This is a genomic window from Nonomuraea cavernae (assembly GCF_040655715.1).
Taxonomy (GTDB): Bacteria; Actinomycetota; Actinomycetes; order Streptosporangiales; family Streptosporangiaceae; genus Nonomuraea; species Nonomuraea cavernae_A.
In genome coordinates this window covers 114,396-170,440 of record NZ_JBFAKL010000020.1, presented here as the reverse complement: position 1 = coordinate 170,440, position 56,045 = coordinate 114,396, and the positions used below count along the sequence as shown (strand labels likewise).

Here is a 56,045-nt window from a genome sequence, read left to right as displayed (position 1 = left end):
CCTGATTCCCGCCACAATCCGCGGCGCCCCACACCCGAAGACGATCACACCCCGCGATCATCCAACATCGGAATGCGCAGGGCCTGAATGCCTACGTGTGACCGTGAACGCCAGTCGGGTGTGATGAATCCCGTCAACATCGGTCACAAGCACATCAAGGAGCGCAGAGCGCGACGTGGGGTGCCCTGCGGCGCCAGGGGGGACGCTCGCCGACTACGCGCCGTTCTACTTCGCGCCTCGATCGCCCATGCTCTACGCAGTGCACCGCAGCAACGTCGATGGCGTGGTCGCACGGCAGGACGAGATCGTCCACGTGGTCTCCACCTGCGAGACCGTTGTGACGGCCGGGTTGGACTTCGCTTTCACGGACGGCCACGCCATCATGGAGTTCAGTGAGTTCTTCGATGATCTGCGTTATCTCGACCGGGTTGACTGGGAGATCATGCAGGCTCGCTACTGGAACGATCTGGACGGGACGGGTGAGCGGCCGCGGAGACGTCAAGCTGAGTTCTTGGTCCACGGGCGGCTTCCGTGGCATCTGATCGTCAGGATCGGCGTCATGAGTGAAGCAGTGAGGGATCAGGTCAAGGCGATCGTTGTGGGAATCGAACATATGCCCGAGATAATTGTCCGTCGCGACTGGTACTACTAGGGGTAAGGAGGCCATCATGCTTACGTTCGGCAGTGGCAACCTCCTCGAAGCGGAGGTCGAAGCGCTGGTCAACACCGTGAACACGGTTGGAGTGGCCGGCAAGGGCATCGCCCTGCAGTTCCGGCAGGCGTACCCGGCGAACTTCAAGGCATACGCCAGGGCGTGTCAACGCGGCGAGGTGGTGCCCGGGAAGATGTTCGTCTATGACGACGGGCGTATGGGAAGCGGACGCTATGTCATCAACTTCCCCACCAAGCGGCATTGGAGAGCAGGGTCACGGCTCGGTGACATCGAGTCGGGTCTGGTCGATCTTGTCCGAACGCTGCGTGATCTCGGGGTGGGATCGATTGCGATCCCTCCGCTTGGATGCGGTAACGGTGGCCTGGACTGGGGTGACGTGTTGCCTCTGATCGAGCAGGCGATGGCGGAGCTTCCGGAGGTACGAGTCGTCGTCTATCCGCCAGAGGGGGCCCCTGACCCTGACACGATGATCGTACGCACACCACGCCCCTCGCTCACTGCCAACCGCGCCGCCGTGCTCGCGCTCTTCGGACGCTACCTGTTGCCGGACTACCGGTTGACCGCCCTTGAGGCGCAGAAGCTGACCTACTTCCTGCAGGTGTCCGGCCAGCCGCTTCGGCTGGACTTCACCAAGGGTAAGTACGGTCCATATGCCGAGAATCTCAATTACGCACTTCAAGGGCTTGAGGGACATTTCATTCGCGGTTATGGCGATCGGACACAGACTCCGCGTATTTGTCTTTTGCCGGGCACGCTAGAGAAGGTCGATCATGCCCTCTCCGCTGACCCCGATACCTGTGCCCGGGTCGGTAGAGTCGCTCGCCTCATCGAAGGGTTCGAGACTCCCTATGGCCTTGAGCTGCTGTCCACCGTTCACTGGGCGGCTGTCGAGACCGGTGATCGTGATGCCGCAGAGTTGGGGCTATACGTTCGTAACTGGTCACCAAGGAAGGGAGCGTTGTTCGGAACCACACACATCAGGGCGGCGTTGGACCACCTCGATGTGCTTGATTTCCTGCCAGTTCGCCGTGATCCGCCTGTCCGGGGTGAGTGAGGGGGCGGGCGCCATGACCGTTTCTCCCGGATGCTCGTGCTGAGGTAAGGCCTTGGACCGGCCGGGCTCTCCGGTTGTCGCGCGGGTGTTCACCGCAGAGACCGGCCGCACGCCCGGCGCGTAGGTGGAGGCCGCACGGTTGGAGACCACCGACACCATCCTCGATTCGATCGTTCGCACCTGCGGGTTCGGCACGGTCGAGACCCCTGGACCGCTGTGTCAGGCCGGCCATGGACGTCACGCCGGGCCAGTGCCGCCGCCGTTTCCAGACTATGAGGAGCCACTGATGCGCATCGGGATCATGCTGTTCGACGGCGTCGAGGAGCTGGACGCCGTCGGCCCGTGGGAGGTGCTGGCCTCCTGGGCCCAGCAGTGTCCCGGCGAGGCCGAGATCGTCACGTTCGGCCGTGCCGCCGGGCCCGTCCGGGCGGCGAAGGGCCTGCGCCTGTTCGCCGAGCACGACCTGTCCGACGTCGGCCCGCTGGACGTGCTGTTGCACCCTGGCGGGATGGGCACCCGGACGCTGCTCACGGACGAGGCCCATGTGGCGTGGGTCCGTGAGCAGCGCGCCCGCGTGCCGCTGATGACCAGCGTGTGCACGGGCTCGTTGGTGTACGCGGCGGCCGGGCTGCTCGCCGGCCGCCCGGCGACCACCCACTGGGGCGCCCTGGACCTGCTCGGCGAGCTCGACCCGACGATCGAGGTCCGTCCCGGGGACCGGTTCGTCGACGACGGTGACATGGTCACCTCCTCGGGGGTGTCGGCGGGCATCGACATGGCACTCCACCTGGTGGCCCGCCTCGCCGGGGTCGATCGGGCCCGGCAGGTGAGGCGCTACATCCAGTACGATCCCCAGCCGCCCATCTGACGAGCGGTCAGCGCCGGCCGATCAGCTTGAGCAGGAGGCGTGGCTCGCCCGGCCACGCCTCCAGCAGCACCTCGTGGGGCACCTGCCGGGCGGCGTACCTCAGCGCCAGGGCCACCACCACGATGTCGTCCAGGGGGCCGATGACCGGCAGGAACTCGGGGATCAGATCGATCGGGCTGGCCACCCACACGCCCGCGAACACGATGGCCACCCTGGCCCGTCGCGGCACCTGGGGATGCCGGCGCAGCCTGCGGACCGTGGTGAGACAGTCGGGGACGAACGCGGCCAGATCTCGCGCGGTGCCCGGCGGCAGGCGACGCGCCAGCACCACCAGCACCCCCCAGCACAGCACCACGCAGGCCACACCCACGGCCAGACCGATCAACCAGCCACGCACCGCCCGCCTCCTCCTCCACGGCATTCACCGCCGTTCCGCCCCCGCGCCGGATATGTCCACTCTCGCAGGCGTCCGCAGGTGCTGTCGCGGGCCATGAAGACTCATCCGACCGCGTAGCAGCCTGACGCCGGCTCAAGGATGAGTGGAGTGCAGGCTGGCGGCCAGAGCCAGGTCGTCGGCGCAGTGGCCGAGGCCGAGGGCCACCGACTCCCGGGGGCGTACGGCGCGCCGTACGGGGACGCCGAGCCGGGCGCGCAGCCGCCTGTTCAGGCCGCAGACCAGGGAGCCGCCCCCGAGCAGGACCGCGCCGTGGACGGCCACGTCGGCCACGACCTCGGCGGGACAGCCGTCCAGGGCGCCGATCGCGGCCCGGACGATCAGGTCGGCCGGCTGCGAGGTGGCCTCGTAGATCTCCTGGGCCGTCAGTGTGACCTGGCTCTCGTGCCCGCTCTCGGGGGTGTGGGCGTGCACGGTGACCTGCCGGTCGAGCGGCTTCCAGGCGGGGCCGAGGCCCCGTTTGGCCGCCTCGGCGGCGCCGTCGCCCACGATCAGGCCGTGGTCGCGTTCGACGAGGCGGGCGATGGAGTCGTTCACGTGGTCGCCGCCACTTCTCGTCGTCCGGGTGGCGACCACGTGGCCGCCGGCGAGGACCGCGACCCGGGTGAATTCGTGGCCGATGTCGATGATCATCACTGCGGCCGGTTCGCCGAGTGGCAGACCCGCGCCGAGGGCCGCCGCCAGCGCGTGCCGGACGAGGTAGATCTGCCGCGCGTCCGACTCGAAGGCCAGATCCCGCAGGTCACGGTGGTCGACGGCGGTCGAGTCGTCCGGGACGGCCATGACCACGCGCGGCCGGGCGTACGGGTGCGCGTGCACCTTGCGCAGGAAGTGCTTGAGCATCCGCCGGGTGAAGTCCCGGTCGAGCGTGCCCTGCCCCCAGACGGGCCGGACCGCCCGTGTCTCGCCGTCCAGGCCGTCCGCTTCCGCTCCGTACGCCACAATTTTTCCCGTACGGATGTCATACGCGACGAGCGAGGGCTCGTCGAGCACGATGCCCCTGCCCCGGGAGTAGATCCGCGTGCCGGCTGTGCCGAGATCCACCGCCAGGTCCTGGCCCATGAGACGGAACAGGCTCAACGCCACCCCAGAGGTCTAACCGGGATGAACCCCACCTCAACGCCACATAAGGGAGATCCTTGGCGGGGCGACCACACAGCGTGCGCGCCACACAACGCGGTCGGCCCCTGTTCGGTGGGACACGCGCGGTTCGCCCGCCCGGTTTCGCGTCACGGGCGCGACCATGCGAAGCTTTGATTTGTCCCCAACATCAGGAGGTCCTCATGGCGGAAACACCGGAGCCGGAAGTCAGCGAGACTCCCGAGGACGAGATGAAGCGCAAGTTCCGTGAGGCACTGGAGCGCAAGCGCAACCAGCATGCCGACTCGGGCGCGGGTGGCAGGGGCGCCGACCAATCGAAGATCCACGGGGCCCACGGGCCGGCTGCCAGCAAGCGATCGTTCAGACGCAAAAGCGGTGGCTGAGGCCTGACGTTTTCGGGGGGTACGGGACGCCGTGCCCCCCTTCTCTTTGCCGTCGTAGGTAGATCTTAGCCCGTTTCATGGGGCTTTCATTGCGTATGTCCGATTCCTGGGTTACTCTTTTGGAGTTACCAGCTGGCGACTTGGTCGCTTCGTCCAGGAAGTGGCGGCCGGCTGGCGCCGAATCCCGCTCAGGCGGGAACCGGGGACCCACCTTTCTGGGGTGAATCCGGCGCTCGCGCCGGTAGGGCATCTCCACGCCCGAACCCGTCAGCTAACCCGGTAGGCGAGATGGAGAGGACATCCCTATCGTGAAGCACCCCCACACATCCCTACCTCGCGCAATGGCGCAGGCCGCTGACTGAGCGGCACTTCCCCGCAGACTTTCCCGCGCTCCGCGCGTAGCGCCCGCAGGCGTCTTCCGCCCGGCTACGCCTCCTGAGTGGAGTGCCGTTTCCCTGTTTCCTGAGGTAAAGGATCTACCACTTCATGGCCGTTCGCTTTGGTAAACGTACCCTCACCCTGGTCACCGCCGCCGCGCTCACCGCGCTCACCGTCGGCACGGGCGCAGCGCACGCCGACACCGGCGACGACACGAAGGTCCTGCTCAAGGGGTCGACCACGGCCTCCTACTTCTGGGACGACTCCTCCGGCCGCGCCGGTGACACCGGTCTGCCCGCCAGTGGCAAGCCGATGCAGAAGAAGCTGGCCGCCAGCCCGAGCTGGCCGTTGCTGACCGAGGGCTATGTCGTCTACAAGGGCAAGAAGATGCCGTTCTTCGTGGGCGACCGCGGTCCCGGTAACCCCTCGAACAATGGCATCATGCTCGACCTGGACGCCAAGACGTTCGCCGACCTGACCGGCGGCACCTTCAACTCCCGCACGCTGGGCGTCGACGGCGTCGGCGGCCAGGGCCACATCAAGGTCGACTACGTCATCACCAAGTGGGGCGAGGGCGTGGGCAAGAAGAACCACCCGGTCGCCTTCTCCACGGGCGCCTGGTCCCGGATGGACAGGAACCCGGCCGAGCCGCCGCAGATCCTGGCCGAGGAGCGCACCGAGCAGAGCCCCGAGGTGAAGAGCGCGCCGGGGTCGGCCGGCCGGCCGATCGCCGCTCCCCAGCCGGACGTCGAGACCGCCGGCGCGGCCGGCGCCCTGGCCCTGGTCGGCGGGCTGGCCGCCGTGGGCGGTGCCGCGTTCGCCGGACGCGAGCGCATCACCTCGGTCAAGCGCTGACGGGGTCTTTACCGCCGCTGACTAGAATGCCATTCTAGGTTCGTGACCCTGCGTGCGGCCGTGAACGGCATCGAGATCGCGTACGAGAGCTTCGGTTCGCCCGGTGGGCGCCCACTGCTCCTGATCATGGGGCTGGGCGCCCAGCTCATCCACTGGGACGACGACCTGTGCGAGCTGCTGGCCGAGCAGGGCCACCACGTCGTCAGGTTCGACAACCGCGACGCCGGCCTGTCCACGCACTTCCACGACGAGGGCGCCCCCGACCTGGGGACGTCCTCGTCGTATGTGCTGGACGACATGGCCGACGACGTCGCCGGGCTCATGGACACGCTCGGCTGGCCGGCCGCTCACGTGGTCGGCGCCTCGATGGGCGGCATGATCGCCCAGGCGCTGGCGATCCGCCACCCCGGGCGGGTGTTCAGCCTCACCTCCATCATGTCCACCCCCGGGCCGGGGGTGGCCCAGCCCACGGACGCGGCCGGCGCGGTGCTGTTCGCGCCGCCCGCTCCCGACCGTGAGACGGCGCTCGCCCGGGCGCTGGAGACCTGGGCCGTGATCGGCTCGCCCGGCTACGAGCTGGACCGCGAGCGCATCGTCAGGCTGACCGGCCTGGCCTTCGACCGGTGCTATGACCCGGCCGGGACGGCCCGGCAACTCGCCGCGATCCTCGTCTCGCCCGACCGCACCGTGGCGCTGGCCGGAGTCGGTGTCCCCAGCCTGGTGATCCACGGCGAGGACGACCAGCTCGTCCCCCTGGCCGGCGGGCAGGCCACCGCCGCGGCGATCCCCGGCGCCACGCTGCTGACCTACCCGGGCATGGGCCACGATCTGCCCAGGCCGCTGTGGCCGGACATCGTGGGCGCCATCGCCAAGCTGACCGCGGGCTAGACGTCCAGCTTCTCCTCGATGCCACGGAGCTGGTGGCGGGCCATCGCCAGATTGGCCCGCCCCCGGTCGAGGGCGAGGTAGAGGAACAGCCCCTTGCCGCCGCGCCCGCTGATCGGACGGATGATGTGATACTGGCCGCTGAGCGTGATGAGGACGTCCTCGATCGCGTCCTTGAGCCCGAGCGAGTCCATCGTGCGCAGCTTGGCCTTGACCACCTCGGTGTTGCCCGCGGCGGCGACCTGCAGATCCAGCTCCTTGGAGCCGCCGAGCGCGCCGAGCGCCATGCCGCTGCCGTGGTCGACGATCGCGGCCCCGAGCGAGCCGTCGATCGTCATCATCTCCTTCAGAGAGACGTCCATGCTGGCCATGTCTTCCTCCGTTCGTTGATCGGTCATCCGATCGGTCATCGGATCCGTGCTGCGTGGCGGCCGACAGCGGCCGCCGTCTTGCGGCCCTCCAGCCGGAGCAGCCCGACGTTCGTGCCGGGCCGTGCCAGGACTGTGAGGACGATCGTGGGGCCCGCGGTGTAGAACGCGGCGAACCCGGCCGCCCCCGAGACGAGCGTCTCCTCCAGCTCGCCCTTGCCGGACATGGCGAGCATGCGCCTGCTCATGGCCACCATCGCGGCGGTCAGCGCGGCGGTCTGATCGCCGTTGTCGCCTTCGAGGTCGCAGGCGACGGCGAGCCCGTCCACCGTGCAGGCGACGCTGCCGTTGATGTCGGGGGTGCGCTCGCGCAGGAGGACCATCTCCTTGAGCACCTCGTCGCGCAGCTCCACCGGCGGCCTCCTCCTCAGTGCGGGCAACCTCATGGCGGTCAGTGGGGGGAACCTCATGCCAGTTCCTCCAGGGCCTTCTTCAGGCGCAGCAGCAGGGCCAGGTCTGTGGGGTCCGCCGTCACGGCCGGTCCGAGGGGCGGGCCCGGCGCGCCACCGGTGGGCGCCTTGACCGCGTGCCGGGACCGCTTCGGCAGCCGGGGCTCCTCGGCGGGCGCGGGCTCCTCGCGCGGGACGAGCAGCCCGGCCGCCGCCAGCCTTCGCACGGCCAGCAGGATCGAGTAGCCGGACCTGCCGAGTTGCCTGGCCAGGTCGAGCGGCGTCGCCTGGTGGTCGGCCCGGGCGACGACCTCCCACTCGACCCTGCCGAGGGTCACGCCCTGCCCGGTGAGCCAGGGCGCCGGGCGTACCGGAGCGGTGTCCACCTCGGCGGACGGCCAGATCCGCGTGAGCTGCGTGCGGCGGCGCGCGCACTCCCGCAGCAGTCCCGACACCTCGAAGTACCAGCGCCCGCCCAGCCAGTGCCGTTCGCCGGGGCGGAACTTCGGCCGGGTCCCGCCGGCCGGCAGCAGGAAGAACGCGGCGTCCAGGATGGCGCCCAGCACGCAGTACTGCAGCTCGCCGAGCGTGAGGACGCCCTCCCTGAGCAACCGCTCGCAGCCGCCGTCGGCCTGTATCCCGCGCAGGGCCGCCTCGGTCGAGCGGCCGCGCGCGGTGAGCAGCCGCTCGACTCCGGGTGTCTGGACGCATTCCACGTACGTCACCCGGCCCTCGTCGAGGAAGACCGTTCCGGCCCGGCCGACGAGCAGGGCGCCGGTGGAGCGTTCGCGGGCCAGGCCCGCCAGCAGCGTGTCGAGGGGGGCCATGGGTCAGGTCAGCAGGCTGCTGGAGATGGCCTGCAGGCGGTAGCGCGCGAGCGCCAGGTTCGACCGTTCCAGGTCGAGGCGGACGTAGATGACCAAGGGTCCTTCGAAGGCCGTCTCCATCAGCCTGAGCAGGTGGTGGCCCTGGTCGGTGGTGACGAGCATGTCGTCGATGCGCACGGTGTCGCCGGGACACGAGCGGGCCAGCCCGTCCACGGTCGCGCGGAGCGTCTCGGTCAGGGCGGCGGCTGAGCATTCGGTGTCGACGCCCTGCGGTGAGCCGCTGACGGCCACCGCCATACCGCTCGTCTGGTCCAGCAGCATCGCGTCCAGGGCCCCCGGTATCGCCATGACCTCGATCAGACAGTCGTCCAATCCGAGCACGTGTCCTCCCCTCGCCGCTTCTGAAGGATTGGGCCAGCGTAGGAGGGCGGAGGGCGGCGGAGAAGTTTTGATAAAGGCGGAGTTAAACAGCTGTACGGCGGGGATGGAGAAAAACCCCACCGCGACGGATTTTTTATCAGATTTAGCCGAATCGCTGACGACAATAAAGAAAGTTATTCACGTTATCGCGGGATGAAGTAGCGGGTATTCGATGGGTACTGTGAAAATATGAAGATCCTTCTTTTTGGCGCCACCGGCATGATCGGCAGCCGCATCGCCGCCGAGCTCGCCGGGCGGGGCCATGACGTGACCGGCGTCAGCAGGTCGGGTCCGATCCAGGGCGACGTGCGCGACGCCGCCGCGCTCGCCAGGGGATATGACGTGGTCATCTGCGCGATCTCTCCGCCCCGCGACGGCACCGAGCCCGAGGAGCCCTTCCTGGCCGACGTCCGCGCGCTCGTCGACGGCGTGCGCGCGGCCGGGGTGCGGCGGCTCATCTTCGTCGGCGGCGCGGGCAGTCTGCGGGTGGCCCCCGACCTCGACCTGGTCGACGCGCCCGGCTTCCCCGAGTCGTGGAGGAAGGAGGCGCTCGCGCAGCGGGCCGCGCTGGAGTTCTTCCGCGAGGTCGGCGACCTCGACTGGACCTACGTCTCACCGCCCGCCGAGGTCGCTCCGGGCGTGCGCACCGGCGCCTACCGCATCGGCCGTGACGACCTGCTGTCCGACGCCGAGGGGCGCAGCTTCATCTCGGCCGAGGACTTCGCGGTCGCCATCGGCGACGAGATGGAACGTTTCGAGCACCTCCGCCGCCGCATCACCGTGGCCTACTGAGAGCTCGACGGCCTACTGAGAGCTCGACGCCCGGCTACTCGACGGGCTCGTCCGGCAGCAGCGCCTTCTCGTCGGGCTTGTGGACGAGCACGTTGCCGACGTACGACTTCACCGCCGCGGCCAGCCCCACGTCGGCGCCCGCCGCCTCCGACAGGTACCACCGGTGGTCCAGGATCTCGTGGAACAGCTGCGCCGGCTCCAGCTTGCCGCGCAGGCCGGCCGGGATGGCCGCCACCGTCGGCTGGAACACCTCGGCCAGCCACCGGTGGGCCACGATCGCCTCGTCCTCGTGCCGCAGCCCCTGGGCCACGCGGAAGCCGTCGAGGTCGTTCAGCAGCCGCCGGGCCTGGTTCTCCTCCACGTCGAGCCCGGTCAGCCGGAGCAGCCGCCGCTGGTGGTGCCCGGCGTCGACCACCTTCGGGCGGACGATCAGCCGCCCGGTGCCGACCTTGCGGCGCACCATCATCTCGGCCACGTCGAACCCGAGCAGGTTGAGCCGCCGGAGCCGCTGCTCGACCACGTGCCAGTCGACCTCTTCGATGATCTCGTCCTGGGTGATCTCGTCCCACAGCCGGTGGTAGCGGGCGACGATGTCCTCGGCCGTGTCCATCGGGTCGATCGTCGGGTGCAGCAGGCCGCCGGCCTCAAGGTCGAGCATCTCGCCGAAGATGTTGGTGTGCGCGATGTCGATGTCGCCGCGCCGCTGCCCCTCGCTGATCATCGGGTGCAGCTCTCCGGTCTCCGCGTCGACCAGGTAGGCGGCGAACGCCCCGGCGTCCCTGCGGAACAGCGTGTTGGACAGCGAGCAGTCGCCCCAGTAGAAGCCGTTCAGGTGCAGCCGGACGAGCAGCAGGGCGAGCGCGTCCAGCAGTCGGGTGAGCGTGTCGGGCCGCAGCGTGCCCGACATGACGGCCCGGTAGGGCAGCGAGAACTGCAGGTGCCGGGTGATCAGCGCGGCGTCGAGCCCCTGGTCCCGGCCGGTGACGTAGGCGACCGGCTGCACCGACGGCGCGTCCAGCCTGGCCAGGTCCCACAGCAGTTGGTACTCCCGCCGGGCGTACCTTTCGCTGATCTCCTTGATCGCGTAGACCTTGCCGGAGAGCCTGGCGAACCGCACCACGTGCCGCGAGATGCCGCGCGGGAGGTCGACCAGATGCCGCTCCGGCCATTGCGCGAGCGGGACGTCCCAGGGCAGGCCGATGAGGTCGGGGTCGCCGAGCGTGCCGGTGATCTGGAGAGGCATGGAGATCAGGATATTGTGCGATCGTGGACGAGTTTCTCAATTGGTACTTTTCCCGACGTCCCGTAGTCGCCAGCCTGTTGGGAGCAGACGGCTACGACCACACCCTCGGCGACTTCACCGCCACCGCCCTCACCGCCCGCGCGCGGGAGGAGGCCGGCTGGCTCGAACGGCTCTCCACCCTGGAGGCCGCCACCCCCGACGACGCGATCGACCGGGATCTCGTCCTGTCACAGCTGAGAGGCTGGGTCGCGCTCGCCTCCTGGCCCGACTGGCGCCGCGACCCCGCCGTCTATCTCTCGGCGGTCTTCACCTCCCTGTTCAACCCGTTCCAGCAGCGGCTCAAGCCGGAACCCGAGCTGGTCGCCGCCGCCGTCTCGCGGCTGGCCGAGGTGCCCGGCGTGCTGGCCGCCTGCCGCGCCAACCTCGACCCCGACCTCGCGGCGCCACTGCTGGTGCGACGCGGCCTCGACCAGGCGCGCACCGGGCGGCGCTTCCTCACCCGGACCGTCCCGTCGATGGTGCGCGACACCGTGCTGAGCGCGCGGCTGGCCGAGGCCGCCGAGCCCGCCGCGCAGGCCTTCGACGAGCTCGTCGCCTTCCTGGAGGGCTTCACCTGCGGTGGCGCCTGGCGGATGGGGGAGCGGCTCTACTCCACGCTGCTGCGCGAGCGCGAGCTGCTCGGCTACGGCGCGGCCGAGCTGCACGAGAAGGGCAGGGCGGCGTGGGCCTCGCTGGACGAGCGGATGCGCGAGGTCGCCCCACGGGCCGGCGGCACCGACGACTGGCGGGCCGCGATGGAGTCGCTCATGGACGACCATCCGCCGACCCTGGAGGCGATGCGCGCCGAGTACGAGGCCGAGACGCGGCGGGTCCGCGCGTTCGTCCGATCCCGTGACCTGGTGACCTTCCCCGAAGGGGAGGAGTGCCTGGTGCTGCCCTCGGCCGAGTACGCCCGGCCGATCGCGGCCGTGGCCCACTACCTGGCGCCGCCCCCGCTGACCAGCTCGCGCACGGGCGTCTTCTTCGTGCCGTTCACACCCGACGACTTCACCGAGGAGGAGGTACGCCAGCGCCTGCGGACCAACTCGCGGGCCCAGATGCCGTCGATCGCCGCGCACGAGACCTACCCCGGACACCACTGGCACTTATCGCACATGGCCGGCAACCCGCGGACCGTCCGCAAGGTGTTCCGCACGCCGTACTTCGCCGAGGGCTGGGCCCTCTACGTCGAGAAGCTGCTGCACGAGCAGGGCTACTTCGACACCCCCGCCACCGAGCTGGCCCACCTCGACTGCCGGGTCTTCCGCGCCGCCCGGATGGTCGTGGACACGGCGCTGCACTGCGACGACATGTCGATCGAGGAGGCCGAGACGTTCATGTCCACCAAGGCGTCACTCACGCCCGGCACCGCCCGGGCCGAGGTCAGCCGCTACTGCGCCTGGCCCACGCAGGCGCCGTCCTACCTCACGGGCGCGCTCGAGATCGACCGCATCAGGCAGGCGTACCAGGGGTCGCTGAAGTCGTTCCACGACCGGATCGCCGGCGCGGGCGGGCTGCCGCTCGGCCTGGCCGAGCGGGCCGTCAGCCTTCCCGGCGAGGGAACACCGGCGGGTTGAACGCGCGCTCCACCACGGCGTCCAGCTGCTCGGGGGTCAGGATACGCGGCGTGCCCACGCCGAGCGCGCGCACGTACACCTCGCACAGCCACTCGAGCAGCCGGGTGGCCTCGAACGCCTCCTCCAGCGTGGCGCCGATGGTCATGCCGCCGTGGTTGGCCATCAGCACCGCCCGCCGCCCCTCCAGCGCCGCCCGGACGCCGGCCGCCAGCTCGGGCGTGCCGTACGTGGCGTATTCGGCGACCCGCACCGTCCCGCCGAGGAGCAGCGCGTTGTAGTGGATCGGCGGCAGCTCGGTCATCGTGGTGGCCACGACCGCGCCGAACACCGAGTGCGTGTGGACCACGGCCCGCGCGTCGCCGGCCGCGTAGACGGCCAGGTGCATCGGGGTCTCGGAGGACGGCTGCAGGTCGCCCTCGACCAGATTGCCCGCCAGGTCCACGACCGGGCACAGCTCGGGGGTCAGCCGGTCGAGCGCCACGCCCGACGGGGTCACGGCGACCAGCTCCTCCTGCCGGACGCTCAGGTTGCCCGAGGTGCCGATGACCAGGCCAAGCTCGACGGCGCGCCTGCCGTACTCGCACAGCTGCTCGCGGAGGCTCATGAGCGGCAATGTAGTCGGCCGTCCGATATGCGGCAATCTCCGCGATCGGGCAGGCGAACCCGGGCGCGTTCGGGTCGGGGGAGCCGCCGACCGAGTGCCGGAAACGCCGATCTCAGGCGGCGAGGCGGTCGAGGGAGGCGAGGAGCAGGCGTTCGAGGTCGACCCTGGTCAGCCGGTCGGGATAGAGCAGCAGGTGCAGACTGAGGCCGTCGACCAGGGCGAGCAGGTGCTCGGTCAGGTCGTCGAGATTGTCGTCGCCGGCCAGCTCGCCGGCCCCGCGGGCCTCGTCGAGCAGCGACCGGATGGCCGCGCGCAGCTCGGCGGCCTCGGCGCGCTGCACCTCTGCCAGGCGGTCCGAGGCCAGGCTGCGGCTCCAGAAGCTCACTTCGAGCCGGGTCTCCTGGGTGCGCTCGGCGTCCAGCGGGAGGTTGTCGAGCAGCAGCTCGCGCAGCGCGGCCAGCCCGCTCGCGCCCTCGACCTTGCGGGTGAGGCGGTCGCGGATGCGCTGGTGGGACTGGCGCAACGCGGACAGCAGGATCTCGTCCTTGTCGGCGAAGTAGTGGGCGAGCACCCCGTTGGAGTAGCCCGCCTCCTTGGCGATCGCGCGGGTGGTGGCGGCGTCGATGCCGTCCCTGACGATCACCCGGCGGGCCGCCGACAGCACCTCGCGCCTGCGCTCGTCGTGGTCAACGATCTTCGGCATCGTGGTGCCCCCTTCGGTTTGTGCGTTATCAGCATATTGACTTTTTATTCGGACGTCTGTCTATTTAGTGCCATGACCGTTGCCACCGTCGGCGTCCACATCGTCGACATCCTCGCCAGGCCCGTCGAGCACATCCCCGAGGGCCAGGACACCGTGCTGGTCGACCAGATCCGCCTGACCGCCGCCGGCTCGGCGGCCGGCACGGCGGTCGACCTGGTCAAGCTGGGCAACGACGTCGTCACCATGGGCGCGATCGGCGACGACGAGCTCGGCGACTTCCTGCTCGCGGTGATGGCCAAGCGGGGCGTGGACGTCTCCCGCCTGGTGCGCCGCCCCGGCGAGCAGACGGCGGCGTCCATCCTGCCGATCAGGCCGGACGGCGGACGTCCCAGCTTCCACGTGCCCGGCGCCAACCTCGGCGTGACGCTCGCCGACCTCGACCCCGAGGTCCTGCGCGGCGTCCGCGCGGTGCACCTGGGAGGCATGGACGTCACGTTCGGGCTGGGCGACCCGGCGTTCTTCGAACTGCTCGACTCCATCCGGGCGGCCGGCGCCGTCGTGACCATGGATCTGCTGTCGGAGATGCCCGACCTGCTGGGCATGGCCCGCGCCTTCCTGCCCCACGTGGACTACGTGCTCCCCAACGAGTCGCAGGCCCTGCTCATGGCCGGCGGGGCCCAGGACGTGACGGACGCGGCGCGGGCACTGCTGGCCGAAGGGCCGCGCGGGGTCCTGGTCACGCTGGGCGGCGAGGGCAGCCTGGTCGTCACGGGCGACGGCGTCGAGCGGGTGCCCGCCCTGAAGACCGAGGTCGTCGACACGACCGGCTGCGGCGACGCCTACTGCGCCGGATTCGTCACGGGCCTGCTGCACGGGCAGGACGTGGTCGGCGCCGCGCGCTGGGGTACGGCCGCCGCCGCCCGGGTGGCGACCGGCCTCGGTTCCGACGCGGGCCTCACCGACCTCGACTCCACCCTGGCCCTCCTGGCATGACCTCCACCGGCCACGCGGGCCGCCGTTCCCGGCGAGACCGGACGCGGGCCGCGGGCCGTACCGACACGAGAGAGAAGGCTTCGCGATGACGGACGCCGAGCTTCGCCGGCGCGCGGCGAAAGTGGTGCCCGGCGGCATGTACGGGCACCTCAACGCCGCCATCTTCGCCCCCGGATACCCGCAGTTCTTCGAGCGCGGCGAGGGCTGCCGCCAGTGGGACGTGGACGGGCGCGAGTACATCGACTTCATGTGCAGCTGGGGGCCGGTCGTGCTCGGGCACCGGCACCCGCGCGTCGAGGAGGCCGCCGCCCGTCAGCTCGCGCTCGGCGACTGCCTCAACGGGCCGGGCCCCGTCATGGTCGAGCTGGCCGAGCTGCTCGTGGACACCGTGCCCAGCGCCGACTGGGCGATGTTCTCCAAGAACGGCACCGACGCCACCACCCAGGCCCTCATGGTGGCCAGGGCCGCCACCGGCCGGACCAAGGTGCTGATGGCGCACGGGGCCTACCACGGAGCCGACCCCTGGTGCACGCCGTCGCTCGCCGGCACCACGCCGAACGAGCGGGCCGACCTGGTGGAGTTCGCGTACAACTCGCTGGAGTCGCTGGAGGCCGCGGCGGCGACCGTGGAGGGCGAGGTGGCGGCGATCATCGTGACGCCGTTCAAGCACGACTCGTTCGAGGACCAGGAGCTGGTCGAGCCCGCCTTCGCGAGGGGCGCGCGGGCGCTGGCCGACCGCCTCGGGGCCGCGCTGGTGATCGACGACGTACGGGCGGGGTTCCGGATCGACCTGCGCGGCTCGTGGGAGCCCTACGGCGTGCGGCCCGACCTTACGGCCTGGTCCAAGGCCATGGCCAACGGCTATCCGATCGCGGCCGTGACCGGCACCGACGCGTTGCGCGGGGCGGCGCAGTCGCTCTACTCGACGGGGTCGTTCTGGTTCTCGGCGGTGGCCATGGCGGCGGCCAAGGCGACGATCGAGACGCTCCGCGACACCGGCGGCATCGCCACCATGGAACGGGCCGGCGCCCAGCTGCGCGAAGGGCTGTACGCGCAGGCCAAGGCGCACGGCTTCACGGTGAACCAGACCGGGCCGGTGACGATCCCCTGGCTGAGCTTCGACGGCGACGCGGACCTGTCCACGGCCCTCTACTGGAGCGACGCCTGCCTGCGTCACGGGGTCTACATCCACCCGTGGCACAACTGGTTCATGTCGGCGGCCCACACCGAGGAGGACGTGGCCCGCGCCCTCGACGGCATCGACCAGGCGTTCGCCGAGACGCGCGCCCACTTCGGCTGACGGCGACGGGCGGACGGGCACGTCCCGGCGGTGACTTCCTCCGGTGGTGTGGCTGGGTGGCGTGCCGTCGGTGCCGTCAGGAGGACGCGCGGCCGGTGGACTCCTTGGCGGCCCAGGCGAAGACGCCCCGGGCCATCAGCGACAGCTCCCCGGCGGCCCGCGCCCCGAAGACCTCGGCCCGGACCCGGTGGACGCCGGGGTCGTCGGGCGCGGCGAGCGCGGCCATCTCCGCGAGGTGCCCCGCCAGCCGCTCGTCGCCCTCGGACAGGGCCTTCAGCGCGGCGTCGGCCAGCCGGACGGCGCCGCCCGCCAGCTCCGCCACGGCACCGGCCAGCACCGCGTCGGGGGCGGGCTTGAGGTTGGCGGGGTTGCCGTCGTACCAGCCGCCGTACAGCCGCCACAGGTTGCGCACGATGAACTCGGGTTCGTCGTAGCGGGCCCTGAGGTAGGGGCGGTCCGCGAGGTGGGACGCCGGTTTCACGGTGTGGACGATCTCGTCGAGGCGGGCGCCCTCGTTGAGCAGGACGAGCGTCTGGGAGATCAGCGAGTCGAGCCACTCGGCCGTCTCCAGCAGCGCCTGGCGGACGCGCTCGCGGCCGAAGATCGGCGCGCCGTGGCTGGGCAGCATGATCTCGGCGTCCAGGGCGGCCATCCGCCGCAGGGCGTGCACCCATTCGCGGGGGTAGCGCTGCACCTTCTGGGGGTTGCCGCAGTTGGGCGTGAGCCAGATGAACAGGTCGCCGGGCAGCAGCAGCCGGTGCTCGGGGACATGGCCGACCGTGGCGTCGTCGGTCTCACCCTTGGCGTGGAAGAGATCGAAGGTGACGTCGCCATGCCGCACGGTCAGCGTGTCGCTGTAGGTCACGTCGGGGTGCCGGTAGACGGTGGGCCACTGGAGGTCGTCGTTCTGGAACTGCCGCCGGTTGATCACCGCGTTATAGCCATTTGTCAGCAAATATCGCTGGAATCGGGCGTTCACTGCCTCATGTGCGTACACGGTGGCCCGTGGTCCCGACTCCTCGAAGGGTGCCGTGCCGAAGACGTGGTCGATGTGGCCGTGCGAGTAGATCGCGGTCGTCAGCGGCGACCGGCTCCAGGCGCGCACGTCGGCGTGCATCCGCTCCGACATGAACGGAGCGCTCGTGTCGAACAGGGCCAGCTCGCCGCCCGAGTCGAAGGCGATCACGTTGCCGAACCCCGCCCACCAGCCCAGGCCGTCGGCGATCGGCTGGACGCCCTGGCCGAACAGGCCCATGTCCGCGATGCTGTCGTCCGTCTCACCGTTCCACACGCGGTCCGCGTACTCCTCGATCATGGCCCCACCCTCTCCCCAGAACATGATTCTGGGCAAGTGCTCACGGCAAAGGTCACGTCTCGATCGGGGCTCCTCGGCGTGAGCGTGCCGCCGCCCGGCCCCGGACCAGGTTCGGGTCCGGGGCCGGGGCGCTCAAGTACCGTGAGTCCCATGGACGTCGAGAAGAAGCTCAGCGAGCTGCCCGCCTGGCGGCGCGAGGGCGACGAGATCCGCCGCACCGTCGCCGCGCCTGACTTTCCCACCGCCATCCGCATCGTCGACGAGATCGCGGTCAAGGCCGAGGAGCTCAACCACCATCCCGACATCGACATCCGGTGGCGCAAGCTGCACCTCGCCCTGACGACGCACGACAAGGGCGGTCTCACCGAGGCCGACTTCACCCTGGCCGCGCTGATCGACGCCATCGCCGCGAAACACGGTGCGTAGCGGTTCGGTTACTCGCTAGAGTGGTGGCCCTCGCGAGCCGGTAGGCCGGAAAGGCTCGTGTTCCGTCACTGCTCTGGGGGTTTCCCATGCGCGTGCCCGCGCTCCTGCTCGTCCTGCTCGTGGCGGGCTGTGCCCAGACCACCACCAGTCCGGCGCGCGACGCCCCCGTGGGGCCGGCGGCGCAGAGCCCCAGCCCCTCGTCCGGCGAGACGTACGGTGGCACGCCCGGCGCCAGTCCCGGCGAGCCGGGCGACCACAGCACGTCCAACAGCGCGACGTCGCTCTCCTCCAGCGGCACCTTCTCCACCAGTGACACCGCGGCCATCACCTACAACCGCAAGCTCGTCCCCGACGGCGCGCAGGCCAGCGTCACCGTCGAGTCCGCCGGAGGCAAGACGCTGACCTCCCTCGTGGTCGAGGGCTTCCTCCCCAACCGGCGTTACGGCGCCCACCTGCACACCAAGGTGTGCGGGACCAAGCCCGACGACGCCGGCCCCCACTTCCAGCACGAGCCGGGCAAGGCGAATGCCACGAACGAGGTGTGGCTCGACTTCAAGACCGACGAGGCGGGTGCCGGTCGCGCCACGGCCCGCAACCCGTGGTCGCTCGACGGCCGTGATCCCGGCTCCCTGGTGATCCACTCCCAGTCGACCACCCCCACGGGCCCCGAGGCCGGCTCCGCCGGTGACCGCGCCGCCTGCCTGACCCTGGACTGAACCTGTCTGAGCCGGCCCCGTCTGAGCCTTGCCTGAGCCGGCCCGCCTGATCAGGCGTGGCCGGCCGGGATCGTGCCGAGGCGGCCGGCCTGGAAGTCCTCGAAGGCCCGCACCAGCTCGGCCCGGGTGTTCATGACGAACGGCCCATAGTGGGCCACCGGCTCACCGATCGGCTCGCCGCCCAGGATGATCACTTCGAGCGTGTCCGTGGCGGAGATCGTGATGCTCTCGCCCGCCGTCGTCAGACCGGGGCGCTTTCCGAAGCCGTCGAAGACGGCCAGTTGCCCACTCTCGAACGGCCGCCGCTCGGCGCCGGCGCTGCCGCGACCGGACAGCGCGTAGGCGAGCGCGTTGAAGTCCTTGCGCCACGGCATCGTGAGGCGGGCGCCGGGGCTGATCGTGGCGTGCAGCAGCGTGATCGGCGTCTGCGTGCTGCCGGGCCCGACGTTGCCCGCCAGGTCGCCGGCGATGAGCCGCACCAGGGCGCCGCCGTCGTTGCTGCTCAGGAGCACGACACTGGAGCTGCCGATGTCCTGGTACTTCGGCGCGATCATCTTCTTGGCTCCCGGCAGGTTGACCCAGAGCTGGATGCCGTGGAAGAGGCCGCCCTGCTGGACGAGCCACTCCGGCGGCGCCTCGCGGTGGAGGAGTCCGCTCCCGGCGGTCATCCACTGCGTGTCGCCGTTGGTGATCGTGCCCCCGCCGCCGTTGGAGTCGAGGTGCTCCATCACGCCGTCGATCATGTAGGTGACGGTCTCGAACCCGCGGTGCGGGTGCCACGGGGTGCCCTTGGGCTCGCCGGCCGCGTAGTCGACCTCGCCCATCTGGTCCATCATCACGAAGGGGTCGAGGTAGGACGGCTTGATCGAGGCGAGCGCCCTGCGTACGGGGAAGCCTTCGCCCTCGAATCCGCTGGGCGCGGTCTCCACGGCCAGCACCTTCCGCTCGGGGGTCCCGGCGGCGGGGGCGGGGATGCGGGGGAGGGTGAGCGGGTTGTCTACGGTTACGGCGGGCATGCCGGCTCCTTCCGGGGGAATCTGCTCCACTCAACCTGATTTACTTTTCAACTATTCCAGGTCGCCCGTCCGCTGTACATGGAGTGCGGGCCCGCGCTCGCGCAGGGCTCAGCCGAACACGGCCGGAGGAGGCACCGGGGTGAGCACCGGTTCGCCGTCACGGATCGGGGACGCGCCCGCCACGAAACGCGTCAGAGCCTCGCCGTACACGCATCTGGCCTGGGTGAGGCCGCCCGCGGCGCGGCGGGTGAGGAGGTCGACCGGCAGCTCGGCGCGTGACGCCGCGACGATCAGGTTGCCGAACCTGCGGCCGCGCAGCACTCCCGGCTCGGCCAGCAGGGCGACGTGGCGGTAGGTGCCCAGCACGGTGGCCGCGAGCCGCCTGGCGAAGGTCAGGCCCTTGCCGTCGGCCAGGTTGACCAGCAGCAGCCCGGAGGGCTGCAGGACGCGGGCCAGGTCGCTCATGTACTCGGCCGTGGCCAGCTCGATCGGCATGGTGGCCCCGGCGAACGCGTCGAGCACCACCAGGTCGGCCGAGGAGTCCCAGACGCGGGCGATGCCTTCGCGGCCGTCCTGGACCATGACCTTCAGGCGTGGCACCGAGCGCAGGTCGAGTTGTTCGCGGACCAGGTCGACCAGGAGGCCGTCCGGCTCGATGACGATGTGCCGGGAGCCGGACCGGGTGGCCGCCACGTAGCGGGGGATCGTGCAGGCGCCGCCGCCCACGTGGACACAGGTGAGCGGGCCCTCGGGGAGAAGGTCGATGACGTCCGCCATGAGGCGTACGTACTCGAATTCCAAATATGTGGGGTCTTGTAGGTCAACATACGACTGAGGTACGCCATCCTTGGACAGCATCCAGCCGTCCTGCCGGTCCAGATCCCGGAGTAGTTCGATCTCGCCGAACGTCACCGGGTACAGGCCGGGCATCGGTTCGCGCTGTCCTCGTGCCACGCTGTCTCCTCTCTGGGGGAAACCGTATGCGACGCCGCAGGCTGATTGTGCTCGTTATCGCCGTAGTGGCGGTATTGGGCGCGTACGGCTTCGCTGTGCTGGCCGCCAACCGGGTGCGAGGCAGCGCCCAGGAGACCTCGACGGCCTACTTCCAGGCGTGGCAGGACGGTGACGTGCGGGCGATGGCCCGGCTCGTCCACCAGCCGCCGGCCGACTTCGTCAGCCGCCACCTGTCGTTCACCGAGGAACTGCACGTCGAGGAGGTCGAGCTTCTGCCCGGCGCGGTGAAGAGCACGGGGGAGGAGACGGCCGAGGTGCCGTTCACCGGGAGCCGGGAGTTACGCGAGTTCGGGCCGTGGCCGTTCGCCGGGACGTTGCGGCTGGCCGTACAGGGCCGGGCCTGGAAGGTGCTCTGGTCGCCCGAGACGCTGCATCCGCTGCTCAAGGACGGCGGGACGCTGAACCTGACGGAGTTCGACGGGCCCTCGGCCGAGCTGGTCACCAGGGAGGGCGACAAGATTCCCAACGACAGCTACGCCGAGTCCTACCTCGACCGGATCAGACCCGAGTTCGGGGAGGTGAACCAGGGCTGGGCGCTCGTGTCGACGGTGCCGGGACAGCCGGTCCGGCGGCTCATGACCGCCGAGCCGAAGGCCGAGGCCCAGCGCACCACGCTGTCGCGCCCGGTGCAGGCGGCGGCGGCGCGGGCGCTGGACGGGGTGGAGGACGCCGCGATCATCGCGTTGCGCCCCAGCTCGGGGGAGGTGCTCGCGGTCGCCGACCGGCTCCGGGGCGCCAGCGCCTTCCACGACCTCTTCCCGCCCGGCTCGACGTTCAAGGTGATCACGGCGGCGGCGCTGCTGAGGAGCGGCCTCGACCCGGCGGCCGAGTTCGGCTGCCCGGGTGACTACACGATCCCCTTCGGCCGGTCCTTCCACAACGCCGGCCACCAGGACCACGGCACCGTCACCTTCACCGACGCGTTCGCCCACTCCTGCAACACCACGTTCGTGCAGCAGACCGTGGCGCGGCTGGGCACCGAGGACCTGCGCACCACGGCCGAGGAGTGGGGGTTCGGCCGTGGCCTGCCGACGGGCGCGGGCGGCGCCTGCGGCACGATGACGGACCCGGAGAACTCCGACTGGCACGGCGCCGACGCGATCGGGCAGGGCACCGTGCTCGCCACCCCGCTCTGCATGGCGACGATCGCCGCCGCCGTCCAGAGCGGCACCTGGCGCTCGCCCCGGCTGCTCCCGGCGGACGAGGCCGCGCGCATCGAGGGGACGCCGCACAAGCCGGTCCCGCTCGACGAGGGGATCGTCACCGCGCTGCGCGACATGATGGCCGCGGTCGTCGACCACGGGACGGCGAGCGGGGCGGGGCTGCCCGCGGGCATCTCCGGCAAGACCGGCACCGCCGAGGTGGTGGACGGCCACGACCACGGATGGTTCATCGGCTACCGCGACGACCTGGCCTTCTGCGTCTTCGTCCGGCACGGCGGAGCGGGCCGGACGGCCGCGCTGCCGATCACCGCCCGCTTCCTCAACGGGCTCTAACCTACGGTACCGTAGGTTATATGACGACCTTGACCGTGAAGCCCCGATTGCGAGGCTGGTTGCACATCGGAGCGCTGCCCGTGACGCTGGTCGCGGGGTTCGTGCTCGTGGCGTTCGGTCCCACCCTCCTGGCCCGGGTCGCGGCGGCTGCCTACGCGATCAGCTCGGCCCTGCTCTTCGGCATCTCCGCCACCTACCATCGCGGCACGCTGGGCCCGCGCCTGGCCGAGGTGCTGCGCCGCTTCGACCACGCCAACATCTATCTGATCATCGCGGGCACCTACACGCCGTTCGCGCTGCTCGCGCTCTCGGGTGCGGCGCGGGTGATCGTGCTGACCGTCACCTGGGGCGGCGCGCTGGCCGGGGTGATGTTCCGGGTGTTCTGGATGGGCGCGCCGCGCTGGCTCTACACGGTGCTCTACCTGGCGCTCGGCTGGACCGCGATTTTCGTGCTGCCGCAGTTGCTGGAGGGGGCGGGTGTGGCCGCCGTCGTGCTGGTCGCCGTCGGCGGCGTCTTCTACAGTGCCGGTGCGGTCGTGTACGGCCTGCGCCGCCCGGATCCGTCACCTCAGTGGTTCGGTTTCCACGAGGTGTTCCACGCGTTCACCGTCGCCGCCTACCTGGTGCAGTACATAGCGGTGTCGATCGTGGTCTACTCGCATGTGTGAATCTTGGTACGGAGCAGTACATCTCAGTCACGACCTACCGCAAGGACGGGACTCCCATCGCGACAGCGGTCTGGGTGGCCCAGGACGGTGACGCCCTGGTCCTCTGGACCGCCGCGGACTCCGGCAAAGTCAAGCGAATCCGCAACAACCCCGCTGTGCAGGTGGCGCCCTGTGACCACAGAGGGAAGCTCAGGGGAGAGGCGGTGCCCGGCCGGGCCGAGGTGCTCGGCGCCGAGGAGACCGAGCGGGTGCGCGGCCTCCTCAAGCGCAAGTACGGCCTGATGGGCCGGATCGCGATGCTCGGGAGCAAGCTGCGCCGGGGCGACGCGGGGACGGTGGGGGTGCGGATCACCAATGCTTGACCGGATGGTGGTCTGCATGCGGTGACAAACTGGACATAGATTCACCATGGAGCAAATTGCGCGCACCTGGTGGTTGGTCCTCATTCGTGGCATCGCCGCCATCATCTTCGGGATCCTCGCCCTCGTCTGGCCCGGCCTCACGGTGCTGGTCCTGGTGATCTTCTTCGGCGCGTACGCGATCGTGAACGGCCTCTTTCTGCTGTTCGCCGGGTCCGAGCCTGACGCGGGGTCGCGGGCCTGGCTGATCATCTCCGGGATCCTCGGCATCGTGGCCGGTGTCGTGGCCCTCGTCTGGCCGGGGATCACCTCGCTCGCCCTGCTCTACCTCGTGGCCATCTGGGCCATCCTGGCCGGCGTGGCGGAGATCGTGGCGGGCGTCCGGCTGCGCGAGACGACCGTCAACGAGTGGATACTGATCGTGGGTGGGGTGCTGTTGGTGATCTTCGGCCTCGTCCTGCTGATCTGGCCGGGCGCGGGCCTGCTCACACTCGTCTGGCTGGTCGGCCTGTTCGCGATCCTGTACGGCATCGCGGTGATGGCTCTGGCGTTCCGGATAAAGAAAATTGCGCCACAGGCTTAGAGTCCGGAAATTTTCCGGATAAATGCCTGCTGGAGTGGGGAACGTATGCCATGTCTGGCTCACTGTGGAGGAGACATGGACGTACACGACCGCCTCGCCCGCCACCTGCTCGTCGACGGCTACCGCCTGGTCCTCGATCTTGAACGAAGCCAGGGCTCCTGGCTCGTCGACGCGCGCGACGGCCGCCGATATCTCGACTTCTACACGTTCTTCGCCTCCGCCCCGCTGGGCGTGAACCCGCCCTTCGACCCCGAGTTCGCCGGGCTGCTCGGCCGGGTCGCCCGCAACAAGCCCGCCAACCCCGACATCTACACCGAGCACCTCGCCGACTTCGTCGACACGTTCACCCGCGTGCTCGGCGACCCCGAACTGCCCCACCTGTTCTTCGTCGAGGGGGGCGCGCTGGCGGTCGAGAACGCCCTCAAGACCGCCTTCGACTGGAAGAGCCGCCGCAACGAGGCCGCCGGCAGATCGCGCGAGCTCGGCACCCAGGTCATGCACCTGACCAGGGCCTTCCATGGCCGCAGCGGCTACACGATGAGCCTGACCAACACCGAGCCGGCCAAGACCGACCGCTTTCCCGTCTTCGACTGGCCGCGCCTCGACGTACCGGCCGTCCACCTCGGAGACGTGGAGGCGGCGGAGGTGCACGCGCTGGAGCAGGCCCGCGCGGCCTTCGAACGCCACCCGCACGACATCGCCTGCTTCATCGCCGAGCCCATCCAGGGCGAGGGCGGCGACAACCACCTGCGCCCCGAGTTCCTGCAGGCCATGCAGCGCCTGTGCCACGAGTACGACGCCCTGTTCGTGCTGGACGAGGTGCAGACCGGCGGCGGCGCGACCGGCACCCCGTGGGCCTACCAGCAGCTCGGCCTGGCCCCCGACGTCGTGGCGTTCGCCAAGAAGGTGCAGGTCGGCGGGATCATGGCGGGCCGCCGCGTGGACCTGGTGCCTGACAACGTCTTCCAGGTGAGCGGCCGGATCAACTCCACCTGGGGCGGCAACCTGGTCGACATGGTCCGCTCGCGCGGGCTGCTGGAGATCATCGAGCGCGACCGCCTGATCCCGCGCGCGGCCACCCTCGGCGTCCTCCTGCTCGAACGCCTCGCCAAGATACAGGCCGAGCAGCCCGACAGCGTGTCCAACGTGCGCGGCCGCGGCCTGATGTGCGCCTTCGACCTGCCCGGCACGTCCAGCAGGGACGCCTTCGTCACCCGTGTCCGTGAGCGGCAGGGCGTGCTCGTGCTCCCCTGCGGCCCCCGTTCCGTCCGGCTGCGCCCGGCGCTCAACATCACCGAGTCCGACCTCGACCGCGGTCTCGCCGCGCTCGCGGCCGCCCTGAAGTGACCGTCCTGTAGTGACCGCCTTGTAGCGGCCGTCCTGTAGTGACCGCCCTGAAGTGACCGTCCCGGCCTGAAAACCCCGCCAAGGACCGGCAAGGACATTGCCGTGCCCGGGCGTCCGCGCCGGTCCGGAGCGCCTGCCTCGTCAGGCTTGCGCTCATGGCAGAAGCTCCTCCTTTTCCGCGTTCCCCGCTGCCCTCCGCGGCTTCCGCGGCCTCCGCGCCGGAGACCGGCGCGGACGGATCAGCACCCGCCGGCCCGCGGCGGCCGGCCTGGCAGCGGCTCTCCACCTGGCTGCCCGCGGCGGCCGTGGCCGCCTGCGCCGGAGTGGTGCTCGGGTTCTACGGCGTCTCCGTCACGGACCTCGTCCTGTTCAGCGTGTACGTCACCTTCGGCCTCGCGCTGCCCGGCCTGCTGTGGGTCCGGCTCCTGTACCGGCGTCCCCGTGGGCTGCCCGAGGAGGTCGCGCTCGGGCTGACCTTCGGTTACGCGCTGGAAGTCCTCGCCTCGCTCCTCGGCCGCGTGGCCGGGGTGCCCCTGCTCGTCGCGGTCTGGCCGCTCGGCACGTACGCGCTCTTCCTCGCCGTCCCCCGCCTCCACCGGCACTGGAAGGGCGCGCCTCGCCCGAACCGGGCGTCGCTGTGGTGGTCATGGGGGCTCGCGCTGGGCGTGATCTGCCTGATCGGATGGACCGCCGCCGACCGCTTCGGCGTTCCGCTCGCCCCGGCCGGTCCGCTGGACGAACGCGCGTGGTCCATCCAGGCGCACCTCGCGGCGGCCGCGCTCACCGGAATCGACCCGCTGGTCCTGCATTCCCGCCTGGCCATGCTGCCCATGCTGGCCGCGCTCGTCGTCCTGCTCGGGTCCGCCGGCCGCCGGGTCATCGGCACGTGGGCGGGAGCGCTCGGCGCCCTGGCCGCCACCGTCCTCGTCGCGGCGCCCAGCCTCTACCGGGGGGCCGCCGGGGTGTTCGCGTGGGAGCCGGTGCAGTCGTGGTCGAGCCCGGCCCGGACCTTCGGCGCGCTGCTCTTCGTCCCGGTCGTGCTCCTGGTCGTCGACCTGCTGGGCGACCGGCGGCAGACCCGGGGCCGGTGGGTGTTCCTGGCCGTCATGCTCGTGGCGGTCATGGGCGCGCAGGCCACCTACCTGCCGCTGCTGGCCGGCGGGCTCGTGGCGGTCGTGGCGGTCGAGACGGTCAGGTGGTTCGGCCTGCCCCGGCGGGCCCTCGCCGCCCTCGGGCTGACCACGGTGTTCCTGGCCGTCGCGCAGGCCGGCGGGAGGTCGCCGGCGGCCGGTCCGATCATGCGGGAGACGTTGGGCCGGCTGACCGGCCTGGGCGACGAGGCGCCCGCGCCGGCCGCGCTGCTCGGCGTCGCGCTGCTGCTCACCCTCTGCGGCGCGATCACCTGGTGCGGAGCGTTCGGGCTGGTGAGCCGGCCGCAACTGCTGCTGCGGCCCCCGGTGGTGCTGGTGCTCGGCATGAGCGCCACCGGCCTTCTACTGGGCCTGCTGCTCGGCGATCCGCACTTCCTCGAAGGGCCGTACCCCTACCTGGCGATGGTCGCGGTCCACGGGTTGATCCTCGTCGTACGGCGGGCCCGGCTGCCGCTCAGGTCGGTGCTGCTCGCGGCCGGGACCGGGGTGCTGGCCGCCTACCTCGTCCGGGTGCTCTGCGACGTCGAGGTGCCGCTGGGGCGAGGCGAGGACATCGTGCTCCTCTACCTGCCCTACCTCGCCCTGCTGGGCGTGGTGCTGCTGATCGTGCTCGCGCTGCTCGCCGCCCGGTCCGGCGGCCGGCGTACGTTCGCGCTGGTGATCTGCCTGGTCACCGCCGCCGGCACGCCCGCCGCGTGGTTCGCCGGCGTCACGCCTGGAATGGCTCCGAGCCCGCTGGTCGAGGTGCGAGATGTGCCGGTCTCGGCGATCCCCTAGCGTCAGAGCAGCTCGACGTTGGGTCCGCGGCAGCGGTTGCGGGTGTCGAAGATGAACGGGCTCACCCGCTCGATCAGCTCGTAGTCGAAGCAGTCGTGGTCGGTGAGAATCACCACCGCGTCCGCCTCGGCCAGCTCCCGGCGCGAGACCTCGATGATCTCGACGCCGGGAGGGAGCAGGAAGTGCTCCACGTGCGGGTCGGCGGCCCGTACGTCGGCGCCCAGCTTGTGCAGCCCCTTGGCCACCTCGATCGCGGGCGACTCGCGGCAGTCACCCGCGTTCTTCTTGTACGCCAGCCCGAGCACGACCACCCGGCTGCCGTTGACCGGCTTGCGGCGCTGGTTCAGCGCCAGCGTCACCCGGTGCACGACGTGCTCCGGCATGTGGTCGTTGATGTCGTTGGCCAGCTCCACGAACCGGAAGTTGTGCCCCAGGCTCCGCTTCACCTTCCACGACAGGTAGGACGGGTCGATCGGCAGGCAGTGCCCGCCGACGCCGGGCCCCGGTGTGAAGCGCAGGTAGCCGAACGGCTTGGTGGAGGCCGCGTCGATGGCCTCCCAGGCGTCGATGCCGAGCTGCTCGGCGAAGATGGACAACTCGTTGACCAGGGCGATGTTGACGTGCCTGAAGGTGTTCTCGAGCAGCTTGCACAGCTCGGCCACCTGGAGCGAGGAGACGGGGACGACCTGGTTCACCAGCTGCCCGTAGAACGCCGCGACCTTGGACAGGGACGCCTCGTCGATGCCGGACACGACCTTCGGGGTGTTCTCCAGGCGCCACTCGGAGTTGCCCGGATCGATGCGCTCGGGGCTGTAGCCCAGGAAGAAGTCCTCCGGAGCCCGCAGCCCGGAGCCCTCCTCCAGCAGCGGCAGCAGATACTCCTCGGTGGTGCCCGGATAGGTGGTGGACTCCAGGATCACGGTGGCGCCCGGCCGCAGCAGCGGCGCGATCGACCGGCCGGACGAGGCGATGTGCCGCAGGTCGGGGGCGCCCTCGGCGAGCGGCGTCGGCACCGTGATCACGCACACGCCGAATCCCTCGGCGTCGGCGTAGTCGGAGCCGGCCAGGTAGCGGCCGCTGCGCAGCGCGGCGGCCAGCCGGTCGTCGGTGATGTCCTCGACGTAGGACTCGCAGGCGTTCAGCCGCTTGACGCGCCACTGGTCGACATCGATTCCCACGACGTCGAACCCCGCCTCCACGGCTCGCATCGCCAGCGGCAGGCCGACATAGCCCTGGCCGATGACCACCAGTTTTTCTTCCATGTCTGGACCCCTGTCACTTCGAGATGAGATGTCACCTGACTGTAGAAGTCATGTCTTCTCGGACCGCCGATTCGATCAGGGGCCCGGCGTGTCGCCATGGTGGTTTTCGCCGGGGATGACCGGTGAAGGTCGCGTTGCAGGCAAGGACTGGCAATGACATGGCCGACGTGGGATGTCCGCGACTGTCGGGAGTGATCCGGTCGCCACACTTGCGGCCATGGTCGATCTTTCGCCTCGTTCCTGGCTGTCCGTCGCGTTGACCGGCGTGCTGGCGATGGGCACGCTCACCGCCTCCACGCGGAGCGCTACCGCCAGGCAGGACCGGGTGGACCTCGGCCGCGCGGAGGAGTCCGCGCTCATCGCCAAGCTGGCGGTCAACAGCGCCGATCTGACCAGGATCGCCGGTGACATCGACGTGAGTCCCGGCACCATCGTGACCGGGTTTCCACCGGGTGAAGTACTGGGAGAGATCAACACGGGCAACGCGGTCGCCGCGGAGGCCATGGAGCACGCGGCGGCCGCCTACCACGACGCCACCGGGCGGCCCGCCAACGGGACCATCTCCCCGCAGCTCGGCGGCCTGACCGTCGCGCCCGGTGTCTACGAGAGCCCGCGGGGCTTCTTCCAGATCAACGGGACGCTCACCCTGGACGCCGAGGGGGATCCGGACGCCGTCTTCATCTTCCAGGCCGACACCGAGCTGAACACGGCGCGGGTCAGCAACATCGACCTCGTGAACGGAGCCCAGGAGGACAACGTCTTCTGGGTGGTCCGCAACACCGTGAACCTGGGACCGCTCTCGACCTTCCGCGGCAACATCCTGGCCCGGAACGGGATCACGGTGGACGAGGGCGTGGCTATGTACGGGCGCGCGATCTCGCTCCACACCTCCATCAGCCTCACCGGCACCGCGACCGAGCCCACCACCCACATCTCGGTGCCGAACCGTCCGCCCACCACCACCTCCGTCACCTCGTCGCCGAACCCATCACGCCTGCACGAACCGGTCACCTTCACCGCCGTCGTGCAGGGCGGCTACGACGGGGTTCGCCCCGGTGGCGAGGTGCTGTTCAAGGACGGCTCCACCGTCCTCGGGTCGGCCCTGCTGAACGATTCGGCCGTCGCCAGGTTCACCACCGCCGAACTCACCCGAGGGGTGCACTCGATCACCGCCGTGTACCTGGACGGGGGCAGCGCCGTCAACGAGGCATGGGTCTACTTCGAGCCCAGCGAATCCCCCGCAGTGGAACATCAGGTGCTCAACCGCCGATAGGCCGGGACCAACACAGGGGGAATGCAGTGATTCGTGGGATGACGACACCGGCGCTCGCGCTGACCTTGGCCAGTGCGGCCTGGGGGCTGCCCGGGCCGGATCCGGCCGCGGCCGGCACGGCCACCAGCGAGCAGGTGATCAGAGACAGCCGTCCCGCCGCCACGCACGCGCACTGCCAGAGGAAGCGCTGCGGCTGCCGACTCACGCGGTGCGTACGGGCACGGCGTGGTCCTCAGGGGCCGCGCGGCCAGGAGGGATCGCGCGGGCTCGAAGGACCGCAGGGCGAGCAGGGTGACCAGGGTGAGCAGGGCGAGCAGGGCCCGGCAGGACCGCGCGGGTTCGAAGGACCGCCGGGTGAGCAAGGGGAACAGGGAGAACGGGGAGAACAGGGCGAGACCGGGGCGGAAGGGGCACGCGGGCCGGTCGGCCCGCCCGGGCCCAGGGGGTTGCCCGGACCTCCCGGTCCTCCCGGTCCTCCCGGCGGCAATGGCGCCGCCACGAGCGTCGACACGACGCTCGTCTCGCTCACCTTCGCGCCGTACGACACGAATTTCACCGCGTACGCGACAGGCGGCACGACGTGGATCAGGGACCCTCGCACCGGCGCGGCGGGGGGATGGCACAGCTTGGAGAAGGTGGGCGGATATCCCCAGGGGGTGATCGGCGTCTCACTGACCGAAGCCGTGCCGCTCAACGCACTGCTGGTCACCGTGGCGACCTCGGACGGCCTCCTCAAACAGACCACCTGCCGGCTGACCGATGAGGTGCCGCCCGCGGGTCCGGCGTGGGGGGTCGCCTACTGTGCCCCGTTCGCCTTCATCACCCCGCCGTCGGCCTGACGGCGGTCGGCCGCCGGTAAGACTTGCGCCACGGCTCGTACACGCGCGGTGAGTTCTGCGCGGACCCACGGACTCCGCCGGTGTTCACTGCGGCCGTGAGCACAACCGGACTGAGAACCGTTCCCTTCAACCGGCCGCACGTCTCGGAGAGCGAGCTGGACTACATCGCCGAGGTCGTCCGCCACGGACGATCCTGCGGCGACGGGCCGTTCACGCACCGGGCCTCGGAACTGCTGAGCAAGCTGACCGGGTCGCGCCAGGTGCTGCTGACGACGTCCTGCACACACGCGCTGGAAATGTCGGCGATCCTGCTCGACCTGCGGCCGGGCGATGAGGTGATCATGCCGTCGTTCACGTTCATGTCGACGGCCAACGCGTACGCGCTGCGCGGGGCGGTTCCGGTGTTCGTCGACTGCCGGCCGGACACGCTGAACCTCGACGAGCGCCTCGTCGAGGCTGCCATCACCGACCGCACTCGCGCCGTCGTGGTCGTTCACTACGCCGGCGTCGGCTGCGCGATGGAGGTCATCGGCGAACTCGCCGAGGAGCACGGCCTCGCGCTCATCGAGGACAACGCGCACGGTCTGGGGGCCGCCTACCGGGGCCGGACCCTCGGGTCGTTCGGCGCCATGGCCGCGCAGAGCTTCCACGAGACCAAGAACGTCCAGTGCGGGGAGGGCGGCGCGCTGCTCCTCAACGATCCCGGGCTCGCGGAGCGAGCCGAGATCATCCGGGAGAAGGGCACCGACCGCGGCAGGTACTTCCGCGGGCAGGTGGACAAGTATCGGTGGGTCGACATCGGCTCCAGCTATCTGCCCGCCGACCTCCTGGCCGCGCAGCTGACCTCGCAACTGGAGTCCTTCGGCACGACCCAGCTCCGGCGCCGCGTGGTGTGGCAGGCGTACCACGAGGGACTGGCCGACTGGGCCGCGGGCAACCGGATCTCTCAGCCGGTGATCCCGGACGGCTGCGACCACCCGGCCCACCTGTACCATCTGCTCCTTCCTGATCTCGCGAACCGCCAGGCGTTCATCGCCCACCTCGCGGCGCGCGGCGTGCAGGCGGTCTTCCACTACCAGCCGCTGCACTCCGCGCCCGCCGGGCTGAGGTACGGGAGGCAGGCACCCGGCGGCTGCCCGGTCACGGAGCAGGTCGCCGACCGGCTGGTGAGGCTGCCGCTCTTCGCCGACCTCGGCGAGGACGACCTGGCGCATGTCATCGACGCGGTTCGCAGTTACGAGGTGAGCTGATGGCCTGGTGTGACGTGATCGAGCCGCGGGCCGTACGAGCCCAGGAGTCTCCGCTCGAATCGGCCCGGTTCGGCTGCTCGGTGGAGCGTCTGACCGTCGCGGCCGGCGCGGGCGCCACGCCGCGGGAGGTGCGCGAGGCCGTCCTGGCTTCCTCGGCGGACGTCGTCGTGCTGCGGTATCCCGCCGAACATGTCGGATGGTTCGCCGAGCTGACCGGACTCGGCAGGACGGCCCTGTTCGCCGACTGCCTGATGTACTGGCGCCTGCGCGCGGGGGAGGGGCGCCCGCCGCGGCCGTCGCCGGAGCTCCGCGTGGCCGCGCTGAACAGCCCGGCCGTGGTCGAGGCGCTGGTGGCCGACATCTTCGCCGCGTACGGAAACCACTACCTGGCCAACCCGCTCTTCGCCGCCGCCGCGGCGCTGGAGGGCTACCAGGACTGGGCGCTGCGGTCCGCCGCCGAGGGGAGCTGCCTGGCCCTGAGCGACGAGTCCCGGGTGCTCGGGATCGCCACGCTGGCGGACGACGGACCGAGGACGGAGATCCTGCTCGCCGGGATGGTCTCCGCCGCGCAGGGCCGCGGCCTGTACGCCCACCTGCTCAGGGCGGTCGAGGAGCACGTCCTGGTCCGCGGGGCGCAGGAGGTCGTCATTTCCACCCAGGGGCACAACACGCGGGTGCAGAAAGCATGGGCGAGGTACGGATTCGTGCCGGTGCAGGCGCTCCTGACCGTTCATCTGGTAAGGACGCGACTCCTGTGCGCGGACGAGCCCTGATATCCCGTTGATTTCCGAGCCGCCGCTTTAGAATTCTCGGCATGGTCGGATTGGAACGCCGGGAGACCCGCGCCGCGAATTCACGCTTCAGGCACCGCGTTACCTACCTGATGGGTGGCGCCATGACGGCCGTGATTTACTACTGCATCGTGGCCTCGGGGATTCTTCTGCTCGACGAGCGGGTGCCTTATCTCTGCGTGGTCCTGGCCGGCCATTTCGTCACCGTGGTGATCGTCTACCCGTGGTACCGGCTGATCGTCTTCCCCGGCTGCGGCGACTCCTGGCTGGTAGGTTACCTGCGCTTCTACGCGGTCGGACTCAGCGTCCTCACGGCCTCCATCGTCGGCCTGCCGATTCTCGTGGAACTCGCCGGGATTCCCATCCTCCTGGCCCAGGCGCTCATCATCGTCATGACGCTGTCGGTCAGCTATGGGGCCCACCGGATGTGGACTTTTCGTAATCGTGGATCGTTCGGGTTCGGCAACCCGCCGCACAATCTTCAACAAAGAGGCGGAGCGGTGAAAAGCCGTTGACCGGCGGTCGCGCATAGTTTCGGGCGGACGGATGGCCGCCGCGGCCATGCGCGCTTCGCGAAAGGACTCCGTGCAGCGATGAAGGCGCTCGTTCTGGCGGGTGGAAAGGGGACGAGGCTTCGCCCGCTGACCTATACCTCGGCCAAACAACTGGTGCCCGTCGCGAACAAGCCGGTCCTGTACTACGGGCTGGAGGCCCTCCGCGACGCGGGTATCACCAGCGTGGCCATCATCGTCGGAGACACCGGGGCCGAGGTGCGCGATGCCGTCGGCGACGGCTCGCGGTTCGGCATCGAGGTGACCTACATCCAGCAGGAGGCGCCGCTCGGCCTGGCGCACTGCGTCCTGATCGCCCGCGACTTCCTCGCCGGCGACCCTTTCGTGATGTACCTCGGCGACAACTTCCTGGTCGGAGGCATCGCCGATCTGGTGGACGCCTTCCGCCAGGCCGACCACGACGCCCAGATCCTGCTCACCAAGGTGGCCGAGCCGCAGTTCTACGGGGTCGCCGAGCTCGGGCCGGACGGCGAGATCCTCCGGCTGGAGGAGAAGCCGGAGCATCCGCGCAGCGACCTCGCCATCGTCGGGGTCTACACCTTCTCCCCGGCCATTCACGAGGCGGTGCGGTCGATCACCCCGTCCGCGCGAGGCGAGCTGGAGATCACCGACGCGATCAAGTGGCTCATCGATCACGGCTACAGCGTTCACTCCCACTTCGTCAGCGGCTACTGGAAGGACACCGGGCGGCTCCAGGACATGCTGGAGTGCAACCGGATCGTCCTGGAGACCATTACCGCTGACATCCGGGGGGTCGTGGACGGGCGCTCCGAGATCACCGGAAACGTCGTCATCGACCCCGGCGCCTCGGTGGCGAACTCGGTGATCCGGGGGCCCGCGGTGATCGGGGCCGACGCGAGGATCAGCGACTCCTACATCGGCCCCTACACCTCGATCGGCGAGAGCTGTGTGCTGCAGGACGCCGAGGTCGAGTACGCCATCGTGCTGCCGAACTCCACCATCAGGGGGGTCTCCCGGCTCACGTACTCACTGATCGGCCGGAACGTCGAGGTCACCCGCGCCGATGCGGTGCCCAACACCTATCAGCTCATGGTCGGCGACCACAGCAGGGTTCAGGTGAAGGCGTGAGCGGCCCGACGGAGTCGGGCCCGCCTGTCACGACGACCGACCATCACAGGTGACGTCGCCTGATCAAGGAGGGGACCATGGAGGCTACCGAGATTCGCCGCACGGTGGAGTTGGAGGACCACCACTGGTGGTACCGCGAGCGGCGCGCCATCCTCGCTCGCGAGCTACGCGCGCTGCGCCGCCGCGGCGCGCCCGGCAGGGCGCTCGACATCGGCGCGGCGGGAGGCGGCAACACCCGGGTGCTCGTCCGGCACGGATGGGACGCGCTGGTCGCGGACTACTCCGAGACCGCGGTCGAGCTCGCCCAAGGGCGCGGCCTGCGGGCCATCCACGCCGACGCGCGGGACCTGCCGCTGCCCGACGGGTGGTTCGATCTCGTTCTCGCCTTCGACGTGCTGGAGCACATCGAAGAGGACGACCGGGCCGCCGGCGAGATCGTGCGGGTGCTCCGGCCGGGGGGAACGGCGTTGATCACGGTGCCGTGCGACATGGCGCTCTGGTCGGCGCACGACGTGGCGTCGGGGCACGTCCGCAGGTACACCCGCGAGACCCTGCGCGCCCTGCTGAAGGGGCAGGGCCTGATCCTCGATCGGCTCTGGAGCTGGAACGTGCTGCTCAGGCCGGTCGTCGCCGTGCGCAGGAAGCACACGTCGGGCTCCGACGTGATGGAGACCTCAAGCCTGGTCAACGCGGGCCTCTCGGCCGTGATCACGGCCGAGAGATATCTGCCGGTGAAGTCGTTGCCGGGTGTCTCGCTCATCGTGCGGGCTCACCGGCCGCACCTACCGACAGTGAGCATAACGTAACGCATTCATATAGTTACGGAAAGTAGACTTGTGCAGTACCACTGTGATGTGAAGCATCCTCAGCAGTCTGACGCCGCGGGCTCGGCCCGGTCGCGTCACGCGCTCGGCCAGCCAGGCGGCCTCCGTCATACGCCGCTCATCCGCCTTCACCTCCCGCGTCCCGGGCGTCCCCGTCGGCGAAGCGCCCGTCGCTCCGCACTGATGATGGTCCTCACGACCGCGCTCGCGATGGGCGCGGTCGTCGTGACGCCCGGCACGGCCGGCGCTGTGCCTCCCATCACCCTCGGCGACGCCGCGCCGTTCGGGGTTCTGGCGGGCTCCGCGGTCACCAACACGAACAACACCACGGTCACCGGGCAACTGGGCGTGAGCCCGGGCAACTCGGTCGTAGGCTTCCCACCGGGCACGGTGAGCGGTGGCATCCACGCGGGCGACGCCGCCGCGGCGGCGGCCAAGGCAGCCGCGGTCGCCGCCTACAACGACGCCGCGGGGCGGGGCCCCGCCACCAGTGTGGCCCCGCAGCTCGGCGGGACGACCCTGACGCCAGGCGTCTACCGGCCGTCGTCGGGCACCACCTTCCAGATCAACGGCGTGCTCACGCTCGACGCGCAGAGCGACCCGGACGCGATCTTCGTCTTGCAGGCGTCGACCCTCGTCACCGCGACCGTCAGCAACGTCACCCTGACGGAGGGCGCCCAGGCGGACAACGTCTTCTGGCAGCTCAGCGGCACGGCCACGGTCGGAACGAACGCCACGTTCCGGGGAAACGTGCTGGCGAACGACTCGGTCACGGTCAATTCCGGCGCCGCCGTCAACGGCCGCCTCATGGCGCTCACCAACAGCGTGATCCTGCAGGGCACCACCACCGGGCCGAACACCCGCATCACCGTGCCCAACGATCCGCCCACGCAGACGACGATGACCGCATCCCCCAACCCCTCCCGAGGCGGGCAGGCGGTCACCCTGACCGCCACGGTGAGCGCCGTCTCCGGAGAGGTCGTGCCCCAGGGCGATGTCGCCTTCAAGGACGGGACCACCATCCTCGGCTCGGACCTCCTGAACGCGAACGGCGTCGCCACGCTCGTCATCTCCACCCTGGGCGGTGGAAACCACGAGATCAGGGCCGTCTATTTGGGCGGAGACACCTTCAGCGGTGAGGCGGTCATTCATTTCGCTCCCAGCACGTCGCCCGGGGTCGTCCAGGTGGTGACCAACAGCCTGTGGCCCAACTCGGTCACTCCGGATGTCGCCAATCACACCGCCACCGACCCGGTCACGCTGGGGGTCAAGTTCAGGGCCGACACGACGGGGTTCGTCACGGGCATCCGTTTCTTCAAGGGCTCACAGAACACCGGGCCCCATGTCGGCAGTCTGTGGACCACCGGCGGCACTCAGCTCGCGAACGTGACGTTCTCCGGTGAGACGGCCTCTGGATGGCAGCAGGCGAACTTCTCAACCCCTGTCTCGATCAATGCCGACACCACTTATATCGCCTCGTATCACACGACATCGGGGCGTTTCTCGTATGACCTGCAGTACTTCAACACCGAGTACAGCAACCCGCCCCTTCGTGCTCTCGCCTCCCCGGGGCAAGGAGGGAACGGCGTATACACCTACAGCGCCACGAACACGTTCCCGACGGCCACCTTCCGCGCCACCAACTACTGGGTCTCGCCGATGTTCGTGCCGTCGGAGACCGTGTGGGAGGACACGGCGACGCCGGCCTCCACCGCGGTCGGCGCCACCAGTCCGGTGGTGGTGGGGGTCAAGTTCCAGTCCTCCACGGACGGGGTCGTCAGGGGCATCCGGTTCTACAAGGCCGCTCCGAACACCGGGACCCACGTCGGGAGCCTGTGGACCACCGGCGGCACTCAGCTGGCGAACGTGACGTTCTCCGGTGAGACGGCCTTCGGGTGGCAGCAGGCCTACTTCTCAACGCCTGTCTCGATCAATGCCGACACTACTTATATCGCCTCGTATCACACGACATCGGGACGTTTCTCGTACACTCTGCAGGACTTCGTCGGGCCGGAGGTCGATTTCCCGCTCACCGCGCTCGAAAACGGCGACGAGGGCGGCAACGGGGTTTACACCTACAGTGCGACGAACACGTTCCCGACAAGCAGTTACCAAGCCACGAACTATTGGGTTGACGTACTGTTTGACATCGGTTAGCCGGGCCGCCCGCACGGCAGCACCCGAAATCCCCGCACCTGTGGTTAGAGTGCCAGAAAGGCTCTGGTGTAAGGGGGACTGCCGTGCGGGTGGATACCGCGGCTCTGGATATCGGCACGGTGCGTCATTCCACGCTTGTCGATCCCTCGGGAAGGCGATACGTCGATTTCCGGCGCTCCCTCACGCCTCGCTGGGGCATGGTGTGGACCACGCTGTTCGGCGGGCACCTGGCCCTTTTCCTTTCGGCGGCGCTGATGGCCTTTCTCGGGCAGGTCGTCGTTGCCGGATGGCCGGGCCTGAGCGCTCTCGCCGTCGCGGGGGGAGCGATGATCGGCTTCTGTCTGCACTATCTGACGACGTACCTGCACGAAGGGGCCCACTACAATCTGGCGCCCAGTCGCCGGGCGAGTGATGCGGTGACGAACGCCTGCGTCGGCATCCTTGTCGGCATGAATGTAAAGGCGTATCGAAAGGTGCATTTCGACCACCATCGGTATCTGGGAACGACGCGTGACCCGGAGCGCAGCTATTTCCTTCCGCTCAATCTGCGCTTCCTGGTCGAAGGAATCACCGGCATCCGCCTGATTCGTGCGCTGAACGGGTATCGGAAGCTGGTGAAAAGTAAGTCGCGCGCGGGTGACGAGGCCGGGCGCGGCGGTTCCCTGGACGTGGTCTTTCTCCTTTCCGTCGCGGTGAACGCGTCGATCGTCGCGTGCTCGCTCTGGTGCGGAGCCGTTGTGCTCGCCGCCGCCTGGACGCTGGGGCAACTCGTCTTCCTGCCGCTGCTCAACACCGTCCGGCAGGTGCTCGAACACCGCAGTGAGTTCGCCGACGACCTGGCCGACTACAGCCTCGTCCCGCATGGGCCGGTGAACCGGCTGTTCGGCGGCGGCGTTTTCGCGGCCCTGTTCGGAGCGGCGGGATTCAACCGTCATCTGCTGCACCACTGGGATCCCAGCGTGTCCTTCACCCGGCTGAAAGACGTGGAGCGGTTTCTCATGCAGACCGAGATCGCGCCGATACTTCGGGCGCGACAGACCTCCTACTTCCGCGCTTGGCGGCAACTGGAGAGGATATGAACGAGCACACCATCGAGCGAGAGGCTCCGGGCGAAGACGGCACCGGCACGACCACGCGGTGCCCGGGGTGCCAGGCGCGCGGAGCGGTTCGCTGGGCGCGGGCCCGCGACGTCGAATATCACACCTCTGACCAGGAGTTCGACTACTACCGGTGCGTGCGGTGCGGTGCCGTGTTCCTCGACCCCATGCCGGTCGACCGGCTCGCGCAGATCTATCCGGCCAACTACTACGCCTACGCCTCCGACGAGCAGTCGTTCGTCCACCGGATCAAGGACCGTCTCGACGCCGTGCGGCTTCGGCGGATCCTGTCGGGGTTGTCCGGTGACGGCCTGGCGGTCCTCGACGTGGGCGGCGGGGACGGCTGGCAGCTCGACGTGATCCGGGACATCGATCCGCGGGTCACGTTCACTCAGGTGGTCGATCTGGACACGGCCGCTCAGGCTCGGGCCGCGACGAGGGGACATCACTTCTTCTGCGGGCGGGTCGAGGAGTTCGCCACTGAGCGACGCTTCGATCTCATCCTGCTCATCAACCTGATCGAGCACGTCAGCGATCCGGGGGAGGTGCTGAGGACGCTCCGCCGCCACCTCACACCGCAGGGCGTGATCCTGATCAAGACCCCCAACATGGACAGCCTCGACGCCCGCCTTTTCCGGCACCGCGACTGGGGTGGATACCACTGCCCGCGGCATTGGGTGCTGTTCGATCGGCAGAACTTCACGAGGCTCGCGACCCGGTGTGGATTCGCCGTGCGCCGGTTCGCCTACACGCAGGGCGCGCCGTTCTGGAGCACCAGCATCCTGGCGCAGCTGGCCCGACGTGGATGGGTGAGGGTCTGCGCGGAGCGCCCGATGACCCAGCACCCGCTGTTCCCGCTCCTCGCCGCCGGCTTCGCCGGCTTCGACCTCGTCCGCATGCGGCTTGGCGGACGGCCCTCGCAGATGTTCGTCGAGCTCGTTCCCGCACCGGCTTCCGACGACCGCTGATCGCTCGACGACAGGAGCGCCGCCCACGCCCGGGAATCGGGTGTGGGCGGCGTCGAGCGGCCAAGGCCGATCAGACCTGTCCGCTGTCCTCCTGCTCCAGCCACCAGGGATTCGCCCGAGCCCACTCGATCGTCCGCGCGAGCCCTTCGCGAAGGGAGGTCGAACTGCGCCAGCCGAGCATCTGGTAGGCCTTCGTGGCGTCGGGAATCCGCCGATGAAGATCCTGGTAACGCTCGCCGAGGCGCTCGCGCATGTCGACGGGAATGGCCGTCGATTCTCCTCCCGCGAGTTCGACGGCGAGCCGCACCGCCTCCCGGACCGTCGTCTCGTCCGAGCTGCCGATGTTGAAACATTCGCCGTCGGCCTTCTCGGTCGACCCGGCCAGCACGGTGGCGGTGATGGCGTCGTCGACGAACGTGAAGCACCGGGTCTGGCCGCCGTCGTCGTAGACGACAGGGGCGAGACCGTGGAGTGCCCGGTGGATCGTCCGGCTGATGACGAACGCGGGCCGTTGGCGCGGGCCGTACACGTTGAAGTAGCGCACGATCGTCGCCTTCAGGCCGCGCTGCCGGATGAAGCCGAACGTGAGATGCTCGGCCAGCGCCTTGCTGGAGGAGTAACTCCACCTGTCGGTGGCCGTGCTGCCCAGCACCCGATCGTCGTTCTCCGACCAGGGAACCGCCGGGTTCTTGCCGAAGACCTCGCTCGTGCTGGCGACGACGACCTTCGCCCCGGCCCGCTCCGCGAGTTCGAGCGCGTTCCTCGTCCCCGACAGGTTGATGTCGATGACATCCAGCGGCTGGTCAAGGTACCGGTCGACACCCACGACGGCGGCGAGGTGGTACACGACCTCCACCCCCGGTGTGATGGCCTCGGCAAGCCGGGACTGATCCCGGATGTCGCCCGTGACGTATCGGGGCGCGACCGCGCTGGCGAGCTGACCGCTCGGCGGTTCGGCGTGGTCGAAGACCGTCACCTCGTTGCCCTCCGCCGCGAGCCGCTCGACGAGATGGCTCCCCACGAACCCGCCACCGCCTGTGACGACGACACGAGCCATGGCGTCTACCGTCCGATCCCGCGATAGGCGAACCCCAGCCGCCGCAGCCGCGTGATCGTCTCGCGGGAGTAGTAGGCGCGCCCGTCGACCACCGCGCACGACGCGGCGGCCCACTGGCGGAGTTCCGCGAAGTCCAGGGCTTCGAACTGCCTGTGCCAGGCGAGAACCGCCAGGCAGTCGGCGCCCCTTACCGCCTCTTCGAGTGAGGCGACCGGCCGCAGCCCGAAGGTCTTCTCGGCCTCGTCGTCGTCCACCAGCGGATCGAAGAGGGTGACGAGCGCTCCCGCTTCCCGCAGCGCCGCGACGACGGGCTGGGTGGGCGTCGCCCGCAGGTCTCCGGTGTTGTTCTTGAACGCCAGCCCCAGCACCGCGACCTTCGCCCCGGACGGGGACCGGCCGAGCTTGGCCAGCTCGTCCTCGATGAGGCGGAAGGTGTAGAGGGGCATACCGTCGTTCACCTCCCGCGCGGCCGGGATCGTGACGAGGTCGACGCCGTGGTCACGGGCAGAGCGCCACACCATCCACGGGTCCTTCGTCAGGCATGAGCCGCCGACCCCGACACTCGGCAACAGGATGTTGACGCTCCCGCTGCCCTTCTTGATCGAGTTCGCCGCGGAGATCACGTCGAGCACGTCGACGTCGAGCGCGCCGCACACCTTGGCGAGCTCGTTGGCCATCGCGATGTTGTGATCGATCCACCAGTTGTCGGCGAGCTTGACCATTTCCGCCGTTTCCAGAGAAGCGCAACGGATCACTTCGACGCCGAGGCCACGCTGCCAGAATGCCGCCGCGGCCTCGGTGCTGTCGTCGCACCATCCGCCCACGACGATGGGGAAGCTGCGGAGCTCGCTCAGCGCGTTTCCCTCGGACAGCCGCTCCGGGCAGAACGCGAGGCCGAAGTCGGTGCCGCACCTCAGCCCCGAGTTCTCGAGCAGGGGAACGACGAACTCGCGGGTCATCCCCGCTGGGACGGTGCTCTTGAAGACCAGCAACTGGCCAGGGCGGAGGCACCGGCTCACATCCTCGCAGGCGCTTCTCAGCTGAAGGTCCATCAGCACGCCCTTGTCGCGGATGGGCGTGCCGACCGTGACGATGACGACGTCGGCGGACGCCATCGCCTCGTAGTCCGTCGTGATCCGCAGCCTCGGTGTGCCGGCGAAGCGGGACACGAGTTCGGGCAACCCTGCTTCGCTGAACCGGCAATGGCCGCGGCTCAGCTCCTCGACGAGCGAGGCGTCGGTATCCACTCCGATCACCTGGATGCCGTTGTCGGCGAGAATCGCGGCTATACAGGATCCGACGTATCCCAGGCCGATCACCCCGGCCGTTATGTTTTCCCGAGCGGGCAGGAAACGCACACTCACTCCATTCGACGAGTTCTTTGCCGAACCTGACGTGATTCGGCGTGGCTGATCTCGTGTTTCTCTTTTCCTGTTTAGACCGCGCTGTCGTGGCCGAACGGGGGCGGCGCGCGTCCGGGCCGATTCGCGGGCGAGAGATTGGCCCATTGGTGAAGATCTGCTGAAGATCGGCGCTAGGGGTTGTTGTGCGCGGGTGCGCCCGCTCCACTGCTCTGCCGGGGCACCTCGAAGGAGGCGGACGATCCGGCCCGCTCCCGCACGACGTATGTCGGGCGTCCCATCCCACTGCCGTGAATGCGACCGATGTATTCGCCGAGAACTCCGATGGAAATCAACTGCGCGGCCGAGAACAGCGCGACCATCGAGGCGACCGTGGTGAATCCGGCCACCGTCGTGCCTCCTGTGGCGAAGCGCCACAGGACGGCGCCGCCCAGAAGCAGGCCGAGCGTGCCGACGAGGAATCCCAGGTAACTGGCCAGACGGAGAGGAGCAGAGCTGTATCCCAGCACCATGTTCGCCGTGTGCCGGATCAGCAGGCGCAGCGAGTAGTTGGATCGTCCGTGCTCACGGTGGCTCATGTGCACCTGCGACGAGCCGACCCTCGTGGTGGCCCAGGACAGGGCCACGTCGATGGAGGCGTGGGGGCCGGACAGCCCCTCGAAACCGTCACGGAGGTGGGTCCGGAAGGCGCGGAAGGCGCTGATCTTGCGGGCGGAGCGGATGTCCAGCGCGGCGGACATGCCGGCCTTCACGGAGCGGGACGCGAGGCTTCTCAGGAATCCGTGCTCCTCCACGTGCGGCACCCCATAGACCAGGTCGAGGTGATCGCGCTCCAGCGCGGCCAGCAGGTGGGGGATCTCCTCGGGGAGATGCTGCAGGTCGTCGTCCATCGTGACGACGACCTGGAACTGCGCTTCCCTGATGCCGGCGACCAGCGCGTTGTGCTGGCCGTAGTTGCGGGACAGATGGATCGCCCGGACGCCCTCCACCTGGCGGGCCAGATCGGCGGCGGCCGACCAGGTGTCTTCTGGACCTCCGTCGACGACGAGGATCACCTCGTGCCGGACGGAGAGCTCGCGCAGGACGGAGACGAGTCTGGGCACCAGCATCGGAAGAGTCCGCGCTGATCGGTAACACGGGATGACCACCGACACTGACTCCGACATCGATCCTCCGACTGTTTTCTGCGGCTTGCTGGAGCATTCACGCGAAAGGGGGTGACCGGCGGCGCCGGTCACCCCCTTGTTTCAGTCGGCGTTGAACACCACGTCGACCCAGTAGTTGCTGTTCCGATAGGTCTCGGTCGGCCATTTGTTGTCGGAGCTGTACCTGTACACGCCGTTGCCCTGCACGCCGCTCACCAGGGCCCTGAGCGGGGGATTGGCGTACTCCGACGTGGTGAAGTAGTTCTGGTTGTACGAGAAGTGCCCAGCAGTCGTGTGATAGGAGGCGATATAGGTGGTGTTGGCGTTGATGTGGATGGGTGTGCTGAACAGCACCTCCTGCCATCCGGACGCCGTCTCGTTGGTGAAGGTCGCGCTCGCGAGCAACTGACCGGGGTTCGTCCACAGGCTCCCGAGGTGAGGGCCCGTGTTCTGCGGACCCTTGTAGAAACGGATGCCCCTGATGGTCCCCGGCACGTACGACCGGAACCGCACGCCGAGCACGACGGGCCTGGCGTCCGTGGCGGACTCCACCGCGGGCACCGCGGTGCTCGGCCAGATGCTCGTCGGAGCGAACACCACGTCGACCCAGTAGTTGGACGACCGGTACGTGTTCGTCGGGAAACCGCTGGCGGCGCCGTACCTGTAGACGCCGTTGCCTCCAGAGCCGCCGCTCGCGGGAGCGGTGAGCGGGCCCCTCACGTAGTCCGACGTGAAGTAGTCGGTGTTGAACGCGAATCCGCCGTTGGGCGCGAAGTAGGAGGCGATGTACGTCGTGCCGGGAGTCACCTGCACGGGCGTGGCGAACTTCACCTGCTGCCAGCCGGTTCCCGTCTCGTTGGCGAAGGTCGCCTGGGCCAGGAGTTGACCCGTGTTGCTCCACAGGTTGCCGAGGTGCGTCCCCGTGTTGAGGGAGCCCTTGTAGAACCTGATGCCCGAGATGGCGCCCTCCTGGGAGGCGGTGAACTTCACGCCCAACTCCACGGCCCTGGCATCGGGCTGTGAGACGACCGCGGGCACGGTGGTCGAGGGCCACATGGTGCATGGGCAGGTCGCGACGACCGTGACGGTGCGCGAAGGCAGGCTGGTCTGGAGGTTGCCGATGTCGTCCACCGCCCGGGACATGATCGTCGTCTCCCCGACGGTTCCGGGCACCCAGTCGTACTGCCAGGAGGTGAGTCCGGTGGCCTGCTGCCAGATGGTGCCGCCGTCGACGGAGACCTCGACGCCCGCGACGACGCCGCCCCCGGTGTCGGACGTCGTGCCGGAGATGGTGATGGGTGCGCTGGTCAGCACGGTGGAGTTGTTCTCCGGTGTGGCGATGGCCGAGGTGGGGGGCGCCGTGTCGGTGGACGGAGTCGCCGGGACCAGCCCTGGCTGGAGAGTCGCCGGCTGCGCGCCCATGTCCGCGAAGAGATTGACGGTCGCCTGCTGCATGCGGATGTCGGTGGGGCTGCCGGCCCGGTCATGGTTGGCGTCCAGTCCCCACATCCACTGAATGGTTCCGGTCCCGAACACCATTCCGCCGCCGCCGGCCTGCTGGTAGAGAGTGAGGTGGTGCGTCGCGGTGCCGGCGCCGTAGGTGCTGCCGTAGTCGAGCAGATACTTGTTGGTATAGCTCAGGGTCGTCCGTGAGAATCGCGCCTGGCCTGGGGGAGCGAAGCCGTTGTCCGGCGTGTTGTCCCACTCGAAGCCGAGCGTCCCGGCGGGGAAGGTGGCGACCTGGCCGGGCTGCAGATTCGCGATCGAGGTGTTGCGCCACAGCCGCATGGCCGCGAACTCGGACGGCACCTGCATCGCGTCGTTGACTATGGCGTTGATGATGTACAGGGTGCCGGTCAGTTGGTTCTCGGGCCGGCCGCCGTTGGACGGCGGGGAGAATCGCGGGTCACGCCAGGTGCCCGTCCACTGCGGGCTGGGATCTATCTTGGCGTTGGCGATCGTCTCCTTGAAACAGGTCATCGTGCGGAAGGGGGTGCTCGTCCCGTCGATGCTGTCCTCCCAGCGGATCTTCCAGAAGACCTCGTTGGCTGAGAAGAAGGCGAGGTCCACGCCGTCGTCGCGGGCCGCGGTGAAGTTGTCCCACATCTGGTCGGACCAGTATTCGTCGTGGCCGACGGACAGCAGCACCTCGTGGTCGAGCAGGTCGGCGGGCCGGACCGAGGCGTCGATGCTGGAGATGTAGCCGACGTCGTAGGCGTTGGCCTCCAGCCAGCGGATCATGGGGTATTCGGAGTTGAAGAAGTAGTTCGGCGGCCCGTTCTCGAGCCCCCGCGTATTGATGGGCCGGTTGTAACTGACCTTGTACGCGCGGTTCGCGGGACTGCCGAAGTACAGACTGTTTCCGCCGTACCTGTTGTACGCCTGCCAGGTCGTGTCGGAGGTCTTGAACAGCAGGTCCGACGGGCGGGCGTCGTCCCGGACGACGAAGATGACCTGGCTGGCGGCGGCAGGGCCGTCCTCGCGCACCAGCTTGCCGATGTAGACGCCCGTGACGGCCGTGGCGGGCACCGCCCAGGAAGCGGACACCGCCCAGTTGCCGCAGTCGACCAGCCCGGTCGAGGCCTCGTTCACGCAGTCCGGCTGCGTCTGCGGCAGGGTGGCCGACGGCTGGACCGTGGCCATGTACCTGCCCCCCATGCCGCCGTAGTAGCCGATGCGGTAGATGTCCAGGCGGTAGTCCGTCGCCGGGGTCTTCACCTTGAACTCGATGGTCTCCCCGTGGTTGACGCTGATCTGGGTGGGATAGCCCTGGATGTCGGGGCTGCCGGACCCGCCCACGTCCCACTCGCTGGGCGGGTTCCCGGGCAGTTCGTTCTCCTCGCAGATGATCGAACCGGGCGGGCACGCCTGCCGTGCCCGGCGGGGGCCCTTGGGGCCCGAGGCCGGCGCGGGCAGCGCCGAGGCGACCGCCTGGCGCGCGGTGCCGCCGACGGCGGCGACGACCCTAGGACCGGTGCCGTCCGACGGCCGGGTCTCGCGATCGGAGCGTGCGGGTGAGCTCATGGGGCGAGCGGGCGCGCGTGCGGCGCCGTCGCCGGAGGGCGCCCGCTCGGCGCTGATCTTCGGGAAACGCTGCACCGCGGCCTGGGCCTTCGTGAGGGTGCCCGCCCGGTGCAGGCTGTCGATCACCGCACGCCAGCGGGCGCGCGGGCCCGCGATCGGTTCGGGCGCGGGGCCGCCGGCCTCGTCCGGGTGCCGGATCGCCGCGGCCAGGTAGGCGCCCTCGGACACGGTGAGCTCCTGGACGTCCTTGCCGAAGTACGCCCGCGCCCCGGCCTGGATCCCCTCGGGCCCTCGGCCCAGGTCGAGCACGTTGAGGTATCTCTCCAGCACCCACTCACGCGATCGCGACAGCTCCACCTTGGCGCCGACCACGAGGTCGCCGAGCCGGCGGAAGAAGGAGCTCTCCTGCGGGTGGTGGTTGCGCACCATCCTCTGGGTGATCGCGGAGTCGCGGCCGGCCCGCCCGGTGAGCCCGAACCAGAGCCCCCGGGCCAGCCCTTCCATGGTCACGCCGTGCTCCGAGGCGGGCGCCCCGTTCTCGGCGGTGAGGACCGCTTGGACGACATGGTCCGGCACCTGATTGAGCTGGACGGTGGAGCCGGCGCTTCGCACGGTCGTGCTCGACTCCACGGAGACGGGAGACATCAGGGGGTCGATCGGTTGCGAGCCGCTGGGCAGGGGCGTCAGTGTCCAAGCGGTCCAGAGCAGGGCGGCCAGGAGGGCGACTCCCCCAACGAGGGTCAGCGCCATGCGAACCGAGCGCCGTCTCGGGCCGATCTTCTCCTTGCCGTCGGGCATGTGGAACCCCTAAGAGCGTGTTTGCTGGGTAATAACGGAGCAAAGGCGATGTGTTTACGCCTTGGACGCAGAGTACGGACGAATTCGGACGGTGATCGCGCAGAGCGGCCAATGGCATTGCTAGATATGGGATGGGCGTGTCGGGGGAATTATTTAAATTGCGCAGGTGTGCACGCCTTTGCCGTAAAGCTTGCTGGGCAGGCTGAAAGCGCGGCAAAGCAGTCGCAAGGACATCGCACCGCTAGGGCATGCGAGTCACGCGGGGCGGGGAAGCGTCGCCAAGCTTGCGCGCATGGCCGATGCCCCGCCCTTTCCGCGTTCCCCGACCTCGTCGGCATCCGTGCCGGCGCCCGGTGCGCTGGAGGCGCCGCCCCAGCGGGCGGACACTCCGCCCCGGTGGACGGCGCGCGCCTCCCGCTGGCTGCCGGCGATGGCCGTGCTCGCCTGCGCCGGGGGCGTGCTGAGGTTTCATGGCGTCTCGGTCCGAGACCTGACCGTGTTCGGCCTCTACGTGGCGCTGGGCCTCGCGCTCCCCGGCCTGCTGTGGATCCGGGTCCTGTACCGGCGCGCGCACGCGCTACCCGAGCAGCTCGCGCTCGGCCTGACGCTCGGCTACGCGCTGGAAGTGCTGACCTACCTGCCGGTCCGGGCACTCGGCATGCCGCTGCTCGTGGTCGCCTGGCCACTCGGCACGTACGCGCTGTTCATCGCCGTCCCCCGGTTGCGCGGGTACTGGAAGGGCACCGGCCGCGCCGGCCGGGTGCCTCTGTGGTGGGCGTGGAGCATCGCGCTGATCGTGATCTGCCTGATCGCGCTGGTCGCCGCCGGCTTCTACCGGATCCAGCCCCTCACCTGGCCGGCGATGCTGTCGTCGTCGGTCGACATGCCCTTCCACCTGGCGTTGGCCGGTGAGCTGAAGCACCACGTGCCGCCCACGGTGCCCTACGTCGCCGGTGAGCCCCTCGTGTATCACTGGTTCGTCTACGCGCATCTCGCGGCGTCCGGCTGGATCACCGGAATCGAACCGATCATCCTCCTCTTCCGGCTCGCCGTGCTGCCCATGCTGGCCGCGTTCGTCGTCCTCCTGGCGATGGTCGGGCGGCGCCTGACCGGCTCGCGGAGGGGAGCGCTGGCCGCCGTCGCGAGCACGGTCTTCGTGGCGGCGCCCTGCCTGTACGCGGGCTCGGTCTCTGGGCTGCTCACCTGGCCACCGGTGTACTCGTGGGCGAGCCCGACCCAGACCTTCGCGGCCCTGCTGTTCGCCCCCGTCATGCTCCTGCTCCTCGACCTCCTCGGGAACCGGCGGCCGAGCCGGGGCTGGTGGGTGCTCATGACGATCATGATCGTGGCGGTCATGGGGGCGAAGGCCACCTACCTGCCGCTCCTCGCGGCGGGACTCCTGGCCGTCGTGGCGGTCGAGACGGTCAAGTGGTGGCGGCTGCCCCGGCAGGCCCTGGCCGTGCTCGGACTGACGACCGGGTGTCTCCTCTTCGCGCAGTTCGTGCTCTTCGGCGGCGCCCGGCAGGGCATCGTGGTCGATCCGCTGTCGATCGTCAGGGTGACCTGGAGAAACCTGAACGGCCTCGGCGGGACCGCGGAGGTCCCGTGGCAGTCGATGCTCGGGGCCGCCCTGCTGTGCCTGCTCTGCGCGATGATCGCCTGGTGCGGGGTGCTCGGGCTGCTGAGCCGGCCCCGCCTCCTCGTACGGCCCCCCGTGGTGCTGGTGCTCGGCATGAGCGCCGCCGGGCTCGGGGCGGCGCTCCTGCTCGGCCACGCGCACCTGTCACAGGGCTACTTCCTGCAGGCGTTCTACCCCTACCTCGCCATGGTCGCGGTGTACGGGCTCGCCACCGTGATCCGGAGGGCAGGGGCGACGCTCAGGGCGATGGCGTGCGCCGCCGGAGCAGGCGTGGCCGTCGCCCTGGCAGTCCGGGTGCTGTTCGGCATCACCGTTCCCCTGGGGCCCGGACGGGACGGCGTCGTCCTCTACCTGCCGTACCTCACCCTGCTGGGCGTGGTGCTGGTGGCGGTCGTGGTGCTGCGGGTCGCGCGCCAGAGCGGGCGCCGTACCTGCGCCCTGGTGCTCTGCATGGTCACGGCCGCCGGGACACCGGCCGCCTGGCTCGGCCATCTGCTGCCCGGCGCCGCCACGAGCCCGGTGGCCGCCGCCCCGCACCGCAGGCCGAACGCGGACGCTCCACGGGGCGCCCTCGCCGCCGGGCGGTGGCTGCGGGCCCATTCGCACCCCGATGACCTCGTCGCGACGAACACGCACTGCCGCCGGGGGTTCGAAAGTCCGTGCGACAGCCGTACGTTCTGGACGAGCGCGCTGAGCGAACGGCGGGTCCTGGTCGAGGGGTGGGCCTACACGGCGGCGAACATGGACAGGTGGCGTCCCGGCGAGGTCGCGCCGCACCGCGCGTACTGGGACCTCGATCGGCTGCGGGCCAATGACGCGGTCTTCCAGGAGCCCTCCCCGGACGCCGTCCGGCACCTGCGCGAGCGCTACGGAGTGCGGTGGCTGTTCGTGGACGAGAGCCGGATGAAGCCGGGCGCCCGGCTCTGGCCCTTCGCCAGGCTCCGGTTCAGCTCCGGTGAGCACAGCGTCTACGAACTGCCCGGAGCTGAGCCGCCGGCTTCTTGATCGCGTGGCAATGCCGGGGACAGAAGTGTGCAATGTCCGCTGTCGCCGGAGTGCCGCCACCGCCGTAGGCCGTCCAAATCGCGATGATGACGCTGGTGAAGACCATGACGCACGTCTGCGAAGTGATCAAAATACTGGACGTCGGCGGTGCGGAGACGTTGCTGGTCGAGCGACTGCTCGCGGCCCCCCGAGCGGCCAAGCGCTACACGGTGGCGTGCCTGTGGGCGTCCGACGAATGCGTCCAGCGGCTCGGCTCCGCGGGCATCGAGGTCATCCAACCGGCCTCGTCCCCGCCGTCGCTTCGTCTCCTCCGCTTGGCCGCGGTGGTCAGGCGGCTGCGACCTGATGTCATTCACCTGCATTCGCCGCTTCCCGCGTCGCTGCTCCGGGTGACGTCCCGGTTCTGCAGACCGCGCCCCCTACTGATCTCGACCGTGCACAACGTGCGTTATCGCCTCCCGACGATGCTGCTCGACCGCGCGACGGGCTGGCTCGACGCCCATACCGTGGCAGTCTCTTCGCAGGTCGCCCGTGCCGTCGTCAGCAGGGGCGCCCGAAACCTGTCGACCCGGATCCACGGTGTCAACGTCGCGGAGCAACGCCGCAGAGCCGGGGAGGCCGAGCGGACGCGGCGGGACTGGCAGGTTCCGGAGTCCGCCTTCCTGATCGTGCACGTGGCCAACTTCCGCCCGCAGAAGAACCACGACCTGCTCCTCGACGTGGCGGTCAGGGTGGCGGATCGCGACCCGCGCGCCGTCTTCCTGCTGGCCGGCTCCGGTCCGCTGCGTGACCGGGTCGCCGGCCGGGTCGCCGAGCTGGGGTCGGACGCCGTGCGGATCGTCGGCCGCGTGCCGGACGCCTCCCGCCTGATCGCCGCCGCCGACCTCCTGGTGCTCAGTTCCACGTACGAGGGACTCCCCGTCGTCGTCATGGAGGCACTGGCCGCGGGCGTACCGGTGGTGTCCACCGCCGTTGGAGGCGTCCCGGAGTTGATCGAGCACGGCAGGAACGGCTACCTGACCAAACCCGGAGATCCCGGTGAGCTCACCGAGGCGATCGTGCGGGCGATGCGTCCCGAGAACCACGCGCGGCTCAGCCAAGGCGCGCGGAACAGCGCCGACCTGGTGGACATCGGCCGGACGGCGGAGTGGTTCGAGCAGCTCTACGACGAGGTGCGGGTGTCATGACGACCCAGGATCGAGCTTGTCTCCGGCGCGTCGCGCTGCTCATCGGGCACCTGGAGGTGGGCGGCACGCAGAAACAGCTGTCTCTGCTCGCGCGGGAGCTGCGTCACGCGGGCATCGAGGTGCATGTGCTGCTCCTGTCGAAAGGCGGGCCGCACGAGCCGGCGCTTCGCGACGCCGGCATCGGTGTGCATCAGCTCGGGTTCGTCCGGGGAGCCGGGGCGGGCAACCTCCGGGCTTTCGCGTGCATGGTCGGCCTGCTGCGACGCCTCAGGCCCGACGTGCTGCACGCGTTCCTGCGTCACAGCTATCTCCTCGGCGCGCCGGCCGCCCGGCTGGCCGGGGTTCCGGTCGTGGTGGCGGGACGGCGCAACGAGAGCAGGCTCGACCCCCGGCAGTCGTGGAGCCTCGCTCTGGAAAGGTTGACGGCTCGGATCACCGATCACGTGGTCGTCAACGCGGAGGCGCTCGCCCGGGACACCGTGTCGATCGGCGTGCCCCCGGCGAAGCTGACGGTGATCTACAACGGGCTGCCCGCCGCGGCGTTCGATCCGGCCGAGCCGGAGCACGTCGACACCGATCTTCCGGTGCTGGTGTGCGTGGCGCGGCTCAGCGAGGAGAAGGGGCATCGCTTCCTCCTTGACGCTCTGGCGCTGCTCGCCCGCCGCGGGCGGCCGTGCACGCTCGTGCTCGCCGGCGACGGGCCCGAACGTGATCGCCTGGAGAAGCAGGCGGCCGAGCTCGGGGTCGACGTCCGGTTCCTCGGAGACAGGATGGACTGCGCGGGCCTGCTCGCTCGCGCCGACCTGGTGCTGCTCCCCTCGCTCACCGAGGGCCTGAGCAACGCGGTCATGGAGGCGATGGCGGCGGGGCGGCCGATCGTCGCCACCTCGGTCGGCGGTAACCCCGAGCTCCTCCAGGACCGTGGGATCCTCGTCCGCGAGTCGGACTCGGCGGCCCTGGCCGACGGGATCAGCCGACTGCTGGACGACCCCGAGCTGGCCAGGTCGCTGGCGGCCGCGGCACGGCTCTGGGCACGGGAGAACTTCGACACGCGCGTCATGTTCGACGAGCACATCAGTCTGTATCGCCGCCTGCTGGCGGAGCGCCATGCCGAATAGAGCAGCCTCGTCGGGCAGGACGTCCTCGGTGGCCGTCGCTCTTCGCACGCTGGCCAGCCGCGGGGTCCGGCTGGCTCTGGAGACGACGACGGGGGTGCTCATCGCGCGCACCCTTCAACCGGAAGGCAGAGGCGTCTACGCGGTGATCACCACCGCGGCGTTCGCCGCCATCGTCGTGGGCCACCTGTCGCTGGAGAAGTCGCAGATCACTTTCTGGTCGAACCAGTCGCGGCATCAGTCACTGGCCACGAACGGTCTGCTCCTCGGCCTGGTCATGGGCTCGGTGTCGGCGCTGGGCGCGCTCGTGTTCGTGGTGGTGAGCGGCTCGCCCGGCGGGTTCGCCCTGTGGGCGCTCGCCCTGTCAGTGGTTCCGCTCGGCGCCGCGTCCGTCAACCTCAACAGCATCCTGACGCTGCAGTCGCGGATGGACGTCGTGAATCGCCAGTCGCTCGCCGGCGCGCTGGCGCAGTGCTCGGGCATCCTGGTCCTCGCGGCCATCGGCCACCTGACCATCGCCAGTGTGATCATCTGCTGGGCGGTCGCGACCGCCCTGCCCTTCGCCTTCGCGGTGAGCGGACTGCGGCCGATCTCTCTGCGGATCGACGGTGCTCTGGTAAAGCGCCAGCTTGGCCTGTCGAGTAAATACCACGTGGGATGGGTGGCGCTGTACCTGCTGGTCACCATCGACATCCTGCTTCTGGGCGCCATGGACTCTCCGGCCGCGGTCGGCCTCTACACGGTCGCCGTCACGGTGATGACTCTCACCCGTATTCCCTGCGAAACGATCACGCAGGTCATCCTGCCCCGGCAGGCGTCGCGCGACGTGGACGACGCCAAACACGTCACGGTCCGCGCGCTCAGGCTCATCCTGCTCGTCTCTTCCGGCACCGTGGCGTTGCTCGCGGCCGCCTCGCCCTGGTTGATCCCCCTGGTCTACGGCCAGTCCTTCGCCGGAAGCGTGGCCCCGTTGCTCGTGCTGGCTCCGGGAACGATCGCACTCATGCTGATCCGGCCGCTTGAGCAGCATCTCGTACGCCTTGAGCGCCCGATGACCATGACCGCCATCGCTGTCGGCTCCCTCTGCGCGAACATCCTGCTCAACCTGGCGCTGATCCCCCGATGGGGCACGGTGGGCGCCGCTCTGGCGTCCACCGTGACGTACATCGCCATGGCCCTTCTTGAGATGTCACGGTTCGCCCGGTCGACGGGAATGCCGATGGGAGCCTTGATTCCGCGCCCATCCGATGTGCGGTCCATTGTGCAGGCATTGGCGGCGAAGACGGAATCACTGCGCTGTTATCGATGACACGTGAGGGAACAGCGCTTTTCCGCGGCGTGGTCTTAACCAAAAGCTGGATCCAGCCAGAACCTCGGTCATTCGCCCGTCAAAGGCCGCTTGATAATCTTGCCGTATGCCGGGAATATGCATCCTCTCCATCGATACAGAGCTCGCCTGGGGCACGGACGCCGCCGATCTGCCGCGACTGTCGGAAGCCTTCGATGAAGAGCCGCGGATCACGAGGCGGCTGATCGACGTTTTCGACGCATATCAGATCCCGGCGACCTGGGCCGTGGTGGGTCGACTTCTCGTTCAACCGGAGCCTGACGACAGGAACGTGCGCGCACCGGAAAGATGGTATTACGCGCCTTATCTGGTCGACTGGATCGGCGGCGCGCGCGTCCGCCACGAGATCGGGACACATACTTTCACCCACGTCTACGCGCACGACGCGTCCACCACGCGGGACGTGTGGATGCGAGAGCTCGAAGCCGCCGCCCGGGTGAGCGAACAGTTCGGCCTCTCGATGCGCTCCATCGTCCATCCGCGCAATCAGATAGGTTATGTCGACACTCTGCCTGACTTCGGAATAATCGCCTACCGAGGGGTCGAGCGGAATTGGTACGGCAACCGCCTGGGAGCCGCCCACTTCCTGGATCGGGCCCTCGGCACCGCCGCCACGACCTATGACGTGAACACCCTGCGTGAGGGCGACCGGCTGGTGAACCTTCCGGCCTCACAGTTTCTGGTCGGAAGCAATGGGCTGCGGAAACTGATTCCGATCTCGTCAAGGGTCAGGCAGGCTCGCCTCGGACTCGATCGCGCGGTCCGTCGCGGAGAGGTCTACCATCTCTGGTTTCACCCCTTCAACCTGGCGGGGGATCGGACGTTCCGTGCGCTGGAACACATCCTGCGCGACATTTCCGCACGCCGTGACAGGGGGGAGCTGGCGGTCATGACGATGGCGCAGGCCGCCGAGTTCATTCTGGAGAGCACGGACGTCTTCGTCCCGGAAGGAGGAGGACGCCGATGAGCGAGATCATGATCATGGCCACGCGCAGCCAGCCGTCGTATGTGCTGATCAACCACCTGGCCGAGCGATTCGACATTTCCCTGGTGGTCTTCGAGGAGGCGCATCAGGGAAAAATGCTACGACATCGCCTGCGCAAACTCGGAGTGGCCCAGGTGGCCGGTCAGCTGGCTTTTCTCGGCTATGACCGCATGGTGATCAGATCGCGCTCACGCGCCCGCGTCGCGGCTCTGCTGAAGGGACGCGACGTCCGGCCTCCCGACGGGCGCCTCAACGTGCTGGACGTGGATTCGGTGAACAACGCGGAGGTCGCCGACCTGCTCAAGGACAGGCGTCCCGGGGCGGTCGTGGTCTCGGGCACGGGCATCATCGCCGGCTGGATCCTCGCGTGCGCGCCCGCCTTCATCAACATCCATGTCGGGATCACCCCGAGATACCGAGGAGTGCACGGCGGTTTCTGGGCGGTGTACGAGGGCCGCTCCGAAATGGTCGGGACGACGATTCACCTGGTCGACCCGGGCGTCGACACCGGTGAGATCATCGCCCAGCCGGCCATCGCCGTCGATCCGTTCACCGACACTTATCGCACGCTTCCGGTGAAGCAATATCTGGGCGCCCTCGACGCCATGGCCGACGCCGTGCGCGCGGTGCTGGACGGCCGGGCGGAGCCATATCGGCGGTCCGATCTCGAGAGCAGGCAATGGTATTCTCCGACCCCCGGCCAGTACCTGACATTCCTGCGTGAGATGCGCAGACTTCGGCGACCGGATAGGCAAGAGGCGGCTCGATGACCGCGGTTTGACGAGCCCCGATCGCTCATGACCGCATAAGAGAATGGCAAGAAGTCCGCCCGGTGCACAGTGCGTGATCTCGTTGTGGTCATCGGCGCGACCAGACTCCATTCATGGCCATATCCCGGCAGGATCACGCGCTCAGATCACTGAGAGACACCCAAGCGACTCGGCCCCCCGATCAGGGGCGAGGTTCCGCTCGCCATGACAGGGCCCGGCGCGTGTCCAGCTGGCTGCCCGCCGCGCTCACGATCGGCTTCGTCGTGGCCGTGCTGAGTCGCTATGGAGTCTCTCTCTCGGACACGGCCTGCTACGGCGCGTACGTCGTGCTGTGTCTCGCGCTTCCGGGCCTGCTGTTGATCCGAGCCCTCTACGGTGACAGCCGCACGCTGGCGGAGGAGCTGGCGCTCGGTGTGGTGCTCGGCCTCGCCATCGAAGTGGGGGCCTACGTCGTGGCCCGGGCGGTGGGCGTCCCGCTGCTCGTCCTGGTATGGCCGATCAGCACCTATATCGCGTTCCTCGCCGTGCCCCGGCTACGCAGGCACTGGAAGGGCGGCGCCCGGCCGGCCGCACCCGCCTGGTGGTCATGGGCGCTCGCGCTGATCGTCTGCTATCTGGTCGTCAAGAGTGCCTACAGCCACTTCAGCACCGGGGCGCTGACCTGGCCGGCCCTGGCGAAGTACTCCGACGACACGCCTTTCCATCTCGGTCTGATCGGCGAGCTGAAGCATCACATGCCACCGATGAGCCCCATGGTCGCCGGTGAGCCGCTCTTCTATCACTGGTTCGTCTACGCGCATTGGGCGTCCGCCAGCTGGATCACCGGGGTGGAGCCACTGGTGCTGCTGCTTCGGCTGGGCATTCTCCCCGTGCTGGCCGCGTTCGTCGTCCTGGTCGCGATGCTCGCGCGGCGGGTGACGGACTCGTGGAAGGGGGCCGTCCTCGCCGTCGCGGCCACGCTCTTCGTGGGCGCTCCCCGCTTGTTCCTCGGTTCGGTCGGTACGTTCACCTGGGGCGGGCTCCATGATGCCGCGTGGGAGAGCCCCACCTTCGCCTTCGGGGCGCTGCTGTTCGTTCCCGTCGTCCTCCTCGTGATCGACCTTCTCCGGCATCGCTGGTGCGACCTTGGGCCGTGGCTGCTCCTGGCGGTCCTTCTCGTGGCGGTCATGGGCGCCAAGGCCACGTACCTGCCGATGCTCGTCGTGGGGCTGGTGGCGGTCGCGGCGATCGAGGGGGTGAGGCGGCGTCGAGTGCCGTGGCCCGCGCTCATCACGCTCCTGATGGCGGGGATGTGCCTGGTCTTCGCACAGTTCGTCCTCTTCGGCGGGCAGCGGCAGGGGCTGGTCATCGCGCCCTTCTCCGCCATGCGCACCGTCTGGCAGGACCTGACCGGCATGTCGGCCGGCATCGATCCCGCGCTGACGTCATTGCTCGGCGTCGTCGTGGTGTATCTGCTGGCCTGGGCTGTCACGTGGACCCCGGTTCTCGGACTGCTGAGCCGGCCGAAACTGCTCATCCGGCCCGACGTGGTCCTCATGCTCGGCATCGGCGCCGCGGGACTCGGCTCGATGCTCATCTTCGATCACCCCGGCAGGAGCCAGGTCTACTTCCTGTGGGGGTCCTACCCCTACCCGGCGATCATCGCGGTCCTCGGG

At 69.4% G+C, this 56,045-nt stretch carries 52 protein-coding genes and 1 riboswitch (1 of these 53 only partly in view); of the genes, 35 read left to right on the top strand and 17 right to left on the bottom strand.

Annotation, left to right across the window (positions count from 1 at the left end):
* The first annotated feature begins 127 nt into the window (after positions 1-127).
* From darT to AB0I38_RS27250, 3 genes are all read left to right on the top strand, one after another.
* Positions 128-652 carry a type II toxin-antitoxin system toxin DNA ADP-ribosyl transferase DarT gene (gene darT / locus AB0I38_RS27260; protein WP_358477294.1) on the top strand — a complete coding sequence of 175 codons (525 nt, stop codon included), beginning with the start codon at positions 128-130 and terminating at the stop codon, positions 650-652.
* Positions 653-668: 16 nt separating this feature from the next.
* A complete protein-coding gene (gene darG, locus AB0I38_RS27255; RefSeq protein ID WP_358477192.1) occupies positions 669-1,727 on the top strand; it encodes a type II toxin-antitoxin system antitoxin DNA ADP-ribosyl glycohydrolase DarG in 1,059 nt (352 codons plus the stop codon).
* A 286-nt stretch (positions 1,728-2,013) separates the two neighbouring features.
* Positions 2,014-2,595 (top strand): DJ-1/PfpI family protein, encoded by a 582-nt coding sequence (locus tag AB0I38_RS27250; protein WP_358477180.1) that lies wholly within the window; start codon positions 2,014-2,016, stop codon positions 2,593-2,595.
* Between the two features lie 7 nt (positions 2,596-2,602).
* Here AB0I38_RS27250 and AB0I38_RS27245 read toward each other — a convergent pair whose 3' ends face one another.
* Complete coding sequence (locus AB0I38_RS27245; protein WP_358477169.1) at positions 2,603-2,992, bottom strand: YkvA family protein; 390 nt, start codon at positions 2,990-2,992, stop codon at positions 2,603-2,605.
* 132 nt (positions 2,993-3,124) lie between these two features.
* The gene (locus tag AB0I38_RS27240) at positions 3,125-4,135 is read right to left on the bottom strand and encodes a rod shape-determining protein (RefSeq protein ID WP_358477157.1); all 1,011 of its coding nucleotides are present in this window, start codon (positions 4,133-4,135) and stop codon (positions 3,125-3,127) included.
* 197 nt (positions 4,136-4,332) lie between these two features.
* Between AB0I38_RS27240 and AB0I38_RS27235 the strand changes: the two genes are divergently transcribed.
* From AB0I38_RS27235 to AB0I38_RS27225, 3 genes are all read left to right on the top strand, one after another.
* Positions 4,333-4,533 (top strand): DUF5302 domain-containing protein, encoded by a 201-nt coding sequence (locus AB0I38_RS27235; RefSeq protein ID WP_358477145.1) that lies wholly within the window; start codon positions 4,333-4,335, stop codon positions 4,531-4,533.
* Between the two features lie 165 nt (positions 4,534-4,698).
* Positions 4,699-4,834: riboswitch (cyclic di-AMP (ydaO/yuaA leader) on the top strand.
* A 185-nt stretch (positions 4,835-5,019) separates the two neighbouring features.
* On the top strand, positions 5,020-5,766 hold the full coding sequence (locus AB0I38_RS27230; protein ID WP_358477136.1) for a hypothetical protein: 747 nt from the start codon (positions 5,020-5,022) through the stop codon (positions 5,764-5,766).
* 42 nt (positions 5,767-5,808) lie between these two features.
* Positions 5,809-6,654: an alpha/beta fold hydrolase gene (locus AB0I38_RS27225; protein ID WP_358477124.1), complete on the top strand. Its 846-nt coding sequence runs from the start codon at positions 5,809-5,811 to the stop codon at positions 6,652-6,654.
* On the opposite strand, the gene AB0I38_RS27220 is transcribed toward AB0I38_RS27225, so the two are convergent.
* From AB0I38_RS27220 to AB0I38_RS27205, 4 genes are read right to left on the bottom strand one after another with little or no spacing between them, the layout of a single operon-like run.
* Positions 6,651-7,022 (bottom strand): hypothetical protein, encoded by a 372-nt coding sequence (locus AB0I38_RS27220; protein WP_358477109.1) that lies wholly within the window; start codon positions 7,020-7,022, stop codon positions 6,651-6,653. The two genes, AB0I38_RS27225 and AB0I38_RS27220, sit on opposite strands and share 4 nt — an antisense overlap.
* Before the next feature lie 35 nt (positions 7,023-7,057).
* Entirely contained in the window at positions 7,058-7,489 is a 432-nt protein-coding gene (locus AB0I38_RS27215; protein ID WP_357679886.1) for a roadblock/LC7 domain-containing protein, read from the bottom strand.
* Positions 7,486-8,295 carry a hypothetical protein gene (locus AB0I38_RS27210; RefSeq protein ID WP_358477089.1) on the bottom strand — a complete coding sequence of 270 codons (810 nt, stop codon included), beginning with the start codon at positions 8,293-8,295 and terminating at the stop codon, positions 7,486-7,488. The genes AB0I38_RS27215 and AB0I38_RS27210 overlap by 4 nt, the downstream gene beginning before the upstream one ends.
* Before the next feature lie 3 nt (positions 8,296-8,298).
* Positions 8,299-8,676 carry a roadblock/LC7 domain-containing protein gene (locus AB0I38_RS27205; RefSeq protein ID WP_358477083.1) on the bottom strand — a complete coding sequence of 126 codons (378 nt, stop codon included), beginning with the start codon at positions 8,674-8,676 and terminating at the stop codon, positions 8,299-8,301.
* A 228-nt stretch (positions 8,677-8,904) separates the two neighbouring features.
* Between AB0I38_RS27205 and AB0I38_RS27200 the strand changes: the two genes are divergently transcribed.
* The gene (locus tag AB0I38_RS27200; RefSeq protein WP_358477076.1) at positions 8,905-9,507 is read left to right on the top strand and encodes an NAD(P)-dependent oxidoreductase; all 603 of its coding nucleotides are present in this window, start codon (positions 8,905-8,907) and stop codon (positions 9,505-9,507) included.
* A 34-nt stretch (positions 9,508-9,541) separates the two neighbouring features.
* Here AB0I38_RS27200 and AB0I38_RS27195 read toward each other — a convergent pair whose 3' ends face one another.
* Positions 9,542-10,750: a DUF4032 domain-containing protein gene (locus AB0I38_RS27195; RefSeq protein ID WP_358477069.1), complete on the bottom strand. Its 1,209-nt coding sequence runs from the start codon at positions 10,748-10,750 to the stop codon at positions 9,542-9,544.
* 23 nt (positions 10,751-10,773) lie between these two features.
* Here AB0I38_RS27195 and AB0I38_RS27190 point away from each other — a divergent pair, with 23 nt between their 5' ends.
* A complete protein-coding gene (locus AB0I38_RS27190) occupies positions 10,774-12,366 on the top strand; it encodes a DUF885 domain-containing protein (RefSeq protein ID WP_358477062.1) in 1,593 nt (530 codons plus the stop codon).
* Here AB0I38_RS27190 and AB0I38_RS27185 read toward each other — a convergent pair.
* Complete coding sequence (locus AB0I38_RS27185; RefSeq protein ID WP_358477048.1) at positions 12,332-12,970, bottom strand: class II aldolase/adducin family protein; 639 nt, start codon at positions 12,968-12,970, stop codon at positions 12,332-12,334. The two genes, AB0I38_RS27190 and AB0I38_RS27185, sit on opposite strands and share 35 nt — an antisense overlap.
* A 112-nt stretch (positions 12,971-13,082) precedes the next feature.
* Positions 13,083-13,673, bottom strand: coding sequence for a TetR/AcrR family transcriptional regulator (locus AB0I38_RS27180; protein WP_358477037.1), 591 nt, complete (start codon positions 13,671-13,673; stop codon positions 13,083-13,085).
* Between the two features lie 72 nt (positions 13,674-13,745).
* Here AB0I38_RS27180 and AB0I38_RS27175 point away from each other — a divergent pair, with 72 nt between their 5' ends.
* Together AB0I38_RS27175 and AB0I38_RS27170 are read left to right on the top strand one after the other, a co-directional pair.
* Positions 13,746-14,666, top strand: coding sequence for a carbohydrate kinase family protein (locus AB0I38_RS27175; RefSeq protein WP_358477030.1), 921 nt, complete (start codon positions 13,746-13,748; stop codon positions 14,664-14,666).
* Between the two features lie 85 nt (positions 14,667-14,751).
* A complete protein-coding gene (locus AB0I38_RS27170; RefSeq protein WP_358477015.1) occupies positions 14,752-15,966 on the top strand; it encodes an aminotransferase class III-fold pyridoxal phosphate-dependent enzyme in 1,215 nt (404 codons plus the stop codon).
* Positions 15,967-16,042: 76 nt separating this feature from the next.
* Here AB0I38_RS27170 and AB0I38_RS27165 read toward each other — a convergent pair whose 3' ends face one another.
* Positions 16,043-17,281 (bottom strand): alkyl sulfatase dimerization domain-containing protein, encoded by a 1,239-nt coding sequence (locus AB0I38_RS27165; protein ID WP_358477002.1) that lies wholly within the window; start codon positions 17,279-17,281, stop codon positions 16,043-16,045.
* A gap of 150 nt (positions 17,282-17,431) precedes the next feature.
* Between AB0I38_RS27165 and AB0I38_RS27160 the strand changes: the two genes are divergently transcribed.
* A complete protein-coding gene (locus AB0I38_RS27160; protein ID WP_189123460.1) occupies positions 17,432-17,707 on the top strand; it encodes a 4a-hydroxytetrahydrobiopterin dehydratase in 276 nt (91 codons plus the stop codon).
* An 86-nt stretch (positions 17,708-17,793) separates the two neighbouring features.
* Positions 17,794-18,423 carry a hypothetical protein gene (locus tag AB0I38_RS27155; protein WP_358476986.1) on the top strand — a complete coding sequence of 210 codons (630 nt, stop codon included), beginning with the start codon at positions 17,794-17,796 and terminating at the stop codon, positions 18,421-18,423.
* A 50-nt stretch (positions 18,424-18,473) separates the two neighbouring features.
* Here AB0I38_RS27155 and AB0I38_RS27150 read toward each other — a convergent pair whose 3' ends face one another.
* Together AB0I38_RS27150 and AB0I38_RS27145 are read right to left on the bottom strand one after the other, a co-directional pair.
* Positions 18,474-19,439: a pirin family protein gene (locus AB0I38_RS27150; RefSeq protein WP_358476980.1), complete on the bottom strand. Its 966-nt coding sequence runs from the start codon at positions 19,437-19,439 to the stop codon at positions 18,474-18,476.
* A 108-nt stretch (positions 19,440-19,547) separates the two neighbouring features.
* Complete coding sequence (locus tag AB0I38_RS27145; RefSeq protein WP_436838785.1) at positions 19,548-20,369, bottom strand: spermidine synthase; 822 nt, start codon at positions 20,367-20,369, stop codon at positions 19,548-19,550.
* An 89-nt stretch (positions 20,370-20,458) separates the two neighbouring features.
* On the opposite strand from AB0I38_RS27145, the gene AB0I38_RS27140 reads away from it, so the two are divergent.
* From AB0I38_RS27140 to AB0I38_RS27115, 6 genes are all read left to right on the top strand, one after another.
* Entirely contained in the window at positions 20,459-21,949 is a 1,491-nt protein-coding gene (locus AB0I38_RS27140) for a penicillin-binding transpeptidase domain-containing protein (RefSeq protein ID WP_358476964.1), read from the top strand.
* Between the two features lie 20 nt (positions 21,950-21,969).
* Complete coding sequence (gene trhA / locus AB0I38_RS27135) at positions 21,970-22,617, top strand: PAQR family membrane homeostasis protein TrhA (RefSeq protein WP_358476934.1); 648 nt, start codon at positions 21,970-21,972, stop codon at positions 22,615-22,617.
* Entirely contained in the window at positions 22,614-22,979 is a 366-nt protein-coding gene (locus tag AB0I38_RS27130; RefSeq protein ID WP_358476909.1) for a PPOX class F420-dependent oxidoreductase, read from the top strand. Before trhA ends, AB0I38_RS27130 begins: the two co-directional genes overlap by 4 nt.
* Before the next feature lie 46 nt (positions 22,980-23,025).
* Entirely contained in the window at positions 23,026-23,559 is a 534-nt protein-coding gene (locus tag AB0I38_RS27125) for an HdeD family acid-resistance protein (protein ID WP_358476904.1), read from the top strand.
* Between the two features lie 75 nt (positions 23,560-23,634).
* Entirely contained in the window at positions 23,635-24,906 is a 1,272-nt protein-coding gene (gene lat, locus AB0I38_RS27120) for an L-lysine 6-transaminase (RefSeq protein ID WP_358476893.1), read from the top strand.
* Positions 24,907-25,061: 155 nt separating this feature from the next.
* Positions 25,062-26,834, top strand: a complete 1,773-nt coding sequence (locus AB0I38_RS27115) for a hypothetical protein (RefSeq protein ID WP_358476872.1) — start codon at positions 25,062-25,064, stop codon at positions 26,832-26,834.
* 2 nt (positions 26,835-26,836) lie between these two features.
* Here the strand turns inward: AB0I38_RS27115 and AB0I38_RS27110 are convergent, their stop codons facing one another.
* Positions 26,837-28,096, bottom strand: a complete 1,260-nt coding sequence (locus AB0I38_RS27110) for a nucleotide sugar dehydrogenase (protein ID WP_358476840.1) — start codon at positions 28,094-28,096, stop codon at positions 26,837-26,839.
* A 217-nt stretch (positions 28,097-28,313) separates the two neighbouring features.
* Between AB0I38_RS27110 and AB0I38_RS27105 the strand changes: the two genes are divergently transcribed.
* The 10 genes from AB0I38_RS27105 (at position 28,314) to AB0I38_RS27060 (ending at position 38,956) form a co-directional block, all read left to right on the top strand.
* Positions 28,314-29,369, top strand: a complete 1,056-nt coding sequence (locus AB0I38_RS27105) for an ice-binding family protein (protein ID WP_358476793.1) — start codon at positions 28,314-28,316, stop codon at positions 29,367-29,369.
* A gap of 38 nt (positions 29,370-29,407) precedes the next feature.
* Entirely contained in the window at positions 29,408-30,208 is an 801-nt protein-coding gene (locus tag AB0I38_RS27100; RefSeq protein ID WP_358476775.1) for a hypothetical protein, read from the top strand.
* 95 nt (positions 30,209-30,303) lie between these two features.
* Positions 30,304-31,458: a dTDP-4-amino-4,6-dideoxygalactose transaminase gene (gene rffA / locus AB0I38_RS27095; RefSeq protein WP_358476764.1), complete on the top strand. Its 1,155-nt coding sequence runs from the start codon at positions 30,304-30,306 to the stop codon at positions 31,456-31,458.
* Positions 31,458-32,231: a GNAT family N-acetyltransferase gene (locus AB0I38_RS27090; RefSeq protein WP_358476748.1), complete on the top strand. Its 774-nt coding sequence runs from the start codon at positions 31,458-31,460 to the stop codon at positions 32,229-32,231. Before rffA ends, AB0I38_RS27090 begins: the two co-directional genes overlap by 1 nt.
* Before the next feature lie 41 nt (positions 32,232-32,272).
* Entirely contained in the window at positions 32,273-32,764 is a 492-nt protein-coding gene (locus AB0I38_RS27085; protein ID WP_358476733.1) for a GtrA family protein, read from the top strand.
* A gap of 78 nt (positions 32,765-32,842) precedes the next feature.
* Positions 32,843-33,910, top strand: a complete 1,068-nt coding sequence (locus tag AB0I38_RS27080; RefSeq protein WP_358476727.1) for a glucose-1-phosphate thymidylyltransferase — start codon at positions 32,843-32,845, stop codon at positions 33,908-33,910.
* Between the two features lie 77 nt (positions 33,911-33,987).
* Positions 33,988-34,716, top strand: coding sequence for a class I SAM-dependent methyltransferase (locus AB0I38_RS27075; protein ID WP_358476716.1), 729 nt, complete (start codon positions 33,988-33,990; stop codon positions 34,714-34,716).
* A gap of 201 nt (positions 34,717-34,917) precedes the next feature.
* Entirely contained in the window at positions 34,918-36,891 is a 1,974-nt protein-coding gene (locus AB0I38_RS27070) for a DUF4082 domain-containing protein (protein ID WP_358476705.1), read from the top strand.
* A gap of 83 nt (positions 36,892-36,974) precedes the next feature.
* The gene (locus AB0I38_RS27065) at positions 36,975-37,970 is read left to right on the top strand and encodes a fatty acid desaturase family protein (protein WP_358476673.1); all 996 of its coding nucleotides are present in this window, start codon (positions 36,975-36,977) and stop codon (positions 37,968-37,970) included.
* Positions 37,967-38,956, top strand: coding sequence for a class I SAM-dependent methyltransferase (locus AB0I38_RS27060; protein ID WP_358476633.1), 990 nt, complete (start codon positions 37,967-37,969; stop codon positions 38,954-38,956). The genes AB0I38_RS27065 and AB0I38_RS27060 overlap by 4 nt, the downstream gene beginning before the upstream one ends.
* A 70-nt stretch (positions 38,957-39,026) precedes the next feature.
* Here the strand turns inward: AB0I38_RS27060 and AB0I38_RS27055 are convergent, their stop codons facing one another.
* From AB0I38_RS27055 to AB0I38_RS27040, 4 genes are all read right to left on the bottom strand, one after another.
* Complete coding sequence (locus AB0I38_RS27055; RefSeq protein ID WP_358476621.1) at positions 39,027-40,013, bottom strand: NAD-dependent epimerase/dehydratase family protein; 987 nt, start codon at positions 40,011-40,013, stop codon at positions 39,027-39,029.
* Between the two features lie 5 nt (positions 40,014-40,018).
* Positions 40,019-41,371 carry a nucleotide sugar dehydrogenase gene (locus AB0I38_RS27050; RefSeq protein WP_358476588.1) on the bottom strand — a complete coding sequence of 451 codons (1,353 nt, stop codon included), beginning with the start codon at positions 41,369-41,371 and terminating at the stop codon, positions 40,019-40,021.
* A 176-nt stretch (positions 41,372-41,547) separates the two neighbouring features.
* Positions 41,548-42,540 (bottom strand): glycosyltransferase family 2 protein, encoded by a 993-nt coding sequence (locus AB0I38_RS27045; RefSeq protein ID WP_358476546.1) that lies wholly within the window; start codon positions 42,538-42,540, stop codon positions 41,548-41,550.
* Positions 42,541-42,621: 81 nt separating this feature from the next.
* Positions 42,622-46,341 carry a DUF4082 domain-containing protein gene (locus AB0I38_RS27040; protein WP_358476529.1) on the bottom strand — a complete coding sequence of 1,240 codons (3,720 nt, stop codon included), beginning with the start codon at positions 46,339-46,341 and terminating at the stop codon, positions 42,622-42,624.
* A 292-nt stretch (positions 46,342-46,633) separates the two neighbouring features.
* Here AB0I38_RS27040 and AB0I38_RS27035 point away from each other — a divergent pair, with 292 nt between their 5' ends.
* From AB0I38_RS27035 to AB0I38_RS27005, 7 genes are all read left to right on the top strand, one after another.
* Positions 46,634-48,985: a hypothetical protein gene (locus AB0I38_RS27035; RefSeq protein ID WP_358476524.1), complete on the top strand. Its 2,352-nt coding sequence runs from the start codon at positions 46,634-46,636 to the stop codon at positions 48,983-48,985.
* Positions 48,986-49,089: 104 nt separating this feature from the next.
* The gene (locus tag AB0I38_RS27030; protein ID WP_358477283.1) at positions 49,090-50,172 is read left to right on the top strand and encodes a glycosyltransferase; all 1,083 of its coding nucleotides are present in this window, start codon (positions 49,090-49,092) and stop codon (positions 50,170-50,172) included.
* On the top strand, positions 50,169-51,290 hold the full coding sequence (locus AB0I38_RS27025; protein WP_358476519.1) for a glycosyltransferase: 1,122 nt from the start codon (positions 50,169-50,171) through the stop codon (positions 51,288-51,290). Before AB0I38_RS27030 ends, AB0I38_RS27025 begins: the two co-directional genes overlap by 4 nt.
* A 28-nt stretch (positions 51,291-51,318) precedes the next feature.
* Positions 51,319-52,596 (top strand): oligosaccharide flippase family protein, encoded by a 1,278-nt coding sequence (locus AB0I38_RS27020; RefSeq protein WP_358476512.1) that lies wholly within the window; start codon positions 51,319-51,321, stop codon positions 52,594-52,596.
* Between the two features lie 106 nt (positions 52,597-52,702).
* The gene (locus AB0I38_RS27015; RefSeq protein ID WP_358476486.1) at positions 52,703-53,602 is read left to right on the top strand and encodes a polysaccharide deacetylase family protein; all 900 of its coding nucleotides are present in this window, start codon (positions 52,703-52,705) and stop codon (positions 53,600-53,602) included.
* Positions 53,599-54,390, top strand: coding sequence for a formyl transferase (locus AB0I38_RS27010; protein WP_358476464.1), 792 nt, complete (start codon positions 53,599-53,601; stop codon positions 54,388-54,390). Before AB0I38_RS27015 ends, AB0I38_RS27010 begins: the two co-directional genes overlap by 4 nt.
* A 221-nt stretch (positions 54,391-54,611) precedes the next feature.
* Positions 54,612-56,045, top strand: partial view of a hypothetical protein gene (locus tag AB0I38_RS27005; RefSeq protein WP_358476451.1) — the 5' portion only. 771 nt of this gene lie beyond the right edge of the window; 1,434 of the gene's 2,205 nt are visible here — the first part of the coding sequence; its start codon is at positions 54,612-54,614; its stop codon lies off the right edge, out of view.

Excerpts from the sequence above, each read along its gene's own strand:
- AB0I38_RS27195 (WP_358477069.1), bottom strand. The coding sequence starts at position 10,750 with ATGCCTCTCCAGATCACCGGCACGCTCGGCGACCCCGACCTCATCGGC.
- AB0I38_RS27070 (WP_358476705.1), top strand. The coding sequence starts at position 34,918 with ATGATGGTCCTCACGACCGCGCTCGCGATGGGCGCGGTCGTCGTGACG.
- AB0I38_RS27105 (WP_358476793.1), top strand. The coding sequence starts at position 28,314 with ATGGTCGATCTTTCGCCTCGTTCCTGGCTGTCCGTCGCGTTGACCGGC.
- AB0I38_RS27200 (WP_358477076.1), top strand. The coding sequence starts at position 8,905 with ATGAAGATCCTTCTTTTTGGCGCCACCGGCATGATCGGCAGCCGCATC.
- AB0I38_RS27180 (WP_358477037.1), bottom strand. The coding sequence starts at position 13,673 with ATGCCGAAGATCGTTGACCACGACGAGCGCAGGCGCGAGGTGCTGTCG.
- AB0I38_RS27210 (WP_358477089.1), bottom strand. The coding sequence starts at position 8,295 with ATGGCCCCCCTCGACACGCTGCTGGCGGGCCTGGCCCGCGAACGCTCC.
- AB0I38_RS27080 (WP_358476727.1), top strand. The coding sequence starts at position 32,843 with ATGAAGGCGCTCGTTCTGGCGGGTGGAAAGGGGACGAGGCTTCGCCCG.
- AB0I38_RS27075 (WP_358476716.1), top strand. The coding sequence starts at position 33,988 with ATGGAGGCTACCGAGATTCGCCGCACGGTGGAGTTGGAGGACCACCAC.
- AB0I38_RS27045 (WP_358476546.1), bottom strand. The coding sequence starts at position 42,540 with ATGTCGGAGTCAGTGTCGGTGGTCATCCCGTGTTACCGATCAGCGCGG.
- AB0I38_RS27150 (WP_358476980.1), bottom strand. The coding sequence starts at position 19,439 with ATGCCCGCCGTAACCGTAGACAACCCGCTCACCCTCCCCCGCATCCCC.
- AB0I38_RS27100 (WP_358476775.1), top strand. The coding sequence starts at position 29,408 with ATGACGACACCGGCGCTCGCGCTGACCTTGGCCAGTGCGGCCTGGGGG.
- AB0I38_RS27155 (WP_358476986.1), top strand. The coding sequence starts at position 17,794 with ATGCGCGTGCCCGCGCTCCTGCTCGTCCTGCTCGTGGCGGGCTGTGCC.
- AB0I38_RS27250 (WP_358477180.1), top strand. The coding sequence starts at position 2,014 with ATGCGCATCGGGATCATGCTGTTCGACGGCGTCGAGGAGCTGGACGCC.
- AB0I38_RS27085 (WP_358476733.1), top strand. The coding sequence starts at position 32,273 with ATGGTCGGATTGGAACGCCGGGAGACCCGCGCCGCGAATTCACGCTTC.
- AB0I38_RS27010 (WP_358476464.1), top strand. The coding sequence starts at position 53,599 with ATGAGCGAGATCATGATCATGGCCACGCGCAGCCAGCCGTCGTATGTG.
- AB0I38_RS27055 (WP_358476621.1), bottom strand. The coding sequence starts at position 40,013 with ATGGCTCGTGTCGTCGTCACAGGCGGTGGCGGGTTCGTGGGGAGCCAT.
- AB0I38_RS27030 (WP_358477283.1), top strand. The coding sequence starts at position 49,090 with ATGACGCACGTCTGCGAAGTGATCAAAATACTGGACGTCGGCGGTGCG.
- AB0I38_RS27145 (WP_436838785.1), bottom strand. The coding sequence starts at position 20,369 with ATGCCCGGCCTGTACCCGGTGACGTTCGGCGAGATCGAACTACTCCGG.
- AB0I38_RS27230 (WP_358477136.1), top strand. The coding sequence starts at position 5,020 with ATGGCCGTTCGCTTTGGTAAACGTACCCTCACCCTGGTCACCGCCGCC.
- trhA (WP_358476934.1), top strand. The coding sequence starts at position 21,970 with ATGACGACCTTGACCGTGAAGCCCCGATTGCGAGGCTGGTTGCACATC.
- AB0I38_RS27035 (WP_358476524.1), top strand. The coding sequence starts at position 46,634 with ATGGCCGATGCCCCGCCCTTTCCGCGTTCCCCGACCTCGTCGGCATCC.
- AB0I38_RS27185 (WP_358477048.1), bottom strand. The coding sequence starts at position 12,970 with ATGAGCCTCCGCGAGCAGCTGTGCGAGTACGGCAGGCGCGCCGTCGAG.
- AB0I38_RS27170 (WP_358477015.1), top strand. The coding sequence starts at position 14,752 with ATGACGGACGCCGAGCTTCGCCGGCGCGCGGCGAAAGTGGTGCCCGGC.
- AB0I38_RS27235 (WP_358477145.1), top strand. The coding sequence starts at position 4,333 with ATGGCGGAAACACCGGAGCCGGAAGTCAGCGAGACTCCCGAGGACGAG.
- AB0I38_RS27160 (WP_189123460.1), top strand. The coding sequence starts at position 17,432 with ATGGACGTCGAGAAGAAGCTCAGCGAGCTGCCCGCCTGGCGGCGCGAG.
- AB0I38_RS27040 (WP_358476529.1), bottom strand. The coding sequence starts at position 46,341 with ATGCCCGACGGCAAGGAGAAGATCGGCCCGAGACGGCGCTCGGTTCGC.
- darG (WP_358477192.1), top strand. The coding sequence starts at position 669 with ATGCTTACGTTCGGCAGTGGCAACCTCCTCGAAGCGGAGGTCGAAGCG.
- AB0I38_RS27165 (WP_358477002.1), bottom strand. The coding sequence starts at position 17,281 with ATGATCGAGGAGTACGCGGACCGCGTGTGGAACGGTGAGACGGACGAC.
- AB0I38_RS27060 (WP_358476633.1), top strand. The coding sequence starts at position 37,967 with ATGAACGAGCACACCATCGAGCGAGAGGCTCCGGGCGAAGACGGCACC.
- AB0I38_RS27110 (WP_358476840.1), bottom strand. The coding sequence starts at position 28,096 with ATGGAAGAAAAACTGGTGGTCATCGGCCAGGGCTATGTCGGCCTGCCG.
- AB0I38_RS27090 (WP_358476748.1), top strand. The coding sequence starts at position 31,458 with ATGGCCTGGTGTGACGTGATCGAGCCGCGGGCCGTACGAGCCCAGGAG.
- AB0I38_RS27025 (WP_358476519.1), top strand. The coding sequence starts at position 50,169 with ATGACGACCCAGGATCGAGCTTGTCTCCGGCGCGTCGCGCTGCTCATC.
- lat (WP_358476893.1), top strand. The coding sequence starts at position 23,635 with ATGGACGTACACGACCGCCTCGCCCGCCACCTGCTCGTCGACGGCTAC.
- AB0I38_RS27220 (WP_358477109.1), bottom strand. The coding sequence starts at position 7,022 with ATGGCCAGCATGGACGTCTCTCTGAAGGAGATGATGACGATCGACGGC.
- AB0I38_RS27125 (WP_358476904.1), top strand. The coding sequence starts at position 23,026 with ATGGAGCAAATTGCGCGCACCTGGTGGTTGGTCCTCATTCGTGGCATC.
- AB0I38_RS27115 (WP_358476872.1), top strand. The coding sequence starts at position 25,062 with ATGGCAGAAGCTCCTCCTTTTCCGCGTTCCCCGCTGCCCTCCGCGGCT.
- AB0I38_RS27175 (WP_358477030.1), top strand. The coding sequence starts at position 13,746 with ATGACCGTTGCCACCGTCGGCGTCCACATCGTCGACATCCTCGCCAGG.
- AB0I38_RS27215 (WP_357679886.1), bottom strand. The coding sequence starts at position 7,489 with ATGAGGTTCCCCCCACTGACCGCCATGAGGTTGCCCGCACTGAGGAGG.
- AB0I38_RS27015 (WP_358476486.1), top strand. The coding sequence starts at position 52,703 with ATGCCGGGAATATGCATCCTCTCCATCGATACAGAGCTCGCCTGGGGC.